Origin of the sequence: Corynebacterium ulceribovis DSM 45146, assembly GCF_000372445.1 — a bacterium.
GTDB classification, from domain to species: domain Bacteria; phylum Actinomycetota; class Actinomycetes; order Mycobacteriales; family Mycobacteriaceae; genus Corynebacterium; species Corynebacterium ulceribovis.
The window spans coordinates 517,845-575,515 of sequence record NZ_AQUY01000002.1; the positions used below are offsets into that span (position 1 = coordinate 517,845).

50 protein-coding genes (2 of these 50 cut by a window edge) are annotated in these 57,671 nt (G+C 59.8%); 34 read left to right on the plus strand and 16 right to left on the minus strand.

Annotated elements, in window-relative coordinates; genetic code table 11:
- A protein-coding gene (locus tag A3EC_RS0107965; protein WP_018024657.1) for a crotonase/enoyl-CoA hydratase family protein crosses the window boundary here: on the plus strand, positions 1–696 show its 3' portion. 114 nt of this gene lie to the left of the window's left edge; the window shows 696 of its 810 coding nt (coding positions 115–810); the start codon falls outside the window, past its left edge; its stop codon occupies positions 694–696.
- A gap of 3 nt (positions 697–699) precedes the next feature.
- Here the strand turns inward: A3EC_RS0107965 and A3EC_RS0107970 are convergent, their stop codons facing one another.
- Complete coding sequence (locus A3EC_RS0107970; protein ID WP_018024658.1) at positions 700–1,431, minus strand: IclR family transcriptional regulator; 732 nt, start codon at positions 1,429–1,431, stop codon at positions 700–702.
- Positions 1,432–1,604: 173 nt separating this feature from the next.
- On the opposite strand from A3EC_RS0107970, the gene A3EC_RS0107975 reads away from it, so the two are divergent.
- The 7 genes from A3EC_RS0107975 to A3EC_RS0108005 all read left to right on the plus strand — a co-directional run bounded on the left by A3EC_RS0107975 (position 1,605) and on the right by A3EC_RS0108005 (position 15,239).
- Positions 1,605–2,750, plus strand: coding sequence for an acyl-CoA dehydrogenase family protein (locus tag A3EC_RS0107975; protein ID WP_018024659.1), 1,146 nt, complete (start codon positions 1,605–1,607; stop codon positions 2,748–2,750).
- Positions 2,750–3,817, plus strand: a complete 1,068-nt coding sequence (locus A3EC_RS11820; protein ID WP_018024660.1) for an acyl-CoA dehydrogenase family protein — start codon at positions 2,750–2,752, stop codon at positions 3,815–3,817. Before A3EC_RS0107975 ends, A3EC_RS11820 begins: the two co-directional genes overlap by 1 nt.
- On the plus strand, positions 3,817–5,013 hold the full coding sequence (locus tag A3EC_RS11825; protein WP_018024661.1) for a CaiB/BaiF CoA transferase family protein: 1,197 nt from the start codon (positions 3,817–3,819) through the stop codon (positions 5,011–5,013). The genes A3EC_RS11820 and A3EC_RS11825 overlap by 1 nt, the downstream gene beginning before the upstream one ends.
- A gap of 66 nt (positions 5,014–5,079) precedes the next feature.
- Positions 5,080–8,658, plus strand: coding sequence for a DNA polymerase III subunit alpha (gene dnaE, locus A3EC_RS0107990; protein ID WP_018024662.1), 3,579 nt, complete (start codon positions 5,080–5,082; stop codon positions 8,656–8,658).
- 24 nt (positions 8,659–8,682) lie between these two features.
- The gene (gene ilvA / locus A3EC_RS0107995) at positions 8,683–9,987 is read left to right on the plus strand and encodes a threonine ammonia-lyase IlvA (protein WP_051061030.1); all 1,305 of its coding nucleotides are present in this window, start codon (positions 8,683–8,685) and stop codon (positions 9,985–9,987) included.
- A gap of 63 nt (positions 9,988–10,050) precedes the next feature.
- The gene (locus tag A3EC_RS0108000; RefSeq protein ID WP_018024664.1) at positions 10,051–11,577 is read left to right on the plus strand and encodes an MFS transporter; all 1,527 of its coding nucleotides are present in this window, start codon (positions 10,051–10,053) and stop codon (positions 11,575–11,577) included.
- 56 nt (positions 11,578–11,633) lie between these two features.
- Positions 11,634–15,239, plus strand: a complete 3,606-nt coding sequence (locus A3EC_RS0108005) for a hypothetical protein (protein ID WP_018024665.1) — start codon at positions 11,634–11,636, stop codon at positions 15,237–15,239.
- A 2-nt stretch (positions 15,240–15,241) separates the two neighbouring features.
- Here the strand turns inward: A3EC_RS0108005 and treZ are convergent, their stop codons facing one another.
- Positions 15,242–17,128, minus strand: a complete 1,887-nt coding sequence (gene treZ / locus A3EC_RS0108010) for a malto-oligosyltrehalose trehalohydrolase (RefSeq protein WP_018024666.1) — start codon at positions 17,126–17,128, stop codon at positions 15,242–15,244.
- A 74-nt stretch (positions 17,129–17,202) separates the two neighbouring features.
- Here treZ and A3EC_RS0108015 point away from each other — a divergent pair, with 74 nt between their 5' ends.
- Genes A3EC_RS0108015 through A3EC_RS0108025 form a run of 3 tightly spaced genes read left to right on the plus strand, consistent with a single transcriptional unit; the run spans position 17,203 to position 18,532 of the window.
- A complete protein-coding gene (locus A3EC_RS0108015; protein ID WP_018024667.1) occupies positions 17,203–17,898 on the plus strand; it encodes a YigZ family protein in 696 nt (231 codons plus the stop codon).
- Positions 17,892–18,134, plus strand: coding sequence for a hypothetical protein (locus tag A3EC_RS0108020; protein WP_018024668.1), 243 nt, complete (start codon positions 17,892–17,894; stop codon positions 18,132–18,134). The genes A3EC_RS0108015 and A3EC_RS0108020 overlap by 7 nt, the downstream gene beginning before the upstream one ends.
- Complete coding sequence (locus A3EC_RS0108025) at positions 18,131–18,532, plus strand: RNA-binding S4 domain-containing protein (protein ID WP_018024669.1); 402 nt, start codon at positions 18,131–18,133, stop codon at positions 18,530–18,532. Before A3EC_RS0108020 ends, A3EC_RS0108025 begins: the two co-directional genes overlap by 4 nt.
- Before the next feature lie 67 nt (positions 18,533–18,599).
- On the opposite strand, the gene A3EC_RS12520 is transcribed toward A3EC_RS0108025, so the two are convergent.
- Both A3EC_RS12520 and A3EC_RS0108035 read right to left on the minus strand, forming a co-directional pair.
- Positions 18,600–19,781 carry an HNH endonuclease signature motif containing protein gene (locus tag A3EC_RS12520; protein WP_018024670.1) on the minus strand — a complete coding sequence of 394 codons (1,182 nt, stop codon included), beginning with the start codon at positions 19,779–19,781 and terminating at the stop codon, positions 18,600–18,602.
- 337 nt (positions 19,782–20,118) lie between these two features.
- Positions 20,119–20,619, minus strand: a complete 501-nt coding sequence (locus tag A3EC_RS0108035) for a heme-binding beta-barrel domain-containing protein (RefSeq protein WP_018024671.1) — start codon at positions 20,617–20,619, stop codon at positions 20,119–20,121.
- A 136-nt stretch (positions 20,620–20,755) separates the two neighbouring features.
- Here A3EC_RS0108035 and A3EC_RS0108040 point away from each other — a divergent pair, with 136 nt between their 5' ends.
- Genes A3EC_RS0108040 through A3EC_RS0108050 form a run of 3 tightly spaced genes read left to right on the plus strand, consistent with a single transcriptional unit; the run spans position 20,756 to position 23,423 of the window.
- Positions 20,756–21,748, plus strand: a complete 993-nt coding sequence (locus A3EC_RS0108040; protein WP_018024672.1) for an ABC transporter substrate-binding protein — start codon at positions 20,756–20,758, stop codon at positions 21,746–21,748.
- The gene (locus tag A3EC_RS0108045; protein ID WP_018024673.1) at positions 21,745–22,626 is read left to right on the plus strand and encodes an ABC transporter permease; all 882 of its coding nucleotides are present in this window, start codon (positions 21,745–21,747) and stop codon (positions 22,624–22,626) included. The genes A3EC_RS0108040 and A3EC_RS0108045 overlap by 4 nt, the downstream gene beginning before the upstream one ends.
- Positions 22,627–22,631: 5 nt before the next feature.
- Positions 22,632–23,423 (plus strand): ABC transporter ATP-binding protein, encoded by a 792-nt coding sequence (locus A3EC_RS0108050; RefSeq protein ID WP_018024674.1) that lies wholly within the window; start codon positions 22,632–22,634, stop codon positions 23,421–23,423.
- Positions 23,424–23,450: 27 nt separating this feature from the next.
- Here the strand turns inward: A3EC_RS0108050 and A3EC_RS0108055 are convergent, their stop codons facing one another.
- From A3EC_RS0108055 to A3EC_RS11835, 4 genes are all read right to left on the minus strand, one after another.
- On the minus strand, positions 23,451–24,512 hold the full coding sequence (locus A3EC_RS0108055) for a GTP pyrophosphokinase (protein ID WP_018024675.1): 1,062 nt from the start codon (positions 24,510–24,512) through the stop codon (positions 23,451–23,453).
- The gene (gene treY, locus A3EC_RS0108060) at positions 24,512–26,911 is read right to left on the minus strand and encodes a malto-oligosyltrehalose synthase (protein ID WP_018024676.1); all 2,400 of its coding nucleotides are present in this window, start codon (positions 26,909–26,911) and stop codon (positions 24,512–24,514) included. Before treY ends, A3EC_RS0108055 begins: the two co-directional genes overlap by 1 nt.
- Positions 26,912–26,935: 24 nt before the next feature.
- Positions 26,936–27,649 carry a hypothetical protein gene (locus A3EC_RS0108065; protein ID WP_018024677.1) on the minus strand — a complete coding sequence of 238 codons (714 nt, stop codon included), beginning with the start codon at positions 27,647–27,649 and terminating at the stop codon, positions 26,936–26,938.
- A 141-nt stretch (positions 27,650–27,790) separates the two neighbouring features.
- Positions 27,791–29,197, minus strand: a complete 1,407-nt coding sequence (locus A3EC_RS11835; RefSeq protein WP_018024678.1) for a 3'-5' exonuclease — start codon at positions 29,195–29,197, stop codon at positions 27,791–27,793.
- Positions 29,198–29,340: 143 nt separating this feature from the next.
- On the opposite strand from A3EC_RS11835, the gene A3EC_RS0108075 reads away from it, so the two are divergent.
- A complete protein-coding gene (locus A3EC_RS0108075) occupies positions 29,341–29,577 on the plus strand; it encodes a HigA family addiction module antitoxin (RefSeq protein ID WP_018024679.1) in 237 nt (78 codons plus the stop codon).
- On the opposite strand, the gene glgX is transcribed toward A3EC_RS0108075, so the two are convergent.
- Together glgX and A3EC_RS0108085 are read right to left on the minus strand one after the other, a co-directional pair.
- A complete protein-coding gene (gene glgX / locus A3EC_RS0108080) occupies positions 29,574–31,724 on the minus strand; it encodes a glycogen debranching protein GlgX (RefSeq protein ID WP_018024680.1) in 2,151 nt (716 codons plus the stop codon). The genes A3EC_RS0108075 and glgX overlap by 4 nt on opposite strands.
- A 47-nt stretch (positions 31,725–31,771) precedes the next feature.
- The gene (locus A3EC_RS0108085; RefSeq protein WP_018024681.1) at positions 31,772–32,356 is read right to left on the minus strand and encodes a TetR family transcriptional regulator; all 585 of its coding nucleotides are present in this window, start codon (positions 32,354–32,356) and stop codon (positions 31,772–31,774) included.
- Between the two features lie 77 nt (positions 32,357–32,433).
- Here A3EC_RS0108085 and A3EC_RS0108090 point away from each other — a divergent pair, with 77 nt between their 5' ends.
- The 5 genes from A3EC_RS0108090 (at position 32,434) to A3EC_RS0108110 (ending at position 36,220) form a co-directional block, all read left to right on the plus strand.
- Positions 32,434–32,730 (plus strand): hypothetical protein, encoded by a 297-nt coding sequence (locus A3EC_RS0108090; RefSeq protein ID WP_018024682.1) that lies wholly within the window; start codon positions 32,434–32,436, stop codon positions 32,728–32,730.
- 200 nt (positions 32,731–32,930) lie between these two features.
- Positions 32,931–33,944 (plus strand): biotin synthase BioB, encoded by a 1,014-nt coding sequence (bioB, locus tag A3EC_RS0108095; protein ID WP_018024683.1) that lies wholly within the window; start codon positions 32,931–32,933, stop codon positions 33,942–33,944.
- A gap of 2 nt (positions 33,945–33,946) precedes the next feature.
- Complete coding sequence (bsaP, locus tag A3EC_RS11840; protein WP_018024684.1) at positions 33,947–34,234, plus strand: biotin synthase auxiliary protein BsaP; 288 nt, start codon at positions 33,947–33,949, stop codon at positions 34,232–34,234.
- 41 nt (positions 34,235–34,275) lie between these two features.
- Positions 34,276–35,643 (plus strand): MFS transporter, encoded by a 1,368-nt coding sequence (locus tag A3EC_RS0108105; protein WP_018024685.1) that lies wholly within the window; start codon positions 34,276–34,278, stop codon positions 35,641–35,643.
- 10 nt (positions 35,644–35,653) lie between these two features.
- On the plus strand, positions 35,654–36,220 hold the full coding sequence (locus A3EC_RS0108110) for a hypothetical protein (protein WP_018024686.1): 567 nt from the start codon (positions 35,654–35,656) through the stop codon (positions 36,218–36,220).
- Here the strand turns inward: A3EC_RS0108110 and A3EC_RS12525 are convergent.
- A complete protein-coding gene (locus tag A3EC_RS12525) occupies positions 36,195–39,935 on the minus strand; it encodes a hypothetical protein (protein WP_018024687.1) in 3,741 nt (1,246 codons plus the stop codon). The two genes, A3EC_RS0108110 and A3EC_RS12525, sit on opposite strands and share 26 nt — an antisense overlap.
- 239 nt (positions 39,936–40,174) lie before the next feature.
- Between A3EC_RS12525 and nadA the strand changes: the two genes are divergently transcribed.
- The gene (nadA, locus tag A3EC_RS0108120; RefSeq protein ID WP_018024688.1) at positions 40,175–41,245 is read left to right on the plus strand and encodes a quinolinate synthase NadA; all 1,071 of its coding nucleotides are present in this window, start codon (positions 40,175–40,177) and stop codon (positions 41,243–41,245) included.
- 3 nt (positions 41,246–41,248) lie between these two features.
- On the plus strand, positions 41,249–42,151 hold the full coding sequence (gene nadC / locus A3EC_RS0108125) for a carboxylating nicotinate-nucleotide diphosphorylase (RefSeq protein ID WP_018024689.1): 903 nt from the start codon (positions 41,249–41,251) through the stop codon (positions 42,149–42,151).
- Positions 42,152–42,168: 17 nt separating this feature from the next.
- Here the strand turns inward: nadC and A3EC_RS0108130 are convergent, their stop codons facing one another.
- A complete protein-coding gene (locus tag A3EC_RS0108130) occupies positions 42,169–43,299 on the minus strand; it encodes a hypothetical protein (protein WP_018024690.1) in 1,131 nt (376 codons plus the stop codon).
- A gap of 13 nt (positions 43,300–43,312) precedes the next feature.
- The gene (locus A3EC_RS0108135; protein ID WP_018024691.1) at positions 43,313–44,935 is read right to left on the minus strand and encodes a hypothetical protein; all 1,623 of its coding nucleotides are present in this window, start codon (positions 44,933–44,935) and stop codon (positions 43,313–43,315) included.
- 85 nt (positions 44,936–45,020) lie between these two features.
- Here A3EC_RS0108135 and hisD point away from each other — a divergent pair, with 85 nt between their 5' ends.
- From hisD to hisI, 9 genes are all read left to right on the plus strand, one after another.
- Entirely contained in the window at positions 45,021–46,376 is a 1,356-nt protein-coding gene (gene hisD / locus A3EC_RS0108140) for a histidinol dehydrogenase (protein ID WP_026162332.1), read from the plus strand.
- Positions 46,377–46,385: 9 nt separating this feature from the next.
- A complete protein-coding gene (locus A3EC_RS0108145) occupies positions 46,386–47,522 on the plus strand; it encodes a histidinol-phosphate transaminase (protein ID WP_018024693.1) in 1,137 nt (378 codons plus the stop codon).
- Positions 47,523–47,524: 2 nt separating this feature from the next.
- On the plus strand, positions 47,525–48,145 hold the full coding sequence (gene hisB, locus A3EC_RS0108150) for an imidazoleglycerol-phosphate dehydratase HisB (protein ID WP_018024694.1): 621 nt from the start codon (positions 47,525–47,527) through the stop codon (positions 48,143–48,145).
- Between the two features lie 178 nt (positions 48,146–48,323).
- Complete coding sequence (locus A3EC_RS0108160) at positions 48,324–49,616, plus strand: MFS transporter (protein ID WP_018024696.1); 1,293 nt, start codon at positions 48,324–48,326, stop codon at positions 49,614–49,616.
- A gap of 9 nt (positions 49,617–49,625) precedes the next feature.
- Positions 49,626–50,261 carry an imidazole glycerol phosphate synthase subunit HisH gene (gene hisH, locus A3EC_RS0108165; protein WP_018024697.1) on the plus strand — a complete coding sequence of 212 codons (636 nt, stop codon included), beginning with the start codon at positions 49,626–49,628 and terminating at the stop codon, positions 50,259–50,261.
- Positions 50,262–50,357: 96 nt separating this feature from the next.
- Complete coding sequence (gene priA, locus A3EC_RS0108170; RefSeq protein WP_018024698.1) at positions 50,358–51,089, plus strand: bifunctional 1-(5-phosphoribosyl)-5-((5-phosphoribosylamino)methylideneamino)imidazole-4-carboxamide isomerase/phosphoribosylanthranilate isomerase PriA; 732 nt, start codon at positions 50,358–50,360, stop codon at positions 51,087–51,089.
- Between the two features lie 49 nt (positions 51,090–51,138).
- The gene (locus tag A3EC_RS0108175) at positions 51,139–51,954 is read left to right on the plus strand and encodes an inositol monophosphatase family protein (protein WP_018024699.1); all 816 of its coding nucleotides are present in this window, start codon (positions 51,139–51,141) and stop codon (positions 51,952–51,954) included.
- A 3-nt stretch (positions 51,955–51,957) separates the two neighbouring features.
- Entirely contained in the window at positions 51,958–52,731 is a 774-nt protein-coding gene (gene hisF, locus A3EC_RS0108180) for an imidazole glycerol phosphate synthase subunit HisF (protein ID WP_018024700.1), read from the plus strand.
- Complete coding sequence (gene hisI, locus A3EC_RS0108185; protein ID WP_018024701.1) at positions 52,731–53,111, plus strand: phosphoribosyl-AMP cyclohydrolase; 381 nt, start codon at positions 52,731–52,733, stop codon at positions 53,109–53,111. Before hisF ends, hisI begins: the two co-directional genes overlap by 1 nt.
- Here hisI and A3EC_RS0108190 read toward each other — a convergent pair whose 3' ends face one another.
- Positions 53,112–54,290, minus strand: a complete 1,179-nt coding sequence (locus A3EC_RS0108190; protein WP_018024702.1) for an ATP-binding protein — start codon at positions 54,288–54,290, stop codon at positions 53,112–53,114.
- A gap of 98 nt (positions 54,291–54,388) precedes the next feature.
- A complete protein-coding gene (locus A3EC_RS0108195; protein ID WP_342661861.1) occupies positions 54,389–54,811 on the minus strand; it encodes a VOC family protein in 423 nt (140 codons plus the stop codon).
- A gap of 156 nt (positions 54,812–54,967) precedes the next feature.
- On the opposite strand from A3EC_RS0108195, the gene A3EC_RS0108200 reads away from it, so the two are divergent.
- On the plus strand, positions 54,968–56,506 hold the full coding sequence (locus A3EC_RS0108200; RefSeq protein WP_018024704.1) for an anthranilate synthase component I: 1,539 nt from the start codon (positions 54,968–54,970) through the stop codon (positions 56,504–56,506).
- A complete protein-coding gene (locus A3EC_RS0108205) occupies positions 56,507–57,184 on the plus strand; it encodes a TIGR02234 family membrane protein (protein ID WP_018024705.1) in 678 nt (225 codons plus the stop codon).
- 17 nt (positions 57,185–57,201) lie between these two features.
- On the opposite strand, the gene A3EC_RS0108210 is transcribed toward A3EC_RS0108205, so the two are convergent.
- Positions 57,202–57,516: an ArsR/SmtB family transcription factor gene (locus tag A3EC_RS0108210; protein ID WP_018024706.1), complete on the minus strand. Its 315-nt coding sequence runs from the start codon at positions 57,514–57,516 to the stop codon at positions 57,202–57,204.
- 64 nt (positions 57,517–57,580) lie between these two features.
- On the opposite strand from A3EC_RS0108210, the gene arsB reads away from it, so the two are divergent.
- Positions 57,581–57,671, plus strand: the beginning of a protein-coding gene (gene arsB, locus A3EC_RS0108215) for an ACR3 family arsenite efflux transporter (RefSeq protein ID WP_018024707.1). It continues 1,010 nt past the right edge of the window; 91 of the gene's 1,101 nt are visible here — the first part of the coding sequence; its start codon is at positions 57,581–57,583; the stop codon falls past the right edge of the window.

The following is a 57,671-nucleotide window of genomic DNA, read 5'->3' on the forward strand; positions in this document are numbered from 1 at the left end:
TTGGTCGACAACGTCGCCCGGGTAAACCAGGACTACGACGTTCGCTGCGTTATTCTCACCGGTGCTGGTTCTGCTTTCTCCGCCGGTGGCAATGTGAAGGACATGGTCGACCAAGCTGGAATGTTTGGCGGTAGTCCATACGAGCTGCGCGACGGTTACCGCAATGGCATCCAGCGCATCCCGATGGCGCTGTACCACTGCCAGGTTCCCGTTATCGCGGCAGTCAATGGACCGGCCGTTGGTGCTGGCTGCGACCTGACCTTGATGTGCGACATGCGTGTTGCATCCGAAAAGGCCTGGTTCGCTGAGAGCTTCGTCGGCCTTGGCATTATCCCGGGCGACGGTGGCGCCTGGCTTCTGACCAAAACCCTGGGTCCAGCGCGCGCTGCTGAAATGGCACTGACCGGTGACCGTGTCAAGTCTGACCAAGCATTGGAGTGGGGCCTAGTCAACCAAGTCGTCGCGCCAGAAGAACTTATCGACGCCGCGAAGAAACTCGCTGGCCGAGTGGCCAAGAACCCACCGCACTCAATTCGCATGGCCAAGCAATTATTGCGCGAATCGCAACATCAGTCGTTGGCAAGCCTGCTGGAATTGTCAGCTTCGATGCAGGCTTTGGCGCACCATACTGCGGATCACCGCGAAGCGCTCAGCGCCTTCATGGACAAGCGTCCAGGTAACTACACTGGGAAATAGCAATTAGCCCCTTGCTTGCCAATTAGCGCGGTGGCGCTTCAAAACATCAACAAGTTCATCGCGCCGGGCAGCGATTTCTGTCCCGGATCCGATGACACCCACCGCAGCGACGGCGTGCCCATTTTGCTCAACAGCAATGGACACGCCGTCAACGTTTTTCTCCGCAACTGCTGGGGAAGCGCAAATGCCGGTGGTAGCAATCTCTTCAGCGGCGTTCAAAAACTCGGTGACATAAGGTGCGTCCTCTGCCGGACGAGATTTCAGGTATGTCCACAGATCGCGCCGTTCCATATTCGCCAGCAGCACCCAGCCAGACGATGTGCGCAGGAGCGAACGAGGCAAGAAATTCTCGGTGAGATATTCGTACGTCATGCCTTCGGCGGCGTGATGGAGATAGAACACGCGGCCATCGACAGCAATGGAGAGCACCGTAATGAGCCCGGTTTCCGCGAAAATCGCATCAATTTCGGCTTGGGAGACAACATCGATGGGGCGGCGGCCTGCCATGACATTAATAAGGTACGGCGCCATACCTAGGGTGTATTTCTTAGTGCGCTCATCTAGGTATCCGGCTGCGGTGAGCCCATTGACTAGACCTTGCGTGGTGCTGAGGGGGAAATCAAGCTGATGCGCAATATCCGTGAGCGTAAGGCCATCGCGGGAGCGGGCGACCAGTTCCAAGATGGCGGCCACACGGTCGACCATGCGGTGGCGGGGGCGGGTGGGCTCAGTCATGGTGGCAAGGTTACCAGGAAAATAAGGGACTACCTGCGGTTGAACGAAGCTCTCCGCCCAGAAAACATTTCCTGGCAAAAATAATTGTTACAAAATGCCGTAACGGGTTACGTAAATGCGGATAATCGGTTACTGTGTGACTACAGTCACGACAGACAAAGAAGGCAGATACTATGACTCAGTCCGCTGACAACACAGAACTGTACGAAACACTGCAGCAACTCCGCCGCGATGTCCGTGCCTTTCTCGCCGAGAAAATCAAAGAAGGACGCATCACCCCCAGCATTGACACTTGGCTGACCAAATGGGATGAAGACTTCACCAAAGAACTAGCCGCACAGGGCTGGGTGGGCATGACCATTCCTACTGAATACGGTGGCCATGGGCGTACCTTTCTCGAACGCTTCGTCGTCACCGAAGAACTGCTCGCTGTCGGTGCGCCGGTAGCTGCGCAGTGGGTTGCCGACCGGCAGATTGCGCCATCATTGCTCGCACACGGCACCGAAGAACAGAAGAAGGAATACCTACCACGCATCGCCGCCGGTGAATCCTGCTTCGCCATTGGCATGAGCGAACCTGACTCCGGCTCCGACCTTGCCTCAGTACGTACCAAAGCAGTGCAGGTTGACGGCGGTTGGCGCGTCACCGGCACCAAAGTGTGGACCTCCGGCGCACAACACTCCGAAGCCTTCTTCTGCCTCGCGCGCACCAGCCCATTGGACACCTCCAACCGCCACGCGGGCCTGTCCCAATTCCTTCTGGACCTGCGTAGCGACGGAGTGACCATCCGTCCAATTGAATCAATGTCAGGCAGTCGACACTTCTCCGAAGTCATCCTCGACGAAGTCTTCGTCCCAGATGACATGGTATTCGGCGAAGTTGGTGCCGGTTGGAAACAAGTCAATTCCGAGCTTGCATTCGAAAGGTCTGGTCCAGAACGATTCCTGTCGTCCTTCCGGCTCTTCGCCGAAGCTGTTTCACCATCACCCGGTGGCGCAGGAATCCTCGACAAAGGCACAACCGGCCGCTACGTCGCACGCCTAGCAGCACTGCATGGCATGAGCTTCGCTGTTGCCGAAACACTGCAGTCAGGTGGACGCGCTGATATTCCAGCGTCGCTAGTCAAGGTGCTCGGTACTACCACTGAAGGCGACATTGTTGACGCAGTAGATACCGCAGTCGGCGACAACATCACCACCGACCTCACCCTGGCCACCTTGCTACGAGCCGGAGTGACCCAACGACCAGGATTCACCCTCCGCGGCGGCACGAATGAAATTCTGCGCGGAGTTATCGCACGCGGATTGGAGCTGCGCTAATGAGCATCATTGACCACGAAGACTACAAAGACCTCAAAGACTTGGCCGAAGGCATCTTCACCCAAGCTCGAGACAACGAAACCAAAACTGGCGACGTATGGGCTGAACTAACCGAACTTGGGCTAGCCCGTTTGACCGGCCCAGAATCCGTCGGCGGTTCCGAAGCTGGATGGGGCGAAGCCGCAACCCTCGCCTCTGCTGCAGCAGCTGCTGGCGTGCCAATCCCATACGTCGAAACCGACCTGCTATCCGCATGGCTGCTCGACACCGTCGGTCTGGAATCTTGCACCAATATTCGCACCGTCGCGCAGATCGATGACGACGGTTATGCACAAGCCGTCCCATGGGCAGTTCAATCCGAACGCTTCGTCCTGATTTTCGGCGATGCAGACTCCGGCTGGAAAGTGGCCAAGGTTAAGGCATCGGATGTCACTACCAGTGAGTACCCTGCTTTTGGCCGCGAACCACGTGCCAATATCACTGTCTCCGACGCTGTGATGGCGCAGCTGCGCGAACCGGGCAATGACAACGTCAAAACGCTCAGTACTGCGCAGTACCAGCAGTACCTGCTTCGCGGTGCATTGGCGCGCAGCCTCCAAGTCGTCGCGGCATTGGAAACCGCAACGGACCTGGCCAAAGAACATGTGGTCACCCGAAACCAATTTGGCCGACCATTGGCGAAATTCCAGTCCGTGCAGAACCTCATCGTCGACGCCGTTGCTGAAACGGCGTTGGCCCGCTCTGCGGTTGACCAAGCATTGCAAGACGCACTGGACACAGACCTGGCTGGCCCATTGAGCGTTTTCCGCGTTGCCGTCGCGAAATCCGTTGTTGGCCGCGCCGCATCGGTCGCTGTCCGCAACACCCACCAAGCCCTAGGCGCCATCGGCACAACCGAAGAACATTCCCTACACAAGTTCACTAACGCTGCCGAAACCTGGCGCAGCGAATACGGGGCCATCCGCAGCTGGGAATTGCTCCTTGGCCAAGCCGCCACCGCCGGTACCACCGACGACGTTTGGGCCCTAGTCGTCGAAGGCGCCCAGTTGGAAGGAGCGCTGCATTAATGACTCAGCCAGCTCTCACAGGAGTTCGCGTCATCGACATCTCGCGAGTATTAGCCGGCCCGATGTGCGGCCAAATGCTCGCTGACCACGGCGCCGATGTGTATAAAGTCGAACCCCCAACAGGCGACGAAACCCGCTACTGGGGCCCGCCATTTTTCCGTGACAACCAAAGCGCCTACTTCACGGGTCTGAACCGCAACAAAAAGAACATCAGCCTGAACCTGCGTACGGACGGCGGCCAGGAAGTTTTGCGCCGCATGCTCAAAGACGCCGACGTGCTGATTGAAAACTTCAAAGCGGGCACGCTAGCCAAATGGGGGCTTTCCGACGAGGTGATCCGCGAAGAATTCCCACAGCTCGTGCACTGCCGCATCACCGGATACGGCGTTGACGGCCCACTTGGTGGGGCGCCTGGATATGATGCCGTGATGCAGGCGTACTCGGGTCTAATGAGCATCAATGGCGAAGCAGACGGCCCAGAGATGCGGATCGGTATCCCACTGGTCGACATTGTTACCAGCCTTAATGCGATGTCCGGAATCTTGATGGCACTTCGGGCCCGCGACACCACAGGCCGAGGCCAGCTCATTGATATGGCTTTGCTGGATAATGCACTGTCGATTCTGCATCCGCATGCTTACACTTTCTTGGCCTCCGGGAATAACCCGAAGCGCACTGGCGTATCACACCCAACCATTGCCCCCTACGAAACCTTCCAGGCAGCAGATGGTCCCTTCTTCCTGGCAGTGGGCAATGACAATCAATTCCGCAAAGCCTGCGCAGTATTGGGCGCGGAAGCAGAACTATGCACACCGGAGTTTGAGACTAACCCACTGCGAGTGGAAAACAGAGCGAAGCTGCGGGCCAAACTCAGCGACATCATCGGGAAATGGAATCGTGATGAGCTAGCTGACAAAATGATCGAAGCAGGCGTGCCGGCTGGTCCAGTCAACCAAGTCAGCGACGCCTTGGCTGAACCGCAGGCTTTGCACCGCAATATGGTGGTCCGAGCAGGGGAGTACACCGGGCTTGGCTTGCCGATTAAACTGACGGACACTCCTGGTTCCGTGCGTTTCGGGCCGCGGCGTCGCGGCGAAGATAACAAGGATATTCTCGCCGAGTTTGGCTACTCCGAAGCAGAGCAGCATGACCTAGCGAACACTGGCGTTATCAGTGCGTATATGCCGGAGAATTAAGACGCGGAAGCAGCTGGGTAAGCGGCAGAACAAGTAGTTTGACGGGTGTGCCTAAGATGAGTGGTTATGAGCAACTCTTCCTTCGTCCATCTGCACAACCACACTGAATATTCCATGCTGGACGGCATGGCGAAGGTGGAGCTGCTGGCCGAAGAAGTCATCCGCCAAGGCATGCCCGCCGTCGGCATGACCGACCACGGCAATATGTTCGGCGCCGACTCCTTCTACCGCACCATGACCAAAGCCGGCGTGAAGCCCATCATCGGCATTGAGGCATACATGGCGCCGGAAAGTCGGCTGAATAAAAGCCGTGTGCGGTGGGGCACCCCGGACCAGAAGCGTGATGACGTATCGGCCTCCGGCGCATACCTGCACCAGACCATGATTGCCGAAAACGTCACCGGGCTGCGCAACCTGTTCTACCTGTCATCGATTGCCAGCTATGAAGGGCAGCTCGGTAAATGGCCACGGATGGACTCCGACCTGATTTCCGAACGCGCCGAAGGCATTATCGCCACCACCGGCTGCCCATCCGGTGACGTGCAAACCCGCCTGCGGCTCGGCCAATTCGACGAAGCGCTCAAAGCCGCCGCGAAATGGCAGGACATTTACGGCAAGGACAATTTCTTCCTGGAACTGATGGACCACGGCATTGAAATCGAACGCCGGGTGCGCACCGAACTGCTGGAAATTGGCCGGAAGCTGAAGCTGCCACCGGTAGTAACCAATGACTGCCACTACGTCACCCGGGAACAAGCCCCTGCCCACGAAGCAATGTTGTGTGTGCAAACCGGCTCCACGCTGGACGAACGCACCATTGATGAAGGCGGTACCCGGTTTGCCTTCAGTGGTGATGGCTACTACATCAAGTCGGCCGCTGAAATGCGCGACATGTGGGATCACACCGTCCCTGGTGCCTGCGATAACACGCTGCTGATTGCCGAGCGGGTCGGTGACTACAGCGAAGTGTGGGAAGAACACCCACACGACCGAATGCCGCTGTTTGACGTGCCGGAAGGCCACACCCCAACGTCTTGGCTGACTGAGGAAGTCATGCGCGGGCTGAAGGACCGCTTCCCGGATTCGGACGTGCCGGCTGAGTATATTCAGCGGGCGAATTACGAAATTGAAGTCATTGACATGAAGGGCTACCCGTCCTACTTCCTCATCGTCGCTGACTTGATTAAGCATGCCCGTTCCGTTGGCATCAAAGTTGGGCCGGGCCGTGGTTCGGCTGCAGGTGCATTGGTTGCGTACGCATTGACGATTACCAACATTGACCCGATTGAACATGGTCTGCTGTTTGAACGTTTCTTGAACCCGGAACGTCCGTCCGCGCCCGATATTGATATTGACTTCGATGACCGTCGCCGCGGTGAAATGATTCAATATGCCGCCGATAAATGGGGCGAGGACAAAATCGCTCAGGTGATTACTTTCGGTACCGTCAAAACGAAACAGGCACTGAAAGATGCCGCCCGTGCGCACCACGGTTCGGCTGGGTTCCAAATCGCCGACCGGATTACCAAGGAATTGCCAGACCCAATTATGGCGAAGGATATTCCACTATCCGGCATTATGGACGAAAAGCACCCACGCTATGGCGAAGCGGCGGCAGTTCGTGAACTGATTAATAGCGACCCGGATATTAAAAAGATTTACGAAACCGCCCGCGGCCTTGAAGGCGTGGTTCGTCAGCCGGGTGTGCACGCATGTGCGGTGATTATGTCCCGCGTGCCGTTGCTGGACACCATCCCAATGTGGAAGCGTGCCCAGGACGGCGCGATTATTACCGGGTGGGACTACCCAGCATGTGAGGCCATTGGCCTGCTGAAGATGGACTTTTTGGGGCTGCGTAACCTCACCGTCATTGGTGACGCCCTCGAAAACATTAAGTCCAACCAGGGCATTGACCTGGACCTTGAGGGCTTATCGACGGAAGACGACCCGACCTACGAGCTATTGGCACGCGGTGACACCTTGGGCGTGTTCCAGCTGGACTCCGGCGGTATGCGCGAACTGCTAAAACGCATGAAACCCACCGGTTTTAACGACATTGTCGCCGCGTTGGCGCTCTACCGACCGGGCCCAATGGGTGTGAAAGCGCACTGGTCTTATGCCGACCGTAAGAACGGCAAGCAGGAGATCACCCCAATTCACCCAGAGCTAGAAGAGCCGCTGCGCGAAATTCTGGACGAAACTTATGGCCTGATTGTGTATCAGGAGCAGATTATGAAGATTTCGCAGAAAGTGGCGAACTACACTGCCGGCCAAGCAGACGGTTTCCGTAAAGCCATGGGTAAGAAGAAACCGGAAGTGCTGGAGAAGGAGTTCATTAACTTCGAAGGCGGCATGAAAGCCAATGGTTATTCCGCCGAAGCCATTAAAGTGCTCTGGGATACCATTTTGCCATTCGCCGGTTATGCGTTTAACAAGTCGCACGCCGCAGGCTACGGGCTGGTGTCTTTCTGGACGGCGTACCTGAAAGCGAACTACACCTCCGAATATATGGCGGCGCTGCTGACGTCGGTGGCAGATAATAAGGACAAGTCTGCGATTTACCTCTCCGACTGTCGTCACTTGGGTATTTCGGTGCTGCCACCAGATGTCAATGAATCGGCATTGAACTACCAATCCGTCGGCGACAATATTCGCGTTGGCATGGGTGCGGTGCGCAATGTCGGTGTTGATGTCGTCAATAGCATTATTAAATCCCGCCGGGAAAAAGGTGCGTTTACGTCCTTTTCCGATTACCTCGACAAAATCGACACGGTGCCATGCTCCAAGCGAGTCACTGAATCGCTGATTAAAGCCGGTGCTTTCGACTCCCTCGGCCACCCACGTAAAGGCCTAGTCCTCGTCCACGAAGATGCCATCGACGCCGCACTGCCAACGAAGAAAGCCGCGGACAAGGGTCAATTCGACCTCTTTGCTGGCTTCGGCGGTGACGACGATGACAATGACTCCGCCTCGGTGTTCCACATCAACGTTCCCGACGAGCATTGGGAACGCAAATACCAACTGGCGTTGGAAAAAGAAATGCTCGGCCTCTACGTCTCCGGCCACCCATTGGACGGCTTCGACGAAGCGCTAAACGCACAGACCTCGACATCCATCGCGACGGTGCTGTCGGAAGAAATGCCCGATAAATCCGAGGCCACCATCGGCGGCATTATTACTGGTGTGCAGCGCCGCACGAATAAACAAGGCGAGTACTGGGCGATTGTCACCGTGGAAGACCACATTGGTGCGTCGGTGGAAGTGCTGGTTTTTGCCCGTTCCTACGCGGCGCTGCAAACGCTGTTGGTCGAAGACACGATTGTGCTGATGAAGGTGCGCATCACCTACCGCGAAATGGGCATGTCCGTCATGTGTGACGATGCCCGCATCCCAGACTTGGGACGCAACGGTGCATCCGGCCCACCGCTTCGGTTGACGCTGCGCGCGGACCAGTGCACGGCTGCTACCGTCGCAAAGCTCAAAGAAGTGCTGGTGGACAACCCAGGCGAATCGGATGTGTACCTCAACCTCACCGAAGGCGATGAATCCACGTTGCTGATTCTCGGGGAGCACCTGCGGGTGGAACGATCCCCCGCACTCATGGGTGATTTGGTGGCCTCGCTTGGCCCGAACGTAGTGGGGTAGCGAGTTGGTGACTAAGCTAACACCATGCAGAAAACTCCCGCAGACTCGACGACAAGCAATGCAGTAACACCAGTTCAGGTGCGCGCTGCAGATATTCAAGCCGCACAGGTACGAATTTCGTCGATTATTGCGGGCACCCCGCTGCAGTACTGCTCCCGGCTGTCAGACGAAACCGGGGCGAAAGTCTTCCTCAAACGCGAAGACCTGCAGGACGTGCGCTCCTACAAAATCCGCGGCGCCTACAACGCAATGGTGCAGCTCACCGACGCCGAACGTGCCGCCGGTGTCGTCGCCGCCTCCGCAGGTAACCACGCCCAAGGTGTGGCCTACGCCTGCCGGAAACTTGGGGTGAAAGGCCGCATCTATGTGCCAACCCAAACTCCGAAGCAAAAACGCGACCGCATCAGCTACCACGGTGGCGACGCCGTCGACCTGGTCGTAGTGGGCAATAGTTTCGACGAAGCGGCCGAAGCTGCCCGCAATGACGCCCGCGATACCGGCGCCACCCTCATTGAGCCTTTTGACGCTTTCAACACCATCGCAGGCCAAGGCACTGTCGCCGCGGAAATCGTGGCGCAGCTCGGAAGCCAAGGGCTCCAAGCTGACACCGTGGTCGTACCCGTCGGCGGCGGCGGACTGCTCGCCGGCATCACCGCGTATCTGGCTGACCTAGCGCCAACCACCGCAATCGTGGCCGTCGAACCGAAGGGTGCCCAATGCTTGCGCGCCGCCCTCGATGCCGATGAACCAGTGACGCTGCCGCACACTGATCCGTTTGTTGACGGCGCCGCCGTTGCCCGACTCGGCGACCTGCCGTACACGATTGTCGACGCTAACCGCTCCCGGATCCACTGCATCGCTGCAGACGAAGGCGCTGTTTCCGTCGAAATGCTCAACCTGTACCAAGACGAAGGCATCATTGCCGAACCTGCTGGCGCCCTGTCGGTGGCAGGCCTGCAGCAACTGTCGATTCGGCCTGGGGAAGTGGTGGTGTGTGTCATTTCCGGCGGTAACAACGACGTGCTGCGCTACGCCGAAATCACCGAACGATCCTTGGTATACCGCGGCCTGAAGCACTACTTCCTGGTGAGCTTCCCGCAGAAACCAGGGCAGCTGCGGATGTTCCTGTCCGACGTTCTTGGCCCAGACGATGACATTTCCCAGTTCGAGTACCTCAAGCGCAATAACCGCGAAACTGGCACCGCGCTGGTCGGTATTGAGCTGCGCCGCGCCAGCGACCTGGAAGCGCTGATGGAACGGATGGCGGCGTCCCCGCTGGACTGCAAGCGACTGGAACCAGGCACCCCAGAATATGAATTCATGACCTAACCCAGCCCACGCCAGCCCAGCCCACGCCGCGCCGGAAACTATGCCGGGGTAACGTGGCAGACTATGGGATCAACTACCGCGGCCATCCCAGCCACCGGTCATCCGCGCCGCTGGCTAGGACTAGGCTTCCTCTCCACCGCACTGGTCATGCTCGCCATCGACATGACCGTGCTGAACGTCGCTGTCCCGGCAGTGACCGCAGACCTGAACCCAACAGGCGCGGAAATGCTGTGGATGGTCGACATTTACGCACTGGCCATCGCCGGGCTGCTCATCACCTTCGGCACCCTCGGCGACCACATTGGCCGCAAACGTCTGCTGCTGTCCGGCCTGCTGGCGTTCGCCGCCGCATCGGCACTATGCGCCTTCGCCGACCACGCCCAACTGCTGATTCTCGGCCGCGCCATCCAAGGCATCGCCGGCGCCACCCTCATGCCATCGACCCTGTCGATTATCCGCACCATGTTCCCCGACGCCGCCGAACGTGCCCGCGCGGTGTCCATCTGGATCGGTACCTACGGCCTCGGCGCCGCAGCTGGCCCAGTTGTAGGCGGTTGGCTACTCGAACACTTCCACTGGGGGTCAGTGTTCCTCATCAACGTCCCGATCGCGCTTATCGTGTTCCTCGGCGGCCTTGTCACCCTGCCGGAATCGCGCAGCCATAAACCTGGCGCCTTCGACATCGCCGGGGCAGTGCTATCCATCATCGCGATGCTCACATTCGTCGGCGCCATCAAGGTCGTCATCTCCGGCAACTACTTCGCCGCCGTCGGACTCGCAGCGCTGTGCGTCATCGCCGCGCTCGGCTTCATTATTCGGATGCGCACCGCCGACAATCCCCTCATTGACCTGCGCCTCTTCGAATCGACGGCCTATAACTCCGCAGTGCTCATTAACCTGCTCAGCTCGCTGCTATACGTCGGTCTGCTGTTCCTGCTCATGCAGTACCTGCAGGTGGTCATCGGCAAAACGCCGCTCGAAGCGGGCATCATGCTGGTCCCAGCGTTCGTCCTCGGTTTCCTCACCACCATCGTGGTCGGCGAACTACTCCGTTTCGTCTCCGCCCGCCCGGTTCTCATTTCGGCGCTGGTGGTCTCCGGTATCGGTTTTGCCGGGCTTGCCGCCAACGTCCAGGGGCTGCTGTCACTGTCAGCTACGCTCACCGCGGTCGGCGGCTGCACTTTGATGTCCATGTCCGCCGGCGCGATGGACCCCGTCACAAACAACATTATTTTGAACGCCGCCCCACCTGAGCACGCCGGCGCGGCCTCCGCGATTTCCGAAACCGGCTACGAGCTCGGGGGCGCGCTAGGCACCGCTGTCCTCGGGTCCATCATGGTGGGTGTCTACTCGCATGGCATCCGCGCGTTGACCCCGTCCGATTATGGCCTCACCGAGTCCCAGCTCACGCACGCTGCTGATTCAATTTCGGCAGCCCACAACGTCGCTAAGCCCATAAATCCGGACTTTATTGCGGCGGCCGACCTTGCCTTCGACACCGGCATGGCGGCGGCGCTGTGGGCCGGGGCAGCGCTGTGTGCTGCGGCAACGGTCGCGGCGTGGGTGAGTCTGCCCCGCACAACCACCTAGCATTAAGCTGATTATCAGCATTGTCCGCTGACCCCAACCCCAAGGAGCATCGCACCATGTCCTTCGACCACGCCGCCATGCAATGGTGGCTGACCGATACCGAGCGTGAACTGCGCGGACGTCTCGCCGGCAGCGACGCCGACAAGGCTGCACTGCTCGCCTTCGCCGGTATTCCGATGGACGAAGTGGAACGCATCGACAGCTTCCTCGGCCATGCGATGCGCAGCAGCGACAACCCCGCCTCCTACCTCGAATCGAACTCCGCCATCCTGGTGACCTCCCTGGCCGGCCGCGCCGCACGCCTAGCTAAACCCGAGGACCTGTGGCACGACTGGTGGGCGGGAATGGGCCTGCCGGTCAACGATGCCGTCGCGCAGCGCCTACCTGCCCTCGCCAACGCCGCACTGGACACCGTCGGCCTGGCCACCGCCGAAATCCTCGGCTTCGACACCGTCACCGCCGACACGGACCTCGCCGACGCGCAGGACACTATGGGCACGGTGCTGCTGCTCCACGCCGGCGTGCAACTGTCGGTGATGCCGCTGCTGATGGCCGCGCTTGATGACGATATCGCCGCCGGAAATGTCGTAGATTCCGACGCTCTGCGCGCCGAATTCGAAGCCGACGAAGCAGGCGACACCCCGAAAGCGCTGCGGGAACTAGCCGGACGGGCACCTGGCCGCGCGCTGCAACTCATCGACGCAACCGCTGCGTTCATGGCCGCTACCCACGCCGACCCAGTGCACTGGGAATCCAGCGAAGCCTACACCCCGGAACGCTTCGGCCTGCCGACCGCACTCTACGACGCTGCCCGCGAAGAATTACGGGCCCGACCAGCAGGCACCCCGGACCGTCGCGGCGCGATCGGTATCGGCAGCCGCTCCGGCCGCCCACAGCTCTACCTAGACGATGAACTGGGCGTGTGCGTGCAGCTGCCGCGACTGGCACCGAATAAGGACCAGTGGCGCATCACCTTCGGCGGTACTGTGGTCACCGCGTTCCGTTCGCACCCGTCGCAGCCACGCACGTTGGTGCCGATTACGGAAGCAACCCGCGAAGTGCTCGTGGAGAATGCGGACTCGTCGTGGCGACTGCCGGTTATTGACTCGACCGACCCGCTGCTGGTGTTTGCGCGTGATGGCCAGGCAATTAATGACAAGGTATCGCTGCATGCAACCAGCGCGAATGTCGTCTACCCGATGGACACACAGCTGCGCGACGCCATCGCCGGTACCGATGCAGTCCTTGCCGGGCCTGCGGAAAAACTGCCGTGGCCACTGTGGCGCCGCGCCGAGCTGGATTTGACGCAGATGGTATCGCTGCAGGCCACCCGCCCTGGTGTCGATGGCACGATTCGGTCGGTTAGCCCGCTGCGCAAGGTGACCTTCTGGTACGACAACGCGCCGCTGCCGGGTGCAGCGAGCCCGCACAACTGGCCGGTGCAGGTTGCCGGCCCGAAGGCGGTGTTCCCGCCGTCGCTGTCCGGCCGTGATGAACTGTGGCATCTGAATGTGGCGCCGTTTACGGAATATGGCGACTTTAGCCAGGATGCGCTGCTGGTGTACGAGCTGGTGGTGCCGGCTGCTGGTGGCCAGGTGGATTTGCTCACCGACGACGATTACCCGTGGATCGGCGAGTTCGTGGTGCGTCTGATTAACCCGCGCGGTTTTTCCACCGACACGTACTTTGCGCTGGCTGAGGGCGCGCATGTGGAAGCTGCTGGTCCTGGCGCAGAGCTGCGCGCCCCGGATGCGGGCGGGCTCAGCCCGGTGACGGTGCCGGTGGTGCACAGCGGCAAGGAGTTCTACAGTGAACCGGCGATGCTGCGACTGGGCGCGGCAGATGTGTCCGGCGAGGTGTCATTGTCGACGGATGAGGGCGCGGAAATGACAGTGACGTTCACGCCGCCACGCCTGCAGTTCACCTTGCCGATGGTAGACCGCGGCGCGTTGACCTGCGATCATACTCAGGTTTTGCCGCGGGTACGGCTGGATGTGTCGGGCGAGTTCGTGATTTTGTCGCCGATTCCGCTGCGACACCAGCGCTTGTTGGTCACGGCGGGGGAGAAGGAACTCGGGGAGGTGCCGCTGAAGGGCAACCGGGCATCGTTGCCGCTGCGGATGCAGGACGTCATTGGCAGCGACGATGAGGTCCGCATCAGCTTCGAGTTCTCCCGCCCCGGCGCCCGCCGCCAGGAAGTGGAGTTGGTGCGTGCCCGACCAGGCGCATTGGCCACCGGCGCCAGCCGCGACGGCAATTGGGTGCTTTTTGACGTTCCGTTCCGCGACTCGAGCCAGGAATTGGCTGCGTTTATGTGGAATGCGGCGCGTCCTGGTCACGACGCGGTGCGCGTAGAAATTGAATCTGGGGAAGAGGGCCATTACGCGGCGATTCCGGAAGAGTTCGGGGATAGCCCGCTGGTTGTGCAGCCATTCTTGGCGCGTAACCGGGCGCTGCCACCTGCGTGGCCATCTGACTCCGCGCTAGTAGTCCCGGCTGCTGCGGATGCTGCTGTTGGTGCTGACGCGGAAACTGGCGTCGATGCTGCAGCGGCGCTGCCTAATGACCTGGAGAATTTGCCAGGGTTGTGGCGTCTGGCTGGTGCACTGCGCGACTCTAAAGCCGCCCCAATTGTCGAAGCGATCGACATTGATATGCAGTCTCTGGTGCCGTTGTTGTCAGAGAACCCGCGTGCTGGTCTGGCAGCATTGGCAACCGCGGCGCTTCCAGTGGGCGCGCAGCCTGGCCTGTTGATCACTGCTGGTCTGGCAACCAAGAACTTCGCAGAAGCGGCTGCAGATCCAGCCGAAACTGACACCGCCGAGCCAATTGCAATGCCTCGCCGAGTGCCGTGGCTTGCCGCTCTTGCAGATCTCGCCGCGCTGCCAGCAGTTGCTGAGCAGGCAGAGGCGAATTTCCCGCTAGCTGATCCCGCCGAACCAGCTGAATCTGCTGAATCTGCTGAACCAGTTCAACCAGCTGGCTCAGCTGACCCATCCGAAGCGGTCACCACAGCAGAGCCAGCAGAGTCTGCGGAAGCGAAGGCACACCGCGAACTACTCAGCGTGCTGCAAGCCAACGCCGGCGACACTCTGCTTAAGGTGCTGGCTACCGGTAAAGATGCCACGCTTTCGTCAGCAAGCATCGATCGCACGTCGGTCATGCTCACACAGCTGCCTGCTGAGCAACAGCGCATGCTGATGGCGCAGATTTTTGACCAGCACCGCATGGTGCCGGGGCCGCTGACGGATACCGATGCGCGGATTTCGGCGATTCACCAGGTGGTGACGCAGCGCGACACTATCGTCGATGCGCAGATTATGGCGGAGCTCGCGGGTATTTCCCGGTCGCTATTCGGCATGGTTGGCAACGCGTCGTCGCCGCTGCGGAAGGCCGTTAACGTGCGCTTCCACAAGCTGGACGGTATTGACGCCACCGACCTGTCGCTCGTGTGGACGCTGGTTCCAGCAACATCGCTGCTGGTTGCGGTGGCAGCGCGGGCCGTGGCGCATGGTCTGATGCCCGAGCCGGACGTGCTGGATAAGGTGCGACCACTGTGGGCACAGCTTGCTGACGTCGCGCCGCTGCTGGTGATGAGTGACCTGCTGGTCGCCGACGCGATGGTGATTCACGCCACCCACGGCGACCTGACGCTGGACTAAACCTAGTCCGCGCCGATTACTGCGCAGCCCCACGGCTGCAACACCACAGTGTCGGCGCGCAGGTCCACCGCGGAGTCCTCGAAGCACCAGTGCACCTTCCGCACGCCATTCGAGTTCGCCGCAACCCCGTCTAGTGGCACGGTCACTGGTTGGTCAGAAAAGTTCGCGGCCAGGGACAATGCGGCGCCGGATGCCCCGCGGTCCATACGCAGCCACTTGGCGGATTCGTCGAACTGCACCCGCATTCCGGCCACCCACGGGTTCGACAAAACGCCACCGGTTCGACGCAGCGCAATCAGCTCCCGATAAGCCTGCAGAATCCGCTGGTGGTCACTATCGCCGACCTCATCCCACTTCAGTTTGGAGGCGGTGAAGGTTTCCTCGGCAGCTGGGTCTGGAATGTCGTCTGGGTTCCAACCACTGCGGGCGAATTCGCGCATCCGGCCCTCGCGGGTCAGACGCAGCAGCTCCTCGTCCTCGTGGGAGCAGAAGAACGCAAACGGTGTCGACGCGCCCCATTCTTCACCCTGGAACAGCATTGGCGTGTACGGCGAGCACAGAATGACGGCGGCTTTGAGCACCTGCTGCGCTGGCGTGAGGTTCATCGACGGCCGGTCGCCGGAAGCGCGGTTACCGACCTGGTCATGCGTGGTGGTGTAAGTGACAAAAGCACTGGCCGGCTGCATATCGGTGTGCACCGGTCGGCCGTGGCGACGCCCGCGGAAGGACGAGTAGCGCCCGTCATGCCAGAATACGCGCTGCAAGGCGGTGGCGAGCACTTCCAGTGAGCCGAAATCCGCGTAGTAGGCATGGTTTTCACCGGATACTGCGCAGTGCAGCGCGTGGTGAATGTCGTCATCCCACTGTGCGGCCAAGCCGTAGCCGCCGCCGGAACGAGCTCGCACCAGCCGTGGGTCGTTCTGGTCTGATTCGGCAATGAGGCTGCGGGGCGCGCCGGTTTCTGCCGCTACCGCCTCGGCAACGTGCTGCATCTGCTCCAAGATGTGGTACGCCCCAGTGTCGTGCAGCGCATGCACGGCGTCGAGACGCAGCGCGTCAATTCGGTAGTCCGCCAACCACATTCGCACGGCGTCGAGGATGTAGGCGCGGACATTGTCCGACCCAGCGTCATTGAGGTTGACGATTTCACCCCAGCCGGTGTTACCACCAGAGGTGTACGGGCCGAACATGCCAACATAGTTGCCATCTGGCCCGAAATGGTTGAACACCACATCGAGAACAACGGCCAATCCACGGGCATGGCATGCGTCAATAAGCTCAACTAACCCATCCGGCCCACCGTACTGTTCGTGCACGGCGTGCCAACTGACGCCGTCATACCCCCAGTTCCGCGTGCCGCCGAAGGGTTGCACGGGCATCAATTCGACGTGGGTGACGCCAAGGTCAACGAGGTGGTCGAGCTTATCGATGACACCGGCGAAGGTGCCGTCCTCCGCGAAGGTGCCCACGTGCAGTTCGTAAATGACGGCGCCGTCGATTGGGCGGCCGGTCCATGGCGCAGACCAGTTGAATTCCTGCGGGTCTACGACCTGCGAAAAGCCGTGCGGTCCGTCGGGTTGGCGGCGCGACCGAGGATCCGGCAGGGGCTTGGACCACAGCTCGGTGTTGTCTGGGGTGGGGCTATCGTGGTTGTCGCCGGTGGTTGGTTGCAGCGAGTAGGCGTAGCGGTCGCCGGAGAACATGCGGCGGTTGGATTCCCACCACCCGTCACCAACTTCGTGCAGGTCAGTGGTCTCGGTGCTGTGGCTGTGGACGGAACTGTCGGGGGATGCTTGCTGTAGATGGAGGCGGACCGCCCCGGCGCGGGGTGCCCACACGCGGTAGGTCGGCAGCGGATGAGTCGACGAAACAGCAGGGGGGAAAGTCATGATTCCAGGGTAGGCGAATGTGGCGACGTGGGGGAGGGCAACCGCGGCTGCTGACGGCAGCTAACCTGGAATCTATGTCTACTTCTGCTTCTAACCCGGCGTCGAATCCGGCTTCTAACCCGGCTGAGGATGCGCCACTGCTGTTGCCGGTCGCGGGTCGCACGTTTGTTGGCGAGCTGGAGATTAAACGCAGTCGGTTCATTACGTGGATTCGGCGCGTGAGCAGCGAAGATGAGGCGCGGGGGTTGATTGCGCAGGCGCGGGAGGAGTTCCCAGACGCGCGCCATCACTGCAGTGCGTACCTGTATGAGGTGGAGGGGTCGAACCGGGTGGAGCGGTCCAGTGATGATGGCGAACCGTCGGGCACCGCGGGTCGGCCGATGCTGGATGTGTTGGCCGGGTCGGGTCTGACCGACATTGGCGCGGTGGTGATTCGGTATTTCGGCGGGGTGAAGTTGGGTACTGGTGGGTTGGTCAGTGCCTACTCAGATGCGGTGCGGCAGGTGCTTATTGACGTTGATGTTGTTCGGAAATCGCCGAGGGCGCTGCGTAGTCTGGAAGTGCGGCATGCGGATGCCGGACGGATTGAGGCGGAGTTGCGGGCGCGCGGGGTGACGGTGGTGGATGTCGCGTATCGCAGCAAAGCCGTGCTGACTTTGGCGGTCCCGGCGACGGAGGAAGCGGTCGCAGAGTTGGATGCGTTGTTGCAGGCGCTGAGCCATGGTGCGCTGACAACTTCAGCTGCTGGGCACACATGGTTAGAATGGTGACTGTGAGCCTGAATCCTTATAACGCCAATCCTATTGAACTGCGGAAGCAAGCCGTGCGAAAGTATTCGCGTTCCGCGGTTGTGTGGACCGGTGGCGGTCTTGCAACCGGTGCTGTCCTTGGTCTGATGGCCGGTTCTTTCGGCACGTTCATTCTGATTTCCCTGGTCGGTATTTTGGTGGGGCTGGGGTACTTCAACAAGGTCCGGAAGATTGTGAACCACCGCGACCCACAGTGAGTCATTCGGCAGCTGATCATGATGGTTCCGCCGCGGTGCGGATCGATGTGTGGTTGTGGGCTGTTCGTTTGGTGAAAACTCGCGGTGATGCTGCTGCGGCATGTCGTGGTGGGCATGTTCGTATCAACGACAAGGTTGTCAAGCCTGCTGCCCAGGTGGTGCCGGGTGATGCGGTGCGACTGTGGGCGAATCACCGGGAAACTGTAGTGACGGTGGAAAAGACGTTGCTGAAGCGCGTGGGTGCGCCGATTGCGAAGACTTGTTACGTGGATAACAGTCCGGAGCGGCCGTCGTGGGAAGTGATGGGTGCGGTACCGATGCGTCCTCGTGGTTCGGGGCGGCCGACAAAGAAGGAACGACGCCAGTTGGATAGGTTGCGCGGGCGGAGTAGCTACTGAATCGTGGTGGTTCATGCGGCGTGGCGGGGGATAAACGAATTTCCCTTTATAGAAGGTATAAATCCGCTCAGAACGGTGGCTCTTCATCAAAATCCTGCAGATTGCCGTAGTCGCCTAGTCCCACTTCGTGGCGGCGCTCATTGTGGGCGGTGACGCGCTCGGATGCGTTCTGCTTCATTTGTGCGAAGTTCACCATCGGGTAGTGCTTCGACAGGGGACCTTCCGGCACCGTGTAAGTCACCTCGTCACTGTCGTGGCTGGTCCATGCCTGCACTCCCGAAAAACCCATAATCAGGTGGGAGTAGCGAGCGGTTTTCAGCTGATGGTGCGACTTGCACAAGCAATGGAGATTGTCGACATCCGTTGGCCCGCCCGCATCAAACGGAATGATGTGGTCGATTTCGCATCGGTGGGCTGGTGTTTCACAGCCTGGCGCGCGGCATTGACCATCACGCGCTCGCACATAGCGCACTTGTTCCGCAGTTGGGGTGTATGCACTGGTAGCAGCCGGTTTGGTGTTTTCAAGCACCAGCTCGGTTATGCGACTGAGGAGCGGCTGTGCGAGAAAAGGCGTGAGCCAACCAACGCGGTCGGCCCAGAGCATTGGGATGTCCGCATTGGCATAAAGGTGCAGCGTAGTGGACACTGCAGAACTGCCATCGATAAGACTCAGTAGTGCCTCTGCTTTCGTCATGCCATCGCGAGTTGCGACTTTGTCGATTGCTAGGCGTACCCGCTCGGCATCGCCCTTCGACAGGGTGAGATAGAAAGTCGTCGAATCTTCAGCGCGGTCATCTATGTCGAAGGTTCCTGCACGTCGCCGCCGCTCCTTTTCGGTTTTCTCCTCTTTGTCTATGGGGCGGTAGAGCGGTGCGAGCAGTTCCATAATTCGTTTAATCTGATTGAGCATCGCACGCGGACTCGGCAGATTTTGGTTGTCGATGCGCGGTTCCAAATACTCGGTCAGATGAAGGTCTAGTTCTGCAATAACGATCGGGTCCGACAACGGAAAAGCGGTTTCCGCAATATAGCGCAAATGATCGAAACCGAGAATTGGGCGTCGATTCAAAAACTCCCGCAATGCGGGCAAGTGGCTCAGCGCCCAGCCGATTGTTGCGAGCTTTTCAAATTGCCAACGAGTCAAACCAAGTCCGGTGCCGAGCTCTCGAAAATGGTCATCGAATCCAGTATCTAAAGTGTCCGGACGCAGTAGAAATGCAAGGTCAACTGTTTGCTGGTTACGTTGCATAACTAACGAAGCGGTAGGTGCGCAGCTAGTTTCAATCGACCAGTATTTCTGGTTCGTGTCACCAGGCGGAAGAAAATTCTGAGTAACGGGCGGCGGGTTGCTAAATTCGTTCACGCGTTCGAAATTAACACATCGAACCGACAGTATTTTCGACAAAGTGCGCGAAGTTAGAACCCGTGTTCTATTAAGTTGTCAGAACTATTTCCGTGCAACGTATTTCACGGTCTCGGATGTTCGATTTCCTGGTACCTACTCAATTTTGTGCTTATTGACGATTGCGGCCCGCGATGTGGCCACGAGGATCCGTCGTACCGGGGGCTATCGCTCAAGCCGCCAGCTAACCCTGCTTGCTCAGCTCGCTGACTAGGTGTTGCTGCATTGGCTCGCCAACAGCAGCCATGTCGAAGCGGGTAAGTGCGTGTGCTGCAACATCGCCCGCCGCCGGTGTAAAGGCATACTCACGCTTCGTCGCATCCACCTGCTTTGCGGCAGCTGTGTTCGTGACCTGCGCAGAAGCCACAGAAATCTGAACCTGACCCCCTTCGTCAATAAGCAATGTTCCTTCGAGGGATTCGGTCTGCCCGGTCGGCTGTGCGAGTACGAATTCAATCTTCCCGTCGCCGGTTGGTCGCAAAAAGCCCAGCTCGGTGTGCATTGGCGTGCCGTCGGCGCTTTGTGTTTTCTGCTCGTAGCGCAGGAATGGCTTATTTGGGGCGGCGCTAAACGTCACGGTTTCGCGGTAGCGGAAGGCGTCGATGGTCGGGTAGTTGCCTTGGCCTTCTCCGGACCAAGTGCCGATGAGTAGTTCAAGTGGGGTAACCAGCGGATGTAAATGCATACCCCCGACGGTACCTGAAGTGTCGAAATGGGGGAGGAAAGTGGCGCCATTGTAGCCAAAATTATCCCAGCGATGCACCAAACAAGTAGGTTTATCTGAGTATTACTTCACACTTGCCCGAGAGGGGAATAAGAAAATGATTATCACCAAGGCTGGCGCCAAGCGTGCCACCACCATCACCGCGGCCCTCGCCGCCACCGGCCTTGTCCTCGCCGGCTGCTCCAACGACGGCAACGATTCCGCCTCCGCCGACACATACCAAATCGGCATTAACCAGCTCGTTCAGCACCCAGCCCTCGACGCCGCCACCGCAGGCTTCAAGGAAGCCTTCGACGAAGCTGGCGTCGACGTCGAATTCACCGAGCAGAACGCCAACGGCGAGCAGTCCACGGCGCTGACCATCGCGCAGCAGTTCTCCGCAAAGGACCTCGACCTGGTCCTCGCCGTGGCCACCCCAGCCGCGCAAGCCACCGCGCAGAACATCGTTAACATCCCAGTGGTCTTCACCGCCGTCACCGACCCAGTCACCGCTGACCTGGTCGAATCCGAGGACAAGCCAGGCAGCAACGTCACCGGCACCTCCGACGTCGCCCCAGTTGAAGACCAGTTCGACCTGCTCAAGGAACTGGTGCCAGACGCGAAGAACGTCGGCATTGTGTACGCCTCCGGCGAAGTGAACTCGCAGGTTCAGGTCGACGCGGCGAAGGAAGCAGCCAAGTCCCGCGACCTGGAAATTAAGACCCAAACTGTCACCAGCGTCTCCGAAATCCAGCAGGCCGTCGGCGCGCTCGGTGATGTCGACGCCATTTACGTCCCAACCGACAACATGATTGTCTCCGGTATCGCCTCCCTGGTGCAGGTCGCCGAGGAGAAGAAGATTCCAGTTATCGCCGCGGAAGCCGGCACCGTTGAGGGCGGCGCGATTGCCACCTTGGGCATTGACTACAAGAAGCTCGGCAAGCAGACCGGTGAAATGGCGCTGCGCATCCTGAAGGAAGACGCTGACCCAGCCGAAACCCCAGTTGAAAAGGCTACCGAGTTCACCTACGTCGTCAACGAGGAAGCTGCCAAGCGCCAAGGTGTGACCATTCCGCAGGCAATTTTGGATAAGGCGGAAGAAGCTAAATGATCAGTGCTGTTGAACTCGGGTTGCTCTACGGTGTTGTCGCGCTTGGCGTGTACCTCACCTTCCGAGTGCTGCACTTCCCGGACCTGACCGTCGACGGCAGCTTCACCACCGGTGCGGCAACTGCGGCCGTCCTGCTAGTCAACGGCTGGTCCCCGGTCCTTGCGACCCTCGCCGGTTTCGGTGCCGGTTTCCTTGCCGGTACGGTCACCGGTTTGTTGCACACCAAGGGGCGTATTGACGGTTTGTTGGCCGGTATTTTGACCATGATCGCGCTGTGGTCGATCAATCTGCGGATCATGGGCACTGCGAACGTGCCGTTGCTGCGCAAAGACACGCTGTTTACCCCGCTGCGCAAAGCAGATCTGCTGGGCACGTGGGCTGGCATTGGTATTGTCGCGGCGTTTCTGGTTGTGCTTGGTTTGGTCGTCGTGTGGTTCCTCACCACTGACCTGGGGCTTTCCATCCGGGCGACCGGCGACAACGGCCCGATGATTACTTCCTTCGGTGTGTCCACTGATTTCACTAAAACGTTGACGCTTGGTTTGTCGAATGGCTTAGTCGGTGCTGCTGGTGCGCTGGTTGCGCAGTACCAAGGTTTTGCGGATATTTCAATGGGTATCGGCCTGATTCTGATTGGTTTGGCGTCGGTGATTATGGGCCAGGCAATTTTCGGTCAGCGGTTCCTCTGGCTGGCAACATTCGCCGTGGTGGTTGGTGCCGTGGTGTACCGACTGATTATTTTCGCGGCGCTGGAAGTCGGCTTGAACCCGAATGACATGAAGCTGATTACCGCGCTGCTGGTGATTGTGGCGTTGCTGTTGCCACGATGGCGGTCGGCGCTTGGTGGTCGGAAACCAGCTGCGAAAGCAAAGGTGTAGCGAACATGTTGAACATTGAGTCAATTACCAAGACCTTCTTCCCCGGCACGATTAATGAGCGGGTTGCGCTGAATAATCTGTCGTTGCACCTCGATAAGGGCGATTTTGTCACCGTCATTGGTTCCAATGGTGCCGGTAAGTCCACGCTGCTGAACACCGTCGCTGGCCGCATTTTTGTCGATTCCGGTGTGGTGAAAATTGGCGACAAGAAGGTGAATAAGCTGCCGGAGCACAAGCGTGCTCGCTTCGTTGGCCGCGTGTTCCAGGATCCACTGGCAGGTACCGCGCCGAATTTGACGATTGAGGAGAACCTGGCGCTGGCGTTGCAGCGAGGCAAACCGCGCGGGCTCGGTCCAAGTTTGACCAGTAAGCGGCGCGAGCTGTTCGTTGAGCATTTACGCACGCTGGAGCTGGGGCTGGAAGATCGTCTGTCGGCGAAAGTGGGTTTGCTTTCCGGTGGTCAGCGTCAGGCATTGTCGCTGCTCATGGCTGGTTTCACGAACCCGCAGATTATGCTTTTGGACGAACACACCGCAGCCTTGGACCCGCAGCGCGCGGAGTTGGTGACCACCTTGACGCAGAAGATCGTCGGTGAGGGCAACCTGACCACATTGATGGTCACCCACAATATGGAGCAAGCATTGCGGCTGGGTAACCGGCTGATCATGATGCATGAAGGACAGATTGTGTATGAAGCTGACGCCGAAACGAAGGCGAAGCTGACGGTGCGCGACCTGCTGCAGGAATTCGCAAATATCAAGGGCGCGACCCTGTCTGACAAGGCATTCCTCGGCTGACCGTACTGAATGGCAGTTCTGGTGGGATTAGCTCCGCTGGCTTTTTAGCCGCTGCTTAAGCCGCGACTTCAGCACATTCTTGCGCTGCGCACTGCGACCCAGCTCCGCAGTCGCCGCAATGTGCTGGTCGCCAAACTGCTGAAGCAGCAGGTCATCGACAACACGCGCATGTCCAGGCGTGAAGGAGTAGCCGGTGGCGTCGATAACGTCGGCAACATTTTCCGGGGTAGTCAGCTCCCGCAGCTGCCCAACGGTTTGCACGTCATTGGCGGTCAGCAGCTGCTTGATCCACGGGTATTGGTCGGCGCGCGACCTCGGAAATCGTGGCCCAAGCATCAACGTCAACATGCCCGGCAGGTCCTCGGCAACGATGTCCACGTCATCGGCCCCGGTGCTTATTGACGTATCGGGGGAGCGCTCATCCAGCACCGCTGCGATCTGGTCGAATTGCTGGTCCGCTAGTTCAATGAGGCCAGCTGCGAGTGTGAATGCTCGGTCAATGCGGGCATCGGCGACTGAATCCAAGTCCACCTTCCGAGGGTCAGCCTTGTAGCGAATGTCGTGCTCAAATTCGGCCCACGCATGTTGCAGCACCGTGCGGATCTGGACTTCTAACGTGGAATCTTCGTAGCCTTCTAACCCCGGTGGGGCTGGGGTCGGGATGCGCGCAATCAGGTGATGGGAGCCGTATCCGAATTCGCCGGAGACCCGGGTTTGGGTGGTTTTGTCTTCGGTCTCGAGGATTTCCAATGCGTCGGAAAGCACATCAATGACCGTGGGGATGGCGGTGGAGTGGAACGTGGTGACGCGGGCGCCGATAATGTCGTGGATATCGTGCCACGGATCCGGGTAGGACCAGCGCGGTTCACCTGCCAGTTCCTGCCGGACGGCTTTTGCCCGGAGGGAACGCCAGCTTTTCACTCGGCAGGACACCCGGTCGTAGGACACACCGGCGTCGCTGAGCAGCTCCGATAACGCCTCTTCGATGTTGGTGGCTGCAGCTGGGTGCGCCTTATGGAACTCTTCGAAGTGCCGCCGGAGCTCCGGAATGACATCCGGGCGGGCACTGCGGCTGGAGCGGCGAGCCACTAGCTGCGCTCCGCAACCAACAACGCCTGCGGATGCTGCGCGAACAAACTGTCCACGCCCACGGTGCCGGACCAGGTGTGGCCGGTCAGCCGGTCAATCCAGGTGCCTTCCGGCAAGGTGACGGTGGTGTTGCCCCAGCCGCCGGCCCGGTTCAGGCTGATTGGGCGGCGGGTGACCAGCGCGATGATATCCACATCCTGCCCGACTGGGCCACGTGCCATACCCACCACTTGGTGTTCCTGCTCGCCTTTACCGAATACTGGCTGGTAGCGGCCACCAACGAAGGATTCCCGGCGGTCTTGGCGCAGTCGCAGCGACTCGGTAACAATGAGTTGCTTGACTTCGTCGGCGGTGCTGGCACCTTCGGCGCGAATCTTGTGCAGGGTTTGTAGCCGCGCGGTGTAGTCAATGAAGCGGCGGTTATCTGGGTCTACCAGCGTGTCCTCGGTGAACTCCGTGCCCTGGTACACATCTGGAATGCCAGGGCCGATCAGTTGCAGCAGTTTGCGGGAGTGGCTGACCACTTGCGCTGGAGCGTCGATGCGCTGCACAAACTCGGTGATGGAGGAGGTCAACGGACCATCGAGCAGGGCATCCAGCCAGTGTTCCACCGCCAGTTCGAAACTCTGGTTTTGGTCTGTCCAGGTGGTGCGCAGTCCAGCTTCGCGGTTTGCCTTCTCCGCGTAGGCGCGAATCCGGTCACGGAATTCGTCGGTGATGACGCCGTCGGCTGGCCACACCCCGATGATGTTCTGCAGCAGGAAGTAGCCGGTACCGCCATCAGGAGCTGGGGTGACGGCGGACCATTGACGAACGACTTCAGTCCAATCACCGGCCAGTTCGGTTAGCTGGCTGATGCGGGCACGGACATCTTCGCCGCGTTTGGTGTCGTGGGTGGACAGGGTGGTCATGGCGCGTGGCCAGAGGCGGGCGCGTTCGTCTTGCAGCAGGTGGAATTCGGCGGCGGAGACGCCGAACTTTCCGGGGTCGCCGCCGACTTCATTCAGGCTGACGAGGCGGGATGCTCGGTAGAAGGTGGTGTCTTCCACGCCCTTGGCCATGACGGCACCACAGACTTGGGCGAAGCGGACGGCGGCTTCGGAGTGCGCAACCAGGCCCGCAGCGATAAGCGACAGTGCCAACACGCGAGATGGGAAACGTTCGGCCATATCGGAGATGACCATGGCAGTGACGCGGGACAAGGAGACGTAGTCGGCGCGGTAGACCGGCATGGCGGCTACGACTTCGCAGATGGTGTCGAAGAGCAGCTCGTCGGAGACGAAACCGCCGGCGGTGGACCAGTTGTCACGGCGCAGCGCGCGGGCAAGGCGACGGACTTCTGCGCCCAATTCGGTGGCGGCTACCGACTTTTTCAGTTCCCGTTCGGTGGCGTGTAGCGCTTCGGCGTCCCAGGTGGAGCCGGTTTGTTGGAGCGCGAGGATGGACATGGCGTCTTCGGCGGAGCGGTTGATGAACACGCCATCGAGTTCGCGGAGCGCGTCGTAGCCGGTAGTGCCGTCGACCGCCAGGCGCGGGTCAAGTGGTTCATCGGACCCAAGAATCTTCTCAACGACCAGCCATTTATCCGCGCCAACTACTTCGCGCAGCTGGTTCAAGTAGCCGAATGGGTCAGCAAGGCCGTCGGGGTGGTCGACGCGGACACCGTCAATAATGTCGGCGGCGACGAGTTCCCGCAGGATGCGGTGGGTGTGTTCGAAAACAATTGGGGTTTCTTGGCGAATACCGGCCAGCCCGTCCACGGAGAAGAATCGGCGGTAGCCGATAATGCCGTCGCGCCAGTAGGTCAGTCGGTAGCACTGCCGGTCGTGGACCTCTTGCGGGCTGCCTTCGTCAGTGCCGTCGGCGATGGGGTAGACGTTGTCGTAGTAGCGCAGCAGTGGTTCGGAGCCACTGCGGTCAATTTCGAGCTTATTGACGTCTTCGGGGCTGCCCAACACTGGCAGGCCCATCTTGCCGTTAATGCCGTTGTCTTGGTGCCAGTCAATATCGAAGTAAGGCTCGTACTGGGAGTCGCGACCATTTTTCAGCACGTCCCACCACCACTCGTTAGCTTGTGGGTCGGCGATCCCAACGTGGTTCGGCACGATGTCGATAATGATGCCAAGTCCGGCGGCATGTGCGGTGTCTGCTAGCTTTTGCAGGCCTTCCCGGCCACCGAGTTCTGGGTTGATTTCGGTGGGGTCAATGACGTCGTAGCCGTGGTTGGAGTCCGGCAGGGAGGTCAGAATTGGGGAGAGGTAGAGGTGGGAGACACCCAGCTCTTTCAGGTAGGGCACGATCGTTTCGGCGTCGGCGAAGGTGAACGCGCGACCTTGTGGATCTGCTTGTGGCCCGCGCATCTGCAGTCGGTAGGTCGACGTGATCGGTTGCCGAGTCATGGAGTTACTCACAGCCCTTCAAAGCTAGGCGAGGATATGTGCACCCTGTCCACTGTAGTTCGGCATTGGGTGTCCATGGGGCGCAAGCGTCGTTTGCTGCAAGGCATAAAGGTGTGCGCGGCGCTCCGGTCGGGCTACTTGTGGCGTCCACAGTTGTAGCGCGACATCGTCACAGGTGTGTGCCAGCGCGGAAATCGCGTCCGTGCCAGCTGCACGGTAGGTGTCCATCGCAAACTGATACAGCAGCTCGAGCCCATCAGCCCCGGTCGGTGCCGCAATCAGCAGGTCAGTGGTGATGGGGAAGAATAGGGGTACATCATTGAAGTACCTTCCGAGCGTGTCGACGACAGCACGCAACGTTTCTCGGTGGGTGAGCCACGAGCTGGCGTAGCCATTGTCTGCTCGGATCTGAATACCTGGGGCGTGGTCTCCTTGTGGGGACACCAGATCAATGATCGCTTGGGCCGGACGAATCTGGATATTTAAGCCGCTGGCGGAACTGTTTGCCGCAATGAAATTATTTGCTGCCGTATCGATTGCGTCAATAAGCGAAATGCCTTGTTTGGCAATGTCGCCGGCGGTGACGAAGTGCTGGGCGGCTGGCCGGTACAGCGCAGAGATGAAATCGTCTCCGGCGAAGGTCCAGATTGGGCGGTCTTCCAATGGCAGGTGATCAAAAGTCAGGAGCCAAGAGTGTGGCCGCAGCACCGGAACGACTTCCGGCACACCTGAGTTCATGTGATTCGCCTCGTTTCGCACGTTTCCCCCGTAAAAGCTATGCCTACTTTCTCATGTCTTTAGACGCAGCGCGCGCCCAAATGGTCCGCCCGAGTCTAGCGCGCTAACCCCGTTCGGGGGAAAGCGTGCTGAAGTTGCAGGTCAGAACGGGGGCGCTTCGTTCAATCCGAGCGCATCAAGCAGCTGGTTCGCCGTCCAAATCTCAATGTCCTGGCCCTTGGCCTGCAGCTCCTCCGCACGCTTCTGCTTCGACGTCACCGTATCCCATGGGCCCGCCACCAACACGGTGGTCTTCTTCGTGACATTCTTGCCGACGGTGCCGCCCGCTCGGGCAATCAGATTCCACAACTCGCCCTTGTCGTGCGGGGCGAAGTCGCCAGTGAGCGTGACATTGGCGCCAAAAAGAGGATTGTCCGGGTTGGCATCCGTGTTGGTTTCCGGAATAACATCTGGGGTTTTCGCTGCGTCCCACCGAGCTTGGCGCTGCTGCTTCGGCGCAGCTCCCGCTGGGGCGATCGTGGTTTTGCCACCAGCTGGACCGCCGGAGTTATGCACGAACACCAACCCGGCCGGGGAGAGCCGGCCCTGCGCGAACCGAATCGACTCGGCGTATTTCGCCGGGGTGTAATTGTGATCGCCTGCCATCAGCCACAGCGCAATATGTGCCGAAGCGACCGCATCTTCCTTGGCATCGTGATGGTTTTCCACCGTGACGCCCGCTTCACCAGCGACCGTAGTGAGCCGGTAGTTCTTCAACCCCGGAACTGCGCGCCGAGCCCACATGAGTGTGCAGCCGAATTCCCACTCCGGCAACTGTGCGCCCGACGCTTTCGCGGCCTGCTGGAATGCGCCCATATCGAACGCGGCGTTGTGCGCTACTAACGGAGCTGTGCCGACAATGCTCTTCAGTTCGTTGAAGCGTTCCAAGAATGTTGGCTCAGTTGCCACATCCGATGGGCGGATGCCATGAACGCCAACGTTTTCTTCCGCGAACGCCTCCAAGCCTGCAGGTGGGCGGCACAGCCAGCTGTATGTGTCAGTGATTTTTCCGCCGCGCACCACTGCAGCTCCGATTTGGCAGATGGAACCGAGCTGGTCATTGGCGGTTTCAACATCGACGGCCACGAAGTCAATCGGCGCACCAGCGCCAGAGCCAGCACCAGCGCCAGCATCCGCGTTGCCTGCGCCGACCAACAAAGTTGGTTCAGCGAGGTTCGCCAGTGGCGGCAGCTCATCAGATAGCTGGCCTGCACGGGCCTGCTCCAGGGCCTTCGGAAATTCCTCGATAACAGCAGCGTGTGCCACTAGCAGCCACATTGTTTCGGCGGAATCGTCAACCAAAGATTGCGAGTCGGGCTCCATATCGTCAATAAGCACGCGGATGAAACCTGGAACCAATGGGGACGGCGCCGCGGTGTCGACGCCGGTGATGGCGGATACTGGGATTTCGGTGACGGTGCCGTGGCGACCGCGGGCGAGGAGACCTCGTTCGATGCGGACAGTGGTGTTGCTCATTGCCAGGCGTGCGCCGTATCCCAAAAACTCCATGTGGCCAGTCTACCTGGGTGGAGGCGGGGAGAGTTTGGCAAGAATTCACCAAACATTTGCAGAGGGCTGCGAAGAGTTAACACGGGCTGGCTATGCTGTGGCCACGTTGGACCTCAGCTTGTACGCCGCGAAGGAGAAACCCAATGGCTCGAACTGCCGTTGCACATCCCGGAACCGTCCTGGCCCAAGATTTCCTGGCCCCTCGAAACCTGTCCATCTACTACTTGGCCGTCAGCATTGACGTACCATCGTCGCAGCTAGGCCGCTTCATCGCCGGGCAACGGCCCGCAACCCCAGACCTAGACCAGCGCCTGACCGAATTCTTCGGAACCCGGCCCGGCCACTGGACCAACTTACAGCGACAATTCGAAGCGAACTAGTTCGCCTCAATCAGAATGACAATGGAGCGGGACGGAACGCGGATTTCGCCCTCGGCCTCCACAAACTGCTCACGGGTTGGGCGACCAGTCAGCTCGTAGGTGTTCACCAGTACCTTCCACCGGTCGCTGTAATCGGAGCCCGGCACCTGGAACATAATGTCCTCGTAGTGCGCGTTGAAGCACACTAGGAAACTGTCATCGACAATGCGCTGGCCGCGCTCATCCGGCTCGGTGATGGCGTGACCGTTGAGGTACATCATCAGCGATTTACCGAAGTCGAAGTCCCAGTCCTCGGGGGTCATCACACGGCCGGCGTAAGTCAGCCATGCCACGTCACGGCCTTCGGCGTCTTCACCCAGCGGGCCGCCCTTGAGGAAGCGGCGGCGGCGGAACACCGCATGCTTTTTGCGCATCTCAATGAGGAAGGTGGTGAAGTCCACCAGCTCCGAGTTGGTTTTGACCTGCTGCCAATCAATCCACGCCAGTTCATTGTCTTGGCAGTAGACGTTATTGTTGCCGCGCTGCGTGCGACCCATTTCATCGCCGTGGCAAATCATTGGGGTGCCCAGCGACATCATCATGGTAGTCAGGAAGTTGCGGCGCTGACGGCGACGCAGACTGTTGACGGTTTCGTCGTCGGTGGAGCCTTCCACGCCGCAGTTCCACGACCGGTTGTGGGATTCACCGTCGCGGTTTTCCTCACCGTTGGCCCAGTTGTCCTTCTCGTTGTAGGACACCAAGTCGTTCAGGGTGAAGCCGTCGTGGGCGGTGACGAAGTTAATGGATGCGGTTGGGCGGCGACCGTTGTGTGCGTACAGGTCGGAGGAGCCGGTGATGCGGGAGGCGAATTCGCCGAGGGTGGCTGGTTCGCCGCGCCAGAAGTCGCGGACGGTGTCGCGGTATTTACCGTTCCACTCGGTCCAAATCGCTGGGAAGTTACCGACCTGGTAGCCACCTTCGCCGACGTCCCATGGCTCAGCAATCAGTTTGACCTGCGAGACAATTGGGTCCTGTTGCACGAGGTCGAAGAAGGCAGAGAGCTTATCGACGTCGTGGAGTTCGCGGGCCAGGGTAGAAGCCAAGTCGAAGCGGAATCCGTCGACGTGCATTTCTTCGACCCAGTAGCGCAGCGAATCGAGAATCAGCTGCAGGGTATGTGGATGGCGCACGTTCAGGGAGTTACCGGTGCCGGTGTAGTCCATGTAGTGCGTTGGGTCGCCATCGACGAGCCGGTAGTAGGCCGCATTGTCGATACCGCGGAATGCGATGGTTGGGCCGAGGTGGTTACCTTCGGCGGTGTGGTTGTACACCACGTCCAAAATCACTTCAATATCCGCTTCGTGGAATGCGCGGACCATGCCTTTGAATTCGGATACTGCGCCGCCTGGTTTCCGGGCCGCCGCGTAGTCCTGGTGCGGGGCGAGGAAGCCGAAGGTGTTGTAGCCCCAGTAGTTGCGCAGTCCCAGTTCGCGCAGGCGGTCATCCTGCAGGAATTGGTGTACTGGCAGCAGTTCAATCGCCGTGACACCAAGGTCTTTGAGGTAGGAGATGATCGCGGGGTGCGCGAGGCCAGCGTAGGTGCCGCGGAGTGATTCCGGCACGTCTGGGTGGGTCATGGTCATGCCCTTGACGTGCGCTTCGTAGATGACGGTTTTGTCGTATGGGTGGCGTGGCGGGCGGTCAGCGCCCCAGTCGAAGAATGGGTTAATGACCACGGATTTCATGGTGTGGCCGAGGGAATCTTCGGTGTTGCGGCCATGCGGGTTCGACGGGTCGGTGATGTCGTAGCTAAATAGCGACGGGTGGCCGTCGAATTCACCGTCGAAGGCTTTGGCGTATGGGTCGACCAGCAACTTGTTCGGGTCGCAGCGGTGGCCGCGGGCCGGGTCGTATGGGCCGTACACGCGGTAGCCGTAGCGCTGACCGGGCGCGACACCTGGTAGGTAGCAGTGCCAGGTGTGGGCGTCGACTTCTTCCAGTGGGATGCGGGTTTCGTTTTCGTCCCGGTCAATCAGGCAGAGCTCGACCTTTTCTGCAATGTCAGAGAACAGGGCAAAGTTGGTGCCTGCGCCGTCATAGGTGGAGCCGAGTGGGTAGGCATCGCCTGGCCACACGAGGTAATCGCCAACGGTTGTTACTGGGGTCATGCAGTTAACCTTATATGTACCGTGCCCGTTAGTCCCGCTGTCGGCAGTCAGACAGCGGAGGTGCCGGCCAGGATGATGTCAATACCGGTAGCGATGCGCTTGTGGTGTGCGGCCCCATCGTTGCTTTTTGACGGATCGGCGGCAGCTAGATTTTCTGCTGTCTGTTCATCAACGGTCGCGCCTAGGATGAAATAGATGAGTGTCTCAGCAGCGTGCTTCGGGCTGATTGCGAGGTCAGCTGCCCCGAGGATCTGTTGCAGCAGCGCAGCGGGATCCGCGCTGGCGGTGCGGGTGGCCAAGGCAGCGGAGACAACTTCAGCGCCATCGCGGTGACTGGTCAGACAGCGGTGGAACGTGTCTGCGAACTGCGCAGCTTTGCTGCGCCACTGGTCAGTGGTCGCAACGTCAATAAGCGACGGTCGGGACAGCGGCGCGAGGAGACGGTCGGCGATACCACCCAGCAGTGCCTGTTTGGAGGGGAAGTGCCAGTACATGGCGCCAGCGGCGACGTCGAGTTGTTTGGCGAGTCGGCGGATGGAGAGATCTTGGAGGCCGTACTCGTCGAGGATGAGGAGGGCGGCGTCAACAATGGTCTCGCGGGAAAGCTGCATGAACTCGATGATAGTGCGCACAATCCCTTGGGGAAGCTAAACCACAGGCGTAGAATTAGAGGTGAATACCCAGTATCCAAAGAGAGCGAGGGATTCCAATGAGTGAACACAAGGTGCACGCTGCCCACGACCATGAACATGGTGCTGACTGTGGACACCAAGCATTCGAGCACGGTGACCACACTGACTACGCGCACGACGGTCACATCCACCGCAAGGTAGATGGCGAATGGGTCGAATGCGAACCAACTGGCCACGTGCAGGCCGAAGACCACGGCGGACATGTCCACGGTGACAACTGTGGCCACGAAGCAGTGCCGCACGGTGACCACGTGGACTACCTGCATGACGGACACCGCCATGCAGCCCACGGCGACCACTACGACGAGCACTAGTCGCAAACTGGTCAATGCGCGCTAACTAACTGGCGCTGCAGGAAAACGCTGGTAGCCCGGTGAGAAATCGCCGCGCTGGCCAGCGTTTTTTATGGTTTGGGTTTGTCAGGTGAACTAAGTCCGCTACGCTCTATTAAACACCGTTCAAAACAGTGTTCAAGTTCTTAGTTTCACAACGTTAACCTCTTGGAGGCAGCCCAATGACCACCAGCGTCACCACGACCGACATCCTCGACCTAGCCCGCGACAAGGTGCTTGGCCGCGGCGAAGGCCTGAACTACGACGAACTGGTCCAGGTATTCCAGCTGCCTTTCGACCGCAACGAAGAACTACTCAAGCTCGCCCACGACGTCCGCCTGAAATGGTGCGGCGAAGACGTCGAAGTCGAAGGAATTATCTCCCTGAAAACCGGCGGCTGCCCAGAAGACTGCCACTTCTGCGCCCAATCCGGCCTTTTCGACTCCCCGGTGCGCGCCGCCTGGCTGGACATCCCATCGCTGGTCGATGCCGCCAAGCAATCCTTGAAGTCCGGCGCCACCGAATTCTGCATCGTCGCCGCGGTCTCCGGACCAGATGAGCGACTCATGCAGCAAGTTGAACAAGCCATCCAGGCCATCCAGTCCGAAGTGGACATCAACGTAGCTGTCTCCATCGGCTCCCTGACCCAGGAACAGGTCGACCGCCTCGCGAAAGCGGGCGTACACCGCTACAACCACAACCTGGAAACCGCTCGCTCCCACTTCCCATCAGTTGTCACCACCCACACCTGGGAACACCGCATGTCCACGCTGGAAATGGTCAAAGAAGCGGGTATGGAAGTGTGCTGTGGCGGCATCCTCGGCATGGGGGAGACCGTGGAACAGCGCGCCGAATTCGCAGTGCAGCTGCAAGAACTCGACCCACACGAAGTGCCACTGAACTTCCTCGACCCACGCCCAGGCACCCCATTCGCCGGCCGCGAGCCACTGCCAGCCGAAGAAGCCCTCCGCGCTATCGGTGCTTTCCGCCTGGCGCTGCCGAAAACGATGCTGCGCTTTGCCGGCGGCCGTGAACTAACCTTGGGCGACCTCGGTGCCGAACAAGGCCTGCTGGGCGGCATCAACGCCCTGATCGTTGGCAACTACCTGACCACGTTGGGCCGCCGCGCCGAAACCGACGTCGATATGCTCGGCAAACTGCGTCTGCCAATTAAAGCCCTCAACGCCACCTGCTAATCATGACAACACGCACCCGAGCCTCCGCCTCCCCGGCCGAAGCCAGCCCATTTACGGAACTGGCCCTGACCTTCCTGACCGGCGAAGGGCACCTCTACGACCCGTACACCGGCGCTGACCTCGCAGCCGGGGAAACTCCCGCACTGTCACACGCAGCGCGCGCCGGGCTGGAAGCACCTCGTTACTGCCCACTGTGCAAGCGCCGCATGATTGTGCAGGTGCGACCAGACGGCTGGACAGCGAAATGCTCCCGCCATGGCAGTGTCGACTCTGCGCTGTTGGAGCGGTAAATACCCGCAAAGCACTGCCACACCCGGTATACACATATCTGATGAATGAAAACACCACCATGATCCGGGATGTGGACAGTGCTGCCGCCAGCGCCGTCACACCCCGCGAAGAGCGGCGCGTCCTCGCCGCAACCGTCATTGGCACCACCGTCGAAATGTTCGACTTCCTGGTGTACGCCCAAGCCGCCGGCATTGTCTTCGGCGCCCTATTTTTCGGCCCACTCGGCCAATCCAACCCAGGCCTCGCCACCGTCCTATCTTTCGCCACCGTCGGCATCAGCTTCCTCTTCCGCCCCTTGGGCGCTATTATCGGCGGTCACCTCGGCGACACCATTGGACGCAAGCGCACCCTAGCGCTCACCTTGTTCCTCATGGGTGGGGCAACCGTGGCTATCGGCTTGCTCCCGACCTACGCCCAGATCGGTGCTGCTGCGCCGCTGCTGCTCATTGCGCTGCGTGTGCTGCAAGGCATTTCAGCAGGTGGTGAATGGGGTGGGGCAGTGTTGTTGTCTGTTGAACACGCACCGGTGGGACGCCGCGGCCGCAATGGTGCCTTCCCGCAAATCGGTGTTCCCGCTGGCTTAGCGCTGGCGTCCGCCACGATTTTGCTGACCCGCGCAGCGATGTCCGAAGAGCAGTTCATGTCCTTCGGCTGGCGCATCCCATTCCTGTGCTCGTTGGTGCTGGTGGTCATCGGCATTGTTATTCGCCGCGCCGTTGACGAGTCCCCGGTGTTCGTCGAAATGCAACAACTCCAACGCCGTTCCTCCGCACCGATTGGCCGCACTTTCCGGGAACAATGGCGCCGTATTGTGCACCTCGCGCTGGTTTTTGCGGGCAATAATGCCTGCGGCTACATCATCATTGCGTTCATGGGCACCTATGCCATTAAGACGTGGGGGCTGCCGCAAGTTCCGGTGATGCTCTGCCTGCTGCTGGCTGCGGTGCTGTGGATTGGTACCACGTTGTGGGGCGGGGTCCTCTCCGATGCCATCGGCCGGGTCCGTGCCCACCAACTCGGTTTTGTGCTGCAGGCCGTGGCGATGGTGCCGATGTTCCTGTTGGTTGACCGCGCCGGTGCGGACGGGAGCTTGTGGCTTTTCGGTGTCGGCGTTGTGTTGCTCATCCCAGGGCTTGGGCTTTCCTACGGGCCCACCTCGTCGATGTTCGCGGAGTTGTTTCCCGCGGAGCTGCGCTACTCCGGCATTTCGTTGGCCTATGCGCTCGGTTCCATTATCGGCGGTGCATTCTCCGCGATGATCGCGCAGATGCTGCTGAACCGTTTCGATTCCTCCCTCGCGATTGCCGCGTACATGATTGCCATGTCGCTGGTTGGCCTGCTGGCCGTGTCGTTTGTGAAGGAATCCCGAAACGCACCACTTCGTCAAGAAGCTCGCGTTAGCGAGTAGATTAACTGGCATGCCTGAACCGATGCCCACCCAACCTTCAGCCCCGCGGATTTCGCCGTTCTTCGGTGACGCGGGGTTGCTGTTTTCCATCGCCATGGTGCTCAACGCGTTGGCCGGCGCCGCGATCGGCGCTTTCGGCGCAACCACGTCAGCTCAGGCCGTCGAATTGGACAATGGGTTGGCGCTAGCAATTGACCCGTTGACCTCCGGCGCTGGGTTCGACAATGTTGCTTGGTTCACCGTCGTTTCGATGGTGCTCGGTGCGGCGGTCGGGGCATTTGCTTTTGGACGTTTACGCCGCAGCCGCGGCCCTGTCATGCTGCTGTGGGTCTTAGCCGTCGGACTAGTTGGTTCCTACCTCATGTTGCTGGTAGCGCTGGGTGTGGGCGACCTGATGCACCCGGTGCCGAACCTGGACAACTTCCAACCGGGGGATATCGCCGAAGTTTTCCCGGCGATGAATCCTGGTGTGGCGATCATTGTGGAATCAACCCTGGCGGTCGCTGCCTATTGGTTGGGCATGTTCGTCGCCGGTGATGACGACGAACCGGCTACTCCGACTCCGGATCAAAGTTAGGTTCGGACTCGAAGGGATCGGTGACCTCGGAGAATTGTTCCTCCGGCGTGACTGGCGGGCCTTCAGGCTTGAGCGCTTCGTTGAGCTTTTCTGACCACTCTGAGCTCTTGGAGACAGGGCCGTGAGGGGGTTCAGCGGAGACTACATGCAGGTGCTCGGGAAGATCGAAGAAGGGCAGACTCAACTGATCTGGATTGACGTCGATATTTCGGTCTTCAGACTCATCGTCGTCCTCGTATTCCTCCTCATCCTCGTCGTCCCAGTCATCCTCCTCTTCCCAATCATCGTCATCCCAACTGTCAGCGTCGTCGGTGACCTCGTTGTCCTCCCACTCGACCGCGTCATCCTCGGTGTCGGGAGCAGCGTTGTCGATAGTCGGTTCTGGCCACTCTTCCGCAAGTTCATCGACATGCGTCACCAGGTTGGCTAGCTCATCTGGATCGACCTTGATTCGGCCATCGAGCAGCTCCACTTGTTCTTGAAGTTTCTTCAGCTCACCGGAGAAATATCGAAAGCGGCCCTGGTTCTCAAAATCAAAACTCAGCAGCGCATTGGTGTACAAACCACGGGCGACGCCTAAGCACTCGGCCTCACTTTTCAGCATGACGAGAGCTTCCTCGGCCCGCTTATAGGCTTGCTGTTCAGCATCCGCGATATCCAAATGCGCCACGGTCAGTGCCGCTTGCAGCATGGTCTGTGCTGCGATGTTGGTGTCACCAATTCGGCGCCGCAAATGAATAGTGTGCATCAAACTATCGAATGCGGCGTCCAAGTCATCGAGCTCGCGGTAACACAACGACAATTCAAAGCGCAGTTCCGCTGCTACCCGGAGCTCATGAATTGATGCGGCATAATCCGCAGCTGCATCTAGGGCCGCGATGTATTCGTCATGGCGCTCAAGCACCCCATATGCACTGGCAACCTGTCGCAAGTACGTCAGTACCTTGTTACTGCCCGCAATGTGCTGTACTTCCGCAAGTAGTGGTTCGGTACGTTCCAAGAACACGGCCGCATGCCGTGGCCGCGTACCGCACTGCGCTAACAATGCGGCTGCAGTCAGCGCATCAGCCACCAGACCGTGGCGAAGCGAAATCTCCAGACTCGCCAACGCACATCGGCGACCATCCTTGAACTCGCCGAGCGCACGAGAATAACTACTGAGCAGAGCTAACGCCCGGCTTGCAGCCAGTACTGGCGTGTGAGTCGGCTCGGTACTGATGTGTTCGAGCAGCTGCCCAGCCGCCGCGCTTTCCGGCGCATAAATACTGTCGTCAGAAAAGGCACGGAATAACTGATCTGCTTCGCGTGCCCACTCCATCCGAGCTTCGGCAATACCGGGATTGAAATGGTCAGCTACCGCCTGCAATTTCGCTGCCAAGTCTGCATTCGGCGCGAAAATACGGCTCGACGCCAAGTCCCGCAGCGCCGACTCGGCTTGGACAAACACCCAAGCAAGCTGCTGCGACACCACCGGTGCCAGCTCTGGGGAGCCTTCCTCAATGAGTTTGTTCGCGAAGCCCAGCTTCCGTTGCAGCACCACAATCTGTCGTTGCTGGCTGCGAACGTCGTCAAGCAAAAAGGCTTGACGCAAATCCCACGTCGCATTAATCAGCGACCGCACCAACAACATCACATCGCTGTCGCAGTTAACTTCCACCACCATTGACACTTCATTGATCGTGTCAATGAGCGCGGCATCATCAAAGTGGATCCCGGCCGCGAAGCCCTGCAGGAAGCACTCGATCCACTCCTCTTCATCGTCGAGGAGGTAGGACGCAGTTTCCGAGAACTGTGGCCAAATATAGCGAGCGAAATGGGATGGAGCTCGACGCAAAGTGACGAAGTCATTGGTCAACCGGGCGGCAATACATTCACTGATGAAAGCGCTCAGATCGGAAGGAAGTGGGTGTACTTCTTGCTGCGGGATCATCGTGTGCTCGCCAGCAACGGTGGGCACTTCAACCGGATCGAAGGAGGCGTCCTGCGAGACTGCCTGCGTCAGAAACTCCATTGCTTCGACCTTCGATTCGGTCGTAATCGGCATGGGGGCAAACGGAAACGGCTCCATGTATTGCGACTTGTATTCCTGAAGCGCGGCCAGCTTGGACACTGCCTCCGACGAAGAATCGAAAGAAAAACCGATCAAACTAAGGGCATACGCCACCGGGATTGCTGGGTCCCGCCACCACCGGGAGTAGCCCCACGCGCAAGCAAGCCGCACCCACGCATCAATCTGAGCGGCCGGCGCATCCGGGCCGTCCAATTCTTCAGCCAGCAGCACTGCCTGAGTCGAATGCACTAAAGCCTGATTGAAGCTGTCGGCGCGCAAATGCAACTCGGCCAGGGTTTCTGCGAACTCCAATTCTTCAGCGATGCTGCGGCGGGGTAGGAGCTCGGAAATCTGCTCGAGCACGGTGATGGCGTGTACGACATCCTGCACGCTTCCGTCAATAAGCGCCTGCCCGAAAAGTAGAAATAACCGCGCAACTGCGGCATCGGCGGTGTGCGGGTCGACGTTGGCGAGGCCGAATCGTGCGGCCGCTACTTTCGTATCAATGTCTCCGACTGCGGTGGCGCGCTCAATTGCGTTGACCGCAAAGTCGAAGCGGAACCTGCTGAGCAAATATAGGTCCTGGCGGTGCAGAATATCCGCGGTCAAAGCATCGAAGCTGTCCCAACGACCAAGTTTGGCCAACGTCTTGGCCCGGAAAGTCTCGGATTCGAAGGCCAAAAATGGGAACTTCGCGGCGTGGGCAACTTCAGAGGCTGCAGCGAGACACCGGAGCGCTTCGTCCTGCTCATCCATCAGTGCCGACAGCATCCCCAACTGGAGATAGCTGCGGAATAGGGTTGCAGCTGGGTCTGCCGACTGTGCAGCGGTCGCAATCGCATGTTCGTGCAGGTACGCATGTTCCGCAGGGGAGGCTGCATTCGACATTCGGACCAGGAGCATCAGCAGCGGTGGGCCAGAAACGAACATCCCCAGCAAGTCGGTCGAACGCTGCGGGAGCTGCTCGAGGATCGCCGCTAGTTCCAGCGCCGCCGCCTCGTCGTGCAGCTGCTGACCGGCGTAAATGTAGGCATCAATGACATCGGTGAACAATGCGCGCTCGCCATCAGCAGGGGCGAAATCGCGCAGCTCTGACCAGCGCGGGCCACGGGTCATCGAGTCCGTAAGTTCAGCAGGAGCAATGCACGGATGGGTGAAATCGGGATAGTTCGCGGCTAGCAAACTTGCCACCGCAAGTAGGCGGCTGTGCGCCTGGTGGTACATCAACGCATCGTCGGTATCTGCGGCCAGCTGTTCCCACTGCGCGCAGGTCAGCTGGGCCAGCTGCAGTTCACCATTCATCGTTTCGAAGAAGTAGGCCGCAGCAAACCACTCCGACTGCAACTGCGGGGACAGCTCCGCAAAACCCTCCGGCAGCTCGCCGCGCCGATACCACGTGGTGCCTAACACTTGCAGGCAGCTCCAATACTCCGATTCCAGCGATCCGCGTCGTGCCTCACCGGTTCGCTCCAGCAGCGTGTCTAGCGGTGTGAATTCGGAAGGAAGTAATAGCTCAAACAGAAAGTCATCAAGTTGCTCGGACAGCTCGCCAGGGATATCGGCATGTGTGTAGGCATGAGAGCGAGGAGCGGTGAGCGCAACCTGTGGCTGATCTGGCTGCCGCCACCACGGGGCAGGATTCTGGAAGAGCGAAGCACTATTCATGAAGCTCCTTTCATGCCTACAAGATCCACCATAACGGCGGACAAACCCCGCGGTGGTTGAACAATGATGAAGTTAGCAACCTCCTCAGACACTACCGCAGCACACTAGCTACTATGTTCGGTTTTGTGCAGACTGCGGGGCGGAATCGGCAATTTCGTCGCTACGACATAGAATATTGCCCATCCCCAATTAACCAGGCACAAAGAAGAAGTAGTCTTGGCAAATCAAGGAGAAGCGAATTGACCAGCGTTGCCAGCAACCGCCCCGCGCTTGCCCCACTCGAATCTGATCTGCTGGACCAGATCACCGACGGCCCGCACGGATACAGCGGAATCGAAGCTGACGAACACTGGGCAGCCGAAGTTCGACGCCTTGCCAAAGCCCGCAACGCCGTCATTTTGGCGCACAACTACCAACTCCCAGAAATCCAGGACATCGCCGATTACACCGGCGACTCCCTAGGACTGTCCCGCATCGCTGCCGAAACCGACGCAGACGTCATCGTTTTCTGCGGTGTGCATTTCATGGCAGAATCCGCGAAAATCCTCAGCCCAGAAAAGACGGTCCTCATCCCAGATGAGCGCGCCGGCTGCTCCCTGGCAGATTCCATCACCGCCGAGCAGCTCGCCGAGTGGAAGGCAGAGTACCCAGACGCCATCGTGGTGTCCTACGTCAACACCACCGCCGACGTGAAAGCACTGACCGACGTGTGCTGCACCAGCTCCAACGCAGTGGAAGTGGTCGCATCGTTGCCAGCCGATAAGGACGTGCTGTTCAACCCAGACCAGTTCCTTGGCGCACACGTCAAACGCGAAACTGGCCGCGACAATATCCGCATCTGGGCCGGTGAATGCCACGTCCACGCCAATATCAATGGCCAGGAGCTCAAGGACCGCGCCACCGAAAACCCAGACGCTGACCTCTACATTCACCCAGAATGTGGCTGCGCAAACTCCGCCATTTACCTGGCAGGCGAAGGCACCATTGAGCAGGACCGCGTGCATATGCTGTCCACCGGCGCGATGCTGGATGAAGCACACAAGGCAGAAAAGTCCGGCCAGAAGAAGGTGCTGGTGGCCACCGAAATTGGCATGCTGCACCAGCTGCGTAAAGCCGCCCCAGACGTGGACTTCGAACCGATTAACGACCGCGCATCCTGCTCGTACATGAAGATGATCACCCCGGCAGCCCTGCTGCGTAGCTTGGCTTTGGGCGCCGACGAAGTGGATGTGCCAACCGATGTTGCGGATAAGGCCCGCGCATCCCTGGAACGCATGATTGCCATTGGCCAGCCTGGTGGTGGCGAGTAAGCGGTGGCCAGCAACCCAACGAACCCAGCCAAGGTCCCGGCGCCAGATAGCACTGTGCCATTGGATCGCGCCGAAACAGACGCGCTTATCCGCGCTGCCCTCGACGAAGATCTGCGCTACGGACCGGATGCCACGTCGGTCGCCACAGTCGACGAATCCGCCCGCAGCGTCGCGAAAATTGTCGCCCGCAAACCTGGCGTGATCGCCGGGGCGGACATCCCCGCTTGGACCCTCGCGCAGCTGACCGACCCAGAGAATTTCACGGTGGAGTCCGTCGCGGACGGCACCCGAGTCCAGCCGGGCCACGTCGTCGCTACGATTTCGGCGCCGACCCGCACCCTCCTGACGGCTGAGCGCACGTTCTTGAATCTCATCACCCATGCCAGCGGCATTGCGACCGCCACGTCCCACTGGGTGGATGCAGTGCTCGGCACGGGCGCCCGAATTCGCGATAGCCGCAAAACCTTGCCGGGCATGCGGAATCTGCAAAAGTTTGCAGTGTCCGTGGGCGGTGGGGTGAACCACCGCTATGGCCTCGGCGACCAAGCGATGATTAAAGACAACCATGTCATTGCCGCAGGTGGGGTAGTTGAGGCGTTGCGGAAAGTGCGCGCCGCCTACCCAGACCTATGGTGTGAAGTGGAAGTCGACACCTTGGAACAGCTCGATGCGATTCTCGCTGAGCGCCCAGACCAGGTCCTTTTGGACAATTTTGAACTGTGGCAAACCCAGATTGCGGTGCAGCGCCGAGATCAGCTGTCGCCACGGACCACGTTGGAGTCCTCCGGCGGGCTGACCTTGGATGTTGCCCGCAACTATGCGACCTGCGGGGTGGACTACTTGGCAGTAGGCGGGCTGACACACACGGTCACCGCGTTGGACCTCGGCCTCGACTTCGAGGACTAGTTCGCGCCGGGCAGGCCCTAGTCCGCGGCGATTTCGGTCTGCAGGTTCGCCAGCAAAGTCTGCAATTGCTGCGCCTGTTCCGCATCACCGGCGAGTTCCGCGGCGCCAGCCGCCAGCCCCAGCGATTCGATCGCGGCTTGGGTGAAGGTGTCGGCGTCACCAGGGGCGCCGCCGTGTCGAATCCAGTCGACGGCGCGGCGTTCTTTCTTCCCGGCAAACGCAGCAATTTCCGCGGCCCGGCCTGCGTCCCCGGCGCTGCCGACCCCGCGTGCTGCATCCATGGCGATGTGGTGGGAGACCAAGCCCCAGGGCAGTTCGGTGGCCAGTTCAAATGCCGCGACACAGATCTCGGTCATTTCTTCCGGTTCCCGCAGCGCCAATGCTAACGGTGCGGCCTGGGCGGCGACGGCAAGGTGGTCGATGGCGGTGTCCGCGGTGGTGTAGGTCAGCGCGTCCCGCAGCGTGTCCATGGCCTCGGCGTGTTGGGCTTGTTGACGCAATGACGCGGCGCGATACACTGCTGCTTCGGTTCGCAGGCTTGGGGTAGCGGTGACCTCAGCGAATCGGGCAGCTGCCGTCTGCGGGTTACCTTCAACGAATTCTCGCAGCCCCATGGCAAGCTGCATCCGGTCTTGTTGCCCTGCGCTGAGTTCACCGGCGCCGTCGGCTGCCTGCAGTCGCTGCGCAACCGGTTCCAACACGTGGGCGTTGCGGAGCCGGGGGAGCAGGGTAAACAACTCGACTAAGCCAGCCAGCGCAATAGGCTCGTCGAAATCCATCAGTTGCGTGGTGGCTGCTTCGACTAATTCCGCAGCTGGGGCACCGGTACCAGCAAAACCTGGTTCGGTTAGCCAGCGCAGTGTCACATTCTGCGCGGTCGGCGCCAGCGCCAGAGACACTGTGAGTGCTCCGGCTCGGTCGGAAAAGCCACGAGGCAGCACTAGCCCGTCCGCAATCAGACCACGCAGCCACTGGAAGACTAGTTTTTCCTCGTCGCCCAAAACGTCAACAAGCGCACGGGTGGAAGGGGCATCATCGCCGAACATTCGTGCGGCCTGGGCCACAACGGCGGAAATGTCGGTGCCAGCAGCAAATGAGTCGCAGGCGGAAACCAGCAGGGGACGGACCTTCTCGACGGTAGGGGCCATGATGTACCTTCAGCTATCCTTCATCCAAAATTTCGTGGGCAATTTCCAATAATTCCGGGTCAGCGTTTTGATGATCGACCAATAACGCCACCCGGTCACAATAACTATGCGCTTCCTCGAAGCGGTACTGCTCCACTAGGTAGCGAATCCCAATCAGGTACGCCTTCGCGGCGTCATCGACTTCACCGTGCTGCACAAAAATCTCCGCCGCCGTTTCAATATCGGCAATATCAGCGCGATCGCGGTCCGCGGCCTGCAGCACCGTGAAATGCAACATCAGCCACAATGCGCGGTCGACCTCAGAGGTCGGTGCGGTCTCATTGAGCCACAGCAATGCGCGGTCCCGGTCCGCCTGATCCGGGGATAGCGCAGCAAACCGAGCGGCATGCCGCAACGACATCGCCCAATCTTCCATGTTGCCGCGGGTTTTCATGAAGTCGGCGGTGTCCTTCATCAGTGACATCGCACCAGCAATATCGTCATTGAAGCAGCGAACTTCCGCCGCAATGATGAACGCCAATGTGGTCCGGGAATCCTCGTCGGTCATCTGCGACCAACCCGCAACTGCCATTGCTGCGGCGCCGGCTTCCTCATAGTCACCGGCCATGAAATAGGCATTGGCCACCAGTAGCTGCAGATCCAAATGCAGCGACGAGACCGGCAACCCATGCGCCGCCCGCAGATAAGCGCCCCCGAAATCGAGGACATGCTCAATTTCGCCGGAATCGTGCAGATACTTCACGTACATTGCCGCCGAACCCAACCCGGCCACAATGAAGTCATTTTGCAGCGCAATCGTTGCAGCTGCCCGCACATGCGCGAAGGATGCTTCATGGTTTTCCCGGAGGAACTCCAGGTAAGCGTGCAGGTTGTGGGCCTCAAACACGGAGGTGAGGGCATTATTAACCGGTTGGTATTCGACTTGGGCCAGCAAATCTTCTGCCGTGGCGATATCGTCCTGGTGCCACGCAATATGGGCGCGCAGCAGCTTCAGCGCATCGGTGTTGGCGCCCTTGGCATCCAACTTGGGTTCATGCCGGGCGATCGACTCGGCCAGCCCAACCAGTTGCTTGGACAGGCACGCCTCCGCCAACACAATCGCCGCCGCACCCACGACCGGCATCGGGGCGGCGCTCATCAGCTCCACCCGGTTAACGAATTGCAGCGTCAACGGGAAGGCAAAGCCGCCGATGGTTGCGGTGTCACTGTGCAGCTCTGAGATGGCTCGGTAGGCCAAGCTCAACAATTCATTATGCGAGTCCAGGTTTCGTTCGGCCCACTCCAGCCATTCGGCTTGAATCAGGTCCCGCTCGTCGGATAGCTCTAAAAAGTCGGTGATAGAGATGCGTTGCTGAAACCATTCCACCGCGGACTTCTTCGGCAATGTGTCCAGGTCCGGCTGGTCATACCAGTGGGTGCGGCCCAGGCTGGTCTGCACCCGCCACGCCCCGGCATAGTCGCCGGCAGCATTGAAGGCGACGGAGGTGGCGAGCAGGTCAGTTAAGTCATCCGGCAGGTCTTCCAGGTCTGCGGTCCGCTCGGGAAGTGGGAAATCCGCACTCGTCGGGTCGACTGGAAAATTCGGTGGATAGGCCAGGGATGCAAAGTCTTCCCACCATGGATGGCTGTTGGTCATACTTGCCAGTCTAGGGGGCAGCGCAATTGTGTCTCGGCTTCGTCCTATGATTGAAGCGTTCGAAGAACCAACCGGAAAGTTCATCATGCTGACTATTACTGACCTGCGCGGTCGTACACCTTCGGTCGCACAGCTGCGGGCAGCCCTGCCGCGCGGCGCAGCCGATGTCGATTCCATGATCCCCACTGTCCAGCCAGTGGTCACCGATATTAAGGCCCGCGGGGCAGCAGCAGCCCATGAGTTTTCCGAAAAGTTTGATGGGATTCGGCCAGCGAGCATCCGAGTGCCGGAAAACATTATTGCGGCCGCGACCGCTTCGCTGACTGCTGAGGTCCGCCAAGCGCTGGAAGAAGCGATCCGGCGGGTCCGCGCCTTCCATGAGGCCCAAAAACCAGCGGATATGACGCTGGAGGTCGCCCCAGGCGGCACTTTGACCGAGCGGTGGATTCCGGTGGAACGCGTCGGCCTGTATGTGCCGGGCGGCCAGGCCGTGTACCCATCGTCGGTGATTATGAATGCGGTACCGGCCCAAGCCGCGGGCTGCAGCTCCCTGGTGGTGGCCTCCCCGCCGCAGCTAGACAATGACGGTTGGCCGCACCCAACCATTTTGGCCGCGTGCGACCTGCTGGGCGTGGACGAAGTGTGGGCTGTCGGTGGGGCACAGGCCGTTGCACTGTTGGCTTACGGTGATGAAACCGGCGAGACGGAAGCGCAGCCATTGGCGCCGGTGGATATGGTCACCGGCCCGGGCAATATTTTTGTCACCGCCGCCAAGCGCCTGTGCCGCGCAGTGGTGGGCATTGACTCGGAGGCCGGCCCAACTGAGATCGCGGTGCTTGCGGACCACACTGCGGATCCAATTGCGGTGGCCTATGACATGATTTCGCAGGCTGAGCATGACCCGATGGCCGCATCGGTGCTCATCACGGACTCGGAGGATTTGGCCGCCGCCGTCGATAAGGAAATCACGGCGCGCTACGAAATCACCCTGAACGCTGACCGCGTCCGCGAAGCACTGACCGGCCCACAGTCCGGCATTGTGCTTGTTGACGATATGGCGCAGGGCGTTGATGTGGCTAATGCTTACGCCGCCGAGCACCTGGAAGTCCATACCGCTGATTCCGCCGCAACCGCCGCGCAGATCACCAACGCGGGCGCCATTTTCGTCGGGAATTTCTCCCCAGTGCCATTGGGGGATTACGCCGCAGGTTCAAACCACGTCCTGCCAACGTCCGGTACAGCTCGGTACTCTTCGGGCTTGTCGACGCATACGTTCCTCAAGAACGTGCATGTCATCGAATACGACGAGACCGCGTTGAAGGACATTGCCCCAACCGTTATTGCGCTGGCAGATGCCGAACGCCTGCCCGCCCACGGGGAAGCCATCCGCGCCCGTTTCGAAAACCTCCCAGCCGCCGAACCAGCAGCAGAACAGGAATAGCAGCACCCCATGACACCCCAGACTCCAGGACGCGATACCACATTGGCGCAGCTGCCCCTGCGCGAAGAACTGCGCGGCGAGGAAGCTTACGGTGCGCCGCAGCTCGACGTTTCGGTTCGGCTGAACACCAACGAAAACCCATACCCGCCAAGCCAAGCACTGGTCGACGACCTCGTTGCAACGGTTACAGAGGTCGCGAAAAACCTGAACCGATACCCAGAACGCGACAGTGTGCAGCTGCGCGATGCGTTGGCCGCTTACGTCACCAAGCAATGCAAAACCACGGTGACCCGCGACAACGTCTGGGCAGCTAACGGCTCCAACGAAGTGTTGCAGCAGCTACTTCAGGCTTTCGGTGGGCCAGGACGCAGCGCGATGGGCTTCACCCCGTCGTACTCGATGCACCCCATCCTGTCGGCTGGCACCCAAACGGAATTCATTGCGATTCCGCGCACCGACCGGTTTGTTATTGACATGCCGAAGGCACTGGAAGCAATTGCCGAGCACCAGCCGGATGTAGTGTTCATTACCACTCCAAACAATCCGACCGGTGGCGTGACGCCAGTCGCGGACCTGCGGAAGTTGATTGAAGCCGCGCCGGGCATCGTGATTGTCGATGAAGCTTACGCGGAGTTTTCGGCTGAACCTTCTGCGGTGCAGCTGATTGCCGACTATCCAGAAAAGCTGGTGGTGTCGCGGACCATGAGCAAAGCTTTCGACTTTGCTGGCGGACGGTTGGGCTACTTCGTTGCGGCGCCCGCTTTTATCGACGCGGTGATGTTGGTGCGTCTGCCATATCACCTGTCTGTGCTGTCCCAGGCCGCTGCCGAAGTGGCGTTGCGGCATGCCGATGACACGCTGGCTACTGTGCAGAAACTGTCCGAAGAGCGTGACCGTGTGGTCGCTGGGCTGACGGAACTGGGCTACGACGTCATTGAGTCGCAGTCCAACTTCGTTCAATTCGGGCACTTTAATGATGCGCATAAAGCATGGGAAGCGTTCCTGGCTGAAGATGTGCTCATCCGCGACAATGGCGTGCCAGGTTACCTGCGTGCGACCATTGGGCTGCCAGCCGAAAACGACGCCTTCCTCACAGCGGCGAAGAACGTGCCAGCTGAACTACGAATTCAAGCACCAGGAGCATAACTATGGTTGACACTGACGAGCCAAAAGACCGCATCGGTCGGGTAGAACGCGCCACCCGCGAATCCTCGATTGTCGTCGAACTGAACCTTGACGGCGCCGGCACCGCCGACATTCAAACCGGCCTGCCGTTCTTTGACCACATGCTCACCGCATTCGCCTCCCACGGCCGCTTCGACCTGTATGTCCGTTGCACCGGCGACGTGGATGTGGACGCGCACCACTCGGTGGAAGACACCGGCATCGTGCTCGGCCAAGCGTTCCGGGAAGCTTTGGGGGACAAGCGAGGTATTCGCCGTTTCGCCGATGCATGGATTCCGATGGACGAAACGCTGGTTCATGCCATCGTTGACCTGTCTGGCCGCCCATACTTTGTCATGACTGGTGAACCAGAGCAGGTGCTGCACGCAGTGATTGCTGGCCACTACGCCACGGTGATTAACGAGCACTTCTTTGAAACCTTTGCGTTCCACGCTGGCATCAACCTGCACATCCAGGTCCAGTACGGCCGCGACCCGCACCACATCACTGAGGCGGAGTTTAAGGCTGTCACTCGGGCGCTGCGCGGTGCCTGCGAACTGGATCCGCGCGTGACGGATATCCCATCGACCAAGGGGGCACTGTAAATGGTCGACAATGGTGCTTTCCCGTGGTGGGTTTACCTCATGTTTATCCTGGCGGGTGTTCTGGCCGGTGGTACTTGGTCGGCATATAAGTCGGGTAGTCGGGTCGCCACCGGTGTCCTAGGTTTATTGACTGTAGGAGCGCTCGGAGTAGCAGTGCTGTGGATGATGGGAGTAATGGATGTCTAATGGCGGTGCCAAAACCAGTTCTACTGATTTAGCAACCGTTCCAATTTTCCGCGTCCCAGGATTCCTGGCAACACTTGTGTCCACCGCAGCGGCGTTCTGCGCGTGGGCATTGCTTTTGCCTGTCATCCCGCAGGCAGTGCTCGATGAAGGTGGTTCCAACACCGCAGCTGGTGCCATCACTGGTGTGTTCATGGCCGCAACCGTGCTCACCCAAACACAAACTCCGCTGCTGCTGCGCAACCTCGGCTACCGCGCAACAATGCTCATTTCCGCGGTGTTCCTTGCTTTACCGACCTTGGGGCACCTTATTTCTATGGATGGCTGGTTGGTGCTGACCATCGCGGCGCTGCGTGGTGTTGGCTTTGGCTGCATGACCGTTGCTCAGTCGGCGCTGCTGGCTGAGCTGGTGCCGAGCAATCGACTTGGCCGCGCAGCTGGGCTGATGGGCATGTGCATTGGGCTGGCTGAACTGATCGGCCTGCCCGCTGGCCTGCTGATGGCTGACTCCGTTGGTTACCCGCCGGTGTACATTGTCGCCACCATTATTGGTGCGATCGGCGGGGTGATGGCGCTGCTGATCCCGAATATTAAAGCGGCGCCGAAGCAGGCGAAAGGCCGTAAGGACTCGGCCTCTGCCACAGACAGCGAATCCGAGCACCAGCCAGCGCGGCCACTGTGGCGGCTGGTACTGGTGCCAATTATGGCAATGTCCTGCGTGTCCATGGCTTTCGGTGGTGTCTCGACCTTCCTCGCACCAGCTGCCCGCGCTTTCGACCCAGTCGCCGGTGCCACAGTCGGCGGTATCTGCCTAGGTGTGGTCGGCGCCGGTCAGATGCTGGCACGGTATGTGGCCGGTGCGGTCGCGGACCGAGCCGGTGGTGCCGGTAAAACTTTGGCACCTGGTTTGATGCTTGCGGTGCTTGGCATGGCGGCGACTGCGTTTGTGTTGTCCACTGACGTGTCTGCCTGGTGGATTTTGCCGGCGGCGTTGCTGTACGGCATGGGCTTTGGCACGGTGCAAAATGAGTCGCTGCTGCTGCTTTTTGAACGCCTCACTTCCAAGCGTGCCTCCCAGGCATCTGCGCTGTGGAATATTGCCTTTGATGGTGGTACCGGTATCGGTTCCTTCGTCCTGGGTGCGGTTGCCGCTGCGGGCTTTGTGACGATGTTCGGCACCGCGGGAGCAATTATTTTCGTTGGTTTTGTGGCCGCAATTGCCGATGCCATGTTTGCGCCAGAGCGTAAACAGCACCGGCTTAAGAACGTCGAAAAGCTGAAAAAGTAGGATAGCGACGTGAAGAAAAACGTTGTCCTGCTTGACTACGGCTCCGGAAACCTACGTTCGGCCCAACGCGCCCTAGAACATGTGGGCGCTGACGTGACGGTAACCGCCGACCAGAACTTGGCACTTAGTGCCGACGGCATGCTGGTGCCCGGGGTGGGCGCGTACTCTGCATGTATGCGTGGGCTGCGGAAAGTGCGCGGCGACTACCTGATTGATATGCGTCTTGCCGGTGGACGACCAGTGCTGGGTATTTGTGTGGGCATGCAGGTGATGTTTGCTGAAGGTACCGAGCCGCGACTGACCCCTGGTTGCGATCAATGGCCGGGTACCGTCGATAAGCTGCACGCGGAGATTTTGCCGCACATGGGGTGGAACACTGTGGAAGTGCCCGCGGGAACGGAAATGTTCGCTGGGCTGCCAGCGGATGAACGATTCTATTTCGTGCATTCCTATGGCGCGCGCAGTTGGGACCTGGATACCTCTGACGGGAAGACGATTCCGCCGCTGGTCAGCTGGGCGCAACATGAAGATGACCGCTTTGTGGCGGCTGTGGAAAACGGCCCGCTGTGGGCAACCCAGTTCCACCCAGAAAAGTCGGGGGAAGCTGGGTTGCAGCTGCTGCGTAACTGGGTGGAAACGCTCTAACACCCCGCGCACGGTGGTCGCGGTCACGGTACCTCCTATACTGGTGCAGTACACACTGCGCACCGCGATGTGCGCCCAACCACGAAGGTGAGTTCCATGAGCCTGACATTGCTTCCCGCAGTCGACGTCGCCGACGGTCAAGCAGTCCGTTTGGTCCAAGGTGCCGCGGGCACAGAAACCGGATACGGCGCCCCACTCGAAGCCGCACTGGCCTGGCAAAACGATGGCGCAGAATGGATTCACCTCGTGGACCTAGACGCTGCCTTCGGCCGCGGAAGCAACTTCGACATCCTGCAGGATGTTGTCGGCACTTTGGACGTGAAGGTGGAAATGTCTGGCGGTATCCGCGACGATGAGTCGCTGGAACGCGCCCTGTCGACCGGTTGTGCCCGCGTCAATATTGGTACCGCAGCGCTGGAAAACCCGGAATGGTGCAAATCGGTCATTGACCGCTTTGGGGACAAAGTCGCGATTGGCCTTGACGTGCTGAAGGAAGGCGAAAGCTGGCGACTGCGTGGCCGCGGCTGGGTCTCTGACGGTGGCGACCTGTGGGAAGTACTGGAGCGACTCGATGCTGAAGGTGCCTCCCGCTTCGTGGTGACCGACGTGTCGAAGGACGGCACCTTGAAGGGCCCAAACGTGGATCTGCTGCGCGATGTTGCGGCAGCCACCGACGCGCCAATTGTGGCTTCCGGCGGTATCTCCAGCCTCGATGACATTGTGGCGCTGCGCGCGCTGGTCGACGAAGGTGTGGACTCCGCTATTGTCGGCAAGGCCCTATACGCTGGTCGTTTCACCTTGCCGGAAGCACTCGCCGCCGCGAAGTAGACCGCTGACTGACCACACACCTGCCAAATAGAAGTAGACGAGACCGCACATGGACGAAGAACTGGATCTCCCAGAAATGTGCGCGGTCGCCGAGAAGGTTGTCGACGGGGTAGTTCCCTTCTTCAAAGCGAACCTCGGTGCCCCGCCGGTGCTCACCAAAGCGCGCGGCGACTTTGCCACCGAAGCGGACCTGCACATTGAACGCAAAATGGCAGTGCTGCTGGAATCCATGTCCGGTTTCGATGTCCTTGGCGAAGAGTACGGCGGCGAACCAGCAGAAACTTACTGGGTGGTCGACCCGATCGATGGCACGTCGAACTATGCCGTCGGCTACCCGATGTGCGGCATTTTGGTGGCACTGATTCACCGCGGCGAGCCTGTTGTCGCCGTCAGCGCCATGCCGTTTCTGCGGCAACGCTACATGGCCTACAAAGGTGGTGGCCTGCGCATTAACGGCCACCGAGTACCGCGCCTGTCGGAACCTACCGGAGCCCGCACCGTGGGTTTCGGCTCCATCATTGCGCGCCGCGACAAATTGTTCCCCATGGAATGGCGGCAACGGTTGCTCAACAAGGTGGGTATTAAGTTTCCATCGATGCGTATTGACGGTTCGGTCGGCGTCGATCTGGCTCTGACTGCCTCCGGGGCGTTTGCTGGGTCGGTCACATTTTCACCACATTCATGGGACAACGCCGGCGGGGTGCTTCTCATTCGGGAAGCGGGCGGGATTGCTACTGATGTGTTCGGCGAACCGTGGCATCCAGGTTCACATGGGGTGCTCGCCGGTACGCCACGCACCCACGAACAACTACTAGAAATTGTGCAGTCATTGGAACTGCCACCTGCCAAACAAAAGGAGCTTTAACCCATGTCTGTAGCAATCCGCGTTATCCCTTGCCTCGACGTCAAAGACGGCCGCGTGGTTAAGGGCGTGAACTTTGAGAACTTGCGCGATGCTGGCGACCCAGTCGAACTAGCTGCCCGCTACAACCAGGAAGGCGCTGATGAGCTGACTTTCTTGGATGTCAGTGCCTCCAAGGATGGTCGCGGCACGATGCTGGATGTGGTGCGCCGTACCGCTGATGAAGTGTTCATCCCGCTGACTGTTGGTGGTGGGGTGCGTTCAGTCGAGGACGTCGACCAGTTGCTGCGCGCGGGTGCGGATAAGGTTTCCGTCAATACGTCCGCGATTGCGCGGCCTGAACTGCTGCAGGAACTGTCCGAGCGCTTTGGTGCGCAGTGCATTGTCCTGTCGGTTGATGCCCGCCGCGTGCCTGAAGGCGGCCAGCCGCAGCCAAGCGGTTACGAAGTGACCACCCACGGTGGTACCAAGTCCGCGGGCATTGACGCTGTGGAATGGGCACGCCGTGGTGAAGAGCTCGGCGTGGGGGAGATTCTGCTGAACTCGATGGATGGTGACGGCACTAAAGCTGGTTTCGACTTGGAGATGTTGGCCGCGGTGCGTGCTGCGGTGACGATTCCGGTGATTGCTTCTGGTGGTGCCGGTAAAGCCGAGCATTTCCCGCCTGCTGTGGATGCGGGTGCGAACGCAGTGTTGGCTGCGTCGATTTTCCATTACGGTGAAGTCAGCATTTCGGAAGTGAAAGATGCGTTGCGGGCAGCTGGGAAGGAAGTGCGCTGATGAGCGTCGATGATGACCTGGATGTGGTCACTTATGACCTGCCACAAGAGATTGAAGAAAAAGTAAAGTTCAACGCTGACGGCTTGGTCCCGGCGATTGTGCAGGAGAATAGCAGCGGCCGAGTGCTGATGATGGCGTGGATGGATAACCACGCGTTGGCGTACACGATTGCCACTAAGCGCGGGACTTACTGGTCGCGCTCCCGGTCGGAGTACTGGATCAAGGGGATGACCTCTGGTCACTTCCAGAAGGTGACGTCTCTGGCGCTCGACTGCGACGGCGACACTGTGCTGATGGAAGTGGAGCAGACCGGTGCGGCCTGCCACACCGGTGCGCACAGCTGCTTTGATGTCACCCCAGTGTTCGGAGTGCCACGGTAGCTACCAAAATAGCTGCGGGCCGGATTCATCCTCGCGGCGCAGATATTCCCGCAAGCCGGGGATAGCGAAATCGACTTGGCCGTGGCCGCGGGAGAAGATGATGTGGCGGGCGATGAGCCGCCGACGGTACTGCGCGGTGACATCGGAACCACGCGCAATCCGGTCCGCGATATCGCCGGAACGCGATGGGCCGTCGTCGACGGCCATTGCCTTAAGATAGGCCAACTCGAGTTCGGTGAGGCTGGCAATGACCGGATCAAGGACTAGGTGGCCAAGTTCATCGGTCGCTGCTTCTACTCCGGTTGTGGCGGCGCGGACGGAGATGGAGCTGCTGATTTCGCCGCCGTCCAAGTGTTGCTGGGCACGCCACGCGTGATAGCCAATCAGCTGAATCATGAATGGGTAGCCGTGAGTGGCCGCAATTGCCGACCGTAACCCAGTGGCGTCCCAGGAAAGACCAGCGGCTTGGACCGGCGCTGCTAGGCCTTCTTCAGCTTGAGCTGGGGTGACAGCCCCGAGGATGCGGCGGTCGGCGCGGCGTAGGAAAGTGATGCCGCGGTGCTCGAGCAGCGTGGCGATTTCTTCCGGCAGACCGGCGAGCGCAATGGCGATATTGCCGTTTTCGCGGAAGAGGTGCTGGATGGCGGCGGTCAGCTCAGCGAGCTCGTCAGCGGTAGCGCGGCCAACTTCGTCGACGGTGAGGAAGAGTCCGGAGCCTTGTTGCGCCAGTAACTCGACGGCTTCTGTCAGCAGCGGCCGCAGCCCAGGTTCTGGCGTATGCCGGTCTTTGATTTCGGTGCGGATACCGCCGAGACCAGCTGGAGCCGTGATTCCGGTAATGCGGCGGCGAGAGCTTCGTGGGTCAATGTCGCTTAGCAGGCTAGGAAGTTGTTGCTGCACAATGCGGTCGGTGAGGCCAGGCAATGCCGTCTCGGGGATGACGCGCCAGCCAGCGCGTTTAGCTTCGTCTTCGAGTTCATTGAGCAGCACTGTTTTTCCGATGCCTCGCGTTCCAGTGATGATCATGGCTCGCGATGGTGCGCCCGGTCCGTCGATAAGCGCGCCGGAAAAGGCATCAATGATGTCATCTCGGCCAACGTACACGGCGGGGGAGGTGCCGAAGGTTGGGGTGAAGGGGTTGCGCAGTGCAGGAGATGGAGGCAATGGAGAGCTCGGCATGCTACTCAGTTTACTCAGTTTCCGCACTCCTGCTCAGTTTACTCAGTTTGCCTGGTCGGGGCGAAAAACTCGGCCGCTGAAAACCGAGACCTCACAACTCAAGCCGAGAATGCCCACAACACGTCGAAACGGTCCTTAATCTGGCCGTAAGGCTGACCCCACGGTGCCATCTCAAATGGCATCGCAACCGCAGCGCCGGACTGCACGAACTTCTCCCATACTGCGGTAGCTTCCTCAACAGAATCAAAGGACAGCAGGAAAGAGTAAACGTCGGACTTGAGCGGAGGCAACGTCTCACCCATGGCATCGCCGCCATTGATAATCACCCCATCGGCCACCAACTCCGCGTGCGCAACCGCATCCTTCGGCGGGGTGAACGGCAGCATATCTTCCATGCCGTCGTAGGAATCAAAGTTCAGCTCGCCGCCGAACATGTCCTGGTAGTAGGTCATGGCCTCACGGGCGTTGCCTGGGAATGAGATATATGGGCTGAATCGAATAGCTATGGGTAGTCCTATCAGTTACGGATGTACAGGCTGCCGACCACAACGCATGTCGGTAGTCGATATGGTACGGATCACACCTGATAAAGCGCCGAGAATCAGTGCGCTTTTTACTAATTAATCCGCCGCGTAATTTTTCTTCCGGCAGCGAAAGTGGCGTGGCACACTAGTCGCATGCCTGTTACACAACTTGCGCAGGTCACCAGCCGCGAAGAATTCCACACTCTGGCTGCTACCCACCGGGTGGTTCCAGTTGTGCGGCAGTTCCTCGCGGATGCGGACACTGCACTCAGCGCCTACACCAAGCTGGCTCATGGCCGGCCTGGGTCATTTCTTTTGGAATCGGCGGCGGTTGGGCAGTCGTGGTCGCGCTACAGCTACATTGGTTGTGGTGCGCGCACGGCGCTGACCGTCAAAGATGGCGAAACTGTGTGGATCGGGCAGGCACCAGCGTGGGCACCCACCGGCCAGCCACTCAAGGCTCTTGCGGAAACACTAGAACTCCTGCACACCGATTCCGTGCCCGGAATGCCGCCATTGAGCAGCGGCTTCGTCGGCTTCTTCAGCCACGACATCATCCGCTATGTCGAAGACATTCCAGACACCTGCGAAAATGACCTGCACATGCCGGAGATGATGCAGATTCTGGTAGAAGATCTTGCGGTTTTCGACCACCACCAGGGCGTCATCACGCTGATTGCGAACGCGGTGAATTGGGATGGCAGCGACGAGCGCGTCGACCAAGCCTATGACGATGCGGTCGCGCGTATTGCCGAGATGCAGCGCCGATTGGCCTCCCCGGCACCATCCGATTTGCTTAGCCCTGCGCTTTTTGATGCCACTGCCAAGCCGAACTTCCGTCGCCAGCGCAGCCGCGAGGAGCATATGCGCCGGGTGGAGCAGCTGCGTCAGCGCTGCGCCGATGGGGAAGCGGGCCAGGTGGTGCTCTCGCAGCGTTTTGAGATGGACACTGATGCCACCGCGCTCGACATTTACCGGATGCTGCGGATTTCGAACCCGAGCCCGTACATGTTCCTGCTTAACCTGCCGACCGATGACTTCACCGATACCGCATTCCAGATTGTCGGTTCTTCGCCGGAATCACTCGTGTCGGTGCAGGGCGGCATCGCCACCACCCACCCGATTGGCGGTACCCGTCCGCGCGGCGCCACCGAGGCCGAAGACGTTGCCTTGGAAGCAGAATTGCGCGCCGACGAGAAGGAAAACGTCGAGCATCAAATGCTCATTGACCTTGGGGTATCCGACATCAGCAAGGCCGCCGCACCCGGCACCGTCGAAGTGACCAACGCCTTCCGCATCGAACGCTATTCCCACGTCATGCACCTTGTCTCCACCGTTTCCGGCACCCTTGCCGACGGCCGCGGCCCCGTCGACGCCTTCATCGCCAACTTCCCGGCCGGCACCCTTTCCGGCGCCCCACGGGTCAAGGCCCTTGCGCTTATTGACGAATTGGAAGACACTCGCCGCGGATTCTACGGCGGCACAGTAGGGTACTTTGACCTGTCGGGAAACACCGACCAGGCGATCACTATTCGCTCTGGTTTGGTCAAAGATGGCACAGTGTATGTGCAAGCCGGTGGCGGCATCGTGGCGGAGTCTGACCCAGCAATGGAAGACGACGAGACACTCAATAAGTCCGCTGCGGTATTGGCGGCTGTTGCCGCCGCGCAAACTCTGCGCACTGTGAGCTAGATGGAGGAAGCTGTGACGGAGGAAAAAGCACAAGCAGGTCGGACGAAGCCGAATCGACGGGCGCTGATCGCTCAGTTACTGATTGTGCTGGCATCGCTGCTGCTTTTTGCCTCCAGCCGCATGGGCTGGGTGTCGGTAGAAGCATTCGACGACAAGTCTGGTGAATCCACCAACAGCATCGTCGGCGGCACCTGGGCGCCAGAACTCACAGCGTGGGCCTTGGCCCTGCTTGCGGGCGCTGCAGCGGCGCTGATTCTACGTCGGCTAGGCCGCCGCATCCTCGGGGTTGTGGTTGCGATTGTTGGGATGGTCGCCGCTTGGCCAGCTATCCAACTGCTCAGCACTGACCCAGACCCGCAGCGCGCCCGTGACTTACTCACCTCCGGCGCGGCAACTCAACGTGCGAGCGACCCCACCATGCTCTCCGACTGGGCACAGCTCACGGCTGTGGATGCTATTGCACTGCCAGCTGTCATCGCGATTGCGGCAGCTGCCTGCGCTATCTTTGGTGGCATCTTGATGGCGATGCAGCCAGGGGCTGCGAAAGACTCCGCGAAGTACGACAACCCAGAAGCTCGCAAGAGCAAAGTCGAACAGGATCTTGCCGCCGACCCGACATCCGGTCGCGTGCTGTGGGACGCACTTGATGCCGATATTGACCCGACTGAGCATCGGTAAAAAAATGCCCTAAAGCGCTAGTCCATATGCAGCACGGTGCGCAGGTCGGCAAATACATCCGGCTTGATGTGGTGAGTGACGGACCGGCCGGCGCGTACTTTCTCGAGCAGTCCGGCCTCGGTCAGTCGTTTCAGATGGTGTGACACTGTTGGTTGGCTCAGGCCAACAATGTCGGTGACTTCGCTGACGGTCTTTGGCTCGCAGCCGGCAGCTGCAAGTTCGGACAAAATCTGGAGACGCGTTGGGTCGGCGAGCACACTGAATAGATTCGCATAGCGCAGTGCGGCATCGTCGTTAAGCGGACCTGAGCCCAGGGAACAGCAATCGGTCATGGTTCCCACAGTATACGCACTTCATATTGACGACTATCAATATGTCAATTATCCTGATATATCGATGAAGCTCAATATGTCATTTCTGGATAAATTTCTACCAGTCTGGATCCTGCTTGCCATGGCCGCTGGCCTCCTCCTTGGGCGCTTGATTC

What these genes read in the sequence shown, in the direction of transcription:
- A3EC_RS0107970 (WP_018024658.1), bottom strand. Translation starts at nt 1,431, where the DNA reads ATGACTGAGCCCACCCGCCCCCGCCACCGCATGGTCGACCGTGTGGCC.
- A3EC_RS0107975 (WP_018024659.1), top strand. Translation starts at nt 1,605, where the DNA reads ATGACTCAGTCCGCTGACAACACAGAACTGTACGAAACACTGCAGCAA.
- A3EC_RS11820 (WP_018024660.1), top strand. Translation starts at nt 2,750, where the DNA reads ATGAGCATCATTGACCACGAAGACTACAAAGACCTCAAAGACTTGGCC.
- A3EC_RS11825 (WP_018024661.1), top strand. Translation starts at nt 3,817, where the DNA reads ATGACTCAGCCAGCTCTCACAGGAGTTCGCGTCATCGACATCTCGCGA.
- dnaE (WP_018024662.1), top strand. Translation starts at nt 5,080, where the DNA reads ATGAGCAACTCTTCCTTCGTCCATCTGCACAACCACACTGAATATTCC.
- ilvA (WP_051061030.1), top strand. Translation starts at nt 8,683, where the DNA reads ATGCAGAAAACTCCCGCAGACTCGACGACAAGCAATGCAGTAACACCA.
- A3EC_RS0108000 (WP_018024664.1), top strand. Translation starts at nt 10,051, where the DNA reads ATGGGATCAACTACCGCGGCCATCCCAGCCACCGGTCATCCGCGCCGC.
- A3EC_RS0108005 (WP_018024665.1), top strand. Translation starts at nt 11,634, where the DNA reads ATGTCCTTCGACCACGCCGCCATGCAATGGTGGCTGACCGATACCGAG.
- treZ (WP_018024666.1), bottom strand. Translation starts at nt 17,128, where the DNA reads ATGACTTTCCCCCCTGCTGTTTCGTCGACTCATCCGCTGCCGACCTAC.
- A3EC_RS0108015 (WP_018024667.1), top strand. Translation starts at nt 17,203, where the DNA reads ATGTCTACTTCTGCTTCTAACCCGGCGTCGAATCCGGCTTCTAACCCG.
- A3EC_RS0108020 (WP_018024668.1), top strand. Translation starts at nt 17,892, where the DNA reads ATGGTGACTGTGAGCCTGAATCCTTATAACGCCAATCCTATTGAACTG.
- A3EC_RS12520 (WP_018024670.1), bottom strand. Translation starts at nt 19,781, where the DNA reads ATGCAACGTAACCAGCAAACAGTTGACCTTGCATTTCTACTGCGTCCG.
- A3EC_RS0108035 (WP_018024671.1), bottom strand. Translation starts at nt 20,619, where the DNA reads ATGCATTTACATCCGCTGGTTACCCCACTTGAACTACTCATCGGCACT.
- A3EC_RS0108040 (WP_018024672.1), top strand. Translation starts at nt 20,756, where the DNA reads ATGATTATCACCAAGGCTGGCGCCAAGCGTGCCACCACCATCACCGCG.
- A3EC_RS0108045 (WP_018024673.1), top strand. Translation starts at nt 21,745, where the DNA reads ATGATCAGTGCTGTTGAACTCGGGTTGCTCTACGGTGTTGTCGCGCTT.
- A3EC_RS0108050 (WP_018024674.1), top strand. Translation starts at nt 22,632, where the DNA reads ATGTTGAACATTGAGTCAATTACCAAGACCTTCTTCCCCGGCACGATT.
- treY (WP_018024676.1), bottom strand. Translation starts at nt 26,911, where the DNA reads ATGACTCGGCAACCGATCACGTCGACCTACCGACTGCAGATGCGCGGG.
- A3EC_RS0108065 (WP_018024677.1), bottom strand. Translation starts at nt 27,649, where the DNA reads ATGAACTCAGGTGTGCCGGAAGTCGTTCCGGTGCTGCGGCCACACTCT.
- A3EC_RS11835 (WP_018024678.1), bottom strand. Translation starts at nt 29,197, where the DNA reads ATGGAGTTTTTGGGATACGGCGCACGCCTGGCAATGAGCAACACCACT.
- A3EC_RS0108075 (WP_018024679.1), top strand. Translation starts at nt 29,341, where the DNA reads ATGGCTCGAACTGCCGTTGCACATCCCGGAACCGTCCTGGCCCAAGAT.
- glgX (WP_018024680.1), bottom strand. Translation starts at nt 31,724, where the DNA reads ATGACCCCAGTAACAACCGTTGGCGATTACCTCGTGTGGCCAGGCGAT.
- A3EC_RS0108090 (WP_018024682.1), top strand. Translation starts at nt 32,434, where the DNA reads ATGAGTGAACACAAGGTGCACGCTGCCCACGACCATGAACATGGTGCT.
- bioB (WP_018024683.1), top strand. Translation starts at nt 32,931, where the DNA reads ATGACCACCAGCGTCACCACGACCGACATCCTCGACCTAGCCCGCGAC.
- bsaP (WP_018024684.1), top strand. Translation starts at nt 33,947, where the DNA reads ATGACAACACGCACCCGAGCCTCCGCCTCCCCGGCCGAAGCCAGCCCA.
- A3EC_RS0108105 (WP_018024685.1), top strand. Translation starts at nt 34,276, where the DNA reads ATGAATGAAAACACCACCATGATCCGGGATGTGGACAGTGCTGCCGCC.
- A3EC_RS0108110 (WP_018024686.1), top strand. Translation starts at nt 35,654, where the DNA reads ATGCCTGAACCGATGCCCACCCAACCTTCAGCCCCGCGGATTTCGCCG.
- A3EC_RS12525 (WP_018024687.1), bottom strand. Translation starts at nt 39,935, where the DNA reads ATGAATAGTGCTTCGCTCTTCCAGAATCCTGCCCCGTGGTGGCGGCAG.
- A3EC_RS0108130 (WP_018024690.1), bottom strand. Translation starts at nt 43,299, where the DNA reads ATGGCCCCTACCGTCGAGAAGGTCCGTCCCCTGCTGGTTTCCGCCTGC.
- A3EC_RS0108135 (WP_018024691.1), bottom strand. Translation starts at nt 44,935, where the DNA reads ATGACCAACAGCCATCCATGGTGGGAAGACTTTGCATCCCTGGCCTAT.
- hisD (WP_026162332.1), top strand. Translation starts at nt 45,021, where the DNA reads ATGCTGACTATTACTGACCTGCGCGGTCGTACACCTTCGGTCGCACAG.
- A3EC_RS0108145 (WP_018024693.1), top strand. Translation starts at nt 46,386, where the DNA reads ATGACACCCCAGACTCCAGGACGCGATACCACATTGGCGCAGCTGCCC.
- hisB (WP_018024694.1), top strand. Translation starts at nt 47,525, where the DNA reads ATGGTTGACACTGACGAGCCAAAAGACCGCATCGGTCGGGTAGAACGC.
- A3EC_RS0108160 (WP_018024696.1), top strand. Translation starts at nt 48,324, where the DNA reads ATGTCTAATGGCGGTGCCAAAACCAGTTCTACTGATTTAGCAACCGTT.
- priA (WP_018024698.1), top strand. Translation starts at nt 50,358, where the DNA reads ATGAGCCTGACATTGCTTCCCGCAGTCGACGTCGCCGACGGTCAAGCA.
- A3EC_RS0108175 (WP_018024699.1), top strand. Translation starts at nt 51,139, where the DNA reads ATGGACGAAGAACTGGATCTCCCAGAAATGTGCGCGGTCGCCGAGAAG.
- hisF (WP_018024700.1), top strand. Translation starts at nt 51,958, where the DNA reads ATGTCTGTAGCAATCCGCGTTATCCCTTGCCTCGACGTCAAAGACGGC.
- hisI (WP_018024701.1), top strand. Translation starts at nt 52,731, where the DNA reads ATGAGCGTCGATGATGACCTGGATGTGGTCACTTATGACCTGCCACAA.
- A3EC_RS0108190 (WP_018024702.1), bottom strand. Translation starts at nt 54,290, where the DNA reads ATGCCGAGCTCTCCATTGCCTCCATCTCCTGCACTGCGCAACCCCTTC.
- A3EC_RS0108200 (WP_018024704.1), top strand. Translation starts at nt 54,968, where the DNA reads ATGCCTGTTACACAACTTGCGCAGGTCACCAGCCGCGAAGAATTCCAC.
- A3EC_RS0108205 (WP_018024705.1), top strand. Translation starts at nt 56,507, where the DNA reads ATGGAGGAAGCTGTGACGGAGGAAAAAGCACAAGCAGGTCGGACGAAG.
- A3EC_RS0108210 (WP_018024706.1), bottom strand. Translation starts at nt 57,516, where the DNA reads ATGACCGATTGCTGTTCCCTGGGCTCAGGTCCGCTTAACGACGATGCC.